Source organism: Bacillus sp. RC51 (genome assembly GCF_044908115.1).
Lineage (GTDB): Bacteria > Bacillota > Bacilli > Bacillales > Bacillaceae_G > Bacillus_A > Bacillus_A mycoides.
The window spans coordinates 57,672-115,342 of sequence record NZ_JBIYCW010000007.1 but is presented as its reverse complement, the minus strand read 5'-3'; the positions used below and the strand labels follow the sequence as shown (position 1 = coordinate 115,342).

43 protein-coding genes and 2 pseudogenes (2 of these 45 cut by a window edge) are annotated in these 57,671 nt (G+C 35.9%); 11 read left to right on the top strand and 34 right to left on the bottom strand.

All coding sequences use genetic code 11. The features are described 5' to 3' along the window. The 3 genes in view from ABH959_RS15935 to ABH959_RS15925 are tightly spaced (at most 55 nt apart) and all read right to left on the bottom strand, a layout consistent with a single transcriptional unit that may run on beyond the window. Nucleotides 1-770, bottom strand: the 5' portion of a protein-coding gene (locus ABH959_RS15935) for an ABC transporter permease (RefSeq protein WP_002186601.1). It extends 82 nt beyond the left edge of the window; only the first 770 of its 852 coding nucleotides appear in the window; it begins with the start codon at nt 768-770; its stop codon lies beyond the left edge, outside the window. A 6-nt stretch (nt 771-776) separates the two neighbouring features. Further along, the gene (locus tag ABH959_RS15930; RefSeq protein WP_002035186.1) at nt 777-1,727 is read right to left on the bottom strand and encodes an ABC transporter permease; all 951 of its coding nucleotides are present in this window, start codon (nt 1,725-1,727) and stop codon (nt 777-779) included. 55 nt (nt 1,728-1,782) lie between these two features. Beyond that, nucleotides 1,783-3,369: an ABC transporter substrate-binding protein gene (locus tag ABH959_RS15925; RefSeq protein WP_219301367.1), complete on the bottom strand. Its 1,587-nt coding sequence runs from the start codon at nt 3,367-3,369 to the stop codon at nt 1,783-1,785. 473 nt (nt 3,370-3,842) lie between these two features. Between ABH959_RS15925 and ABH959_RS15920 the strand changes: the two genes are divergently transcribed. Continuing rightward, entirely contained in the window at nt 3,843-4,181 is a 339-nt protein-coding gene (locus ABH959_RS15920) for a hypothetical protein (protein WP_404492848.1), read from the top strand. A gap of 246 nt (nt 4,182-4,427) precedes the next feature. On the opposite strand, the gene ABH959_RS15915 is transcribed toward ABH959_RS15920, so the two are convergent. From ABH959_RS15915 to ABH959_RS15905, 3 genes and pseudogenes are all read right to left on the bottom strand, one after another. Next, nucleotides 4,428-5,729 carry a hypothetical protein gene (locus ABH959_RS15915; protein WP_404492847.1) on the bottom strand — a complete coding sequence of 434 codons (1,302 nt, stop codon included), beginning with the start codon at nt 5,727-5,729 and terminating at the stop codon, nt 4,428-4,430. A 16-nt stretch (nt 5,730-5,745) separates the two neighbouring features. Beyond that, nucleotides 5,746-6,771: a hypothetical protein gene (locus ABH959_RS15910; protein WP_404492846.1), complete on the bottom strand. Its 1,026-nt coding sequence runs from the start codon at nt 6,769-6,771 to the stop codon at nt 5,746-5,748. A gap of 545 nt (nt 6,772-7,316) precedes the next feature. Next, nucleotides 7,317-7,400 (bottom strand): annotated as a pseudogene (locus ABH959_RS15905) (helix-turn-helix domain-containing protein); the annotation flags it as partial. A gap of 786 nt (nt 7,401-8,186) precedes the next feature. Here ABH959_RS15905 and ABH959_RS15900 point away from each other — a divergent pair. Both ABH959_RS15900 and ABH959_RS15895 read left to right on the top strand, forming a co-directional pair. Continuing rightward, complete coding sequence (locus ABH959_RS15900; protein WP_404492845.1) at nt 8,187-8,741, top strand: hypothetical protein; 555 nt, start codon at nt 8,187-8,189, stop codon at nt 8,739-8,741. 73 nt (nt 8,742-8,814) lie between these two features. Further along, entirely contained in the window at nt 8,815-9,075 is a 261-nt protein-coding gene (locus tag ABH959_RS15895; RefSeq protein ID WP_016716613.1) for a YgiT-type zinc finger protein, read from the top strand. A gap of 836 nt (nt 9,076-9,911) precedes the next feature. On the opposite strand, the gene ABH959_RS15890 is transcribed toward ABH959_RS15895, so the two are convergent. The 11 genes from ABH959_RS15890 to ABH959_RS15840 form a co-directional block, all read right to left on the bottom strand. Further along, nucleotides 9,912-10,625, bottom strand: a complete 714-nt coding sequence (locus ABH959_RS15890; RefSeq protein WP_404492844.1) for a plasmid pRiA4b ORF-3 family protein — start codon at nt 10,623-10,625, stop codon at nt 9,912-9,914. A gap of 117 nt (nt 10,626-10,742) precedes the next feature. Next, on the bottom strand, nt 10,743-13,964 hold the full coding sequence (locus ABH959_RS15885; RefSeq protein WP_404492843.1) for a hypothetical protein: 3,222 nt from the start codon (nt 13,962-13,964) through the stop codon (nt 10,743-10,745). Next, on the bottom strand, nt 13,961-14,644 hold the full coding sequence (locus ABH959_RS15880; RefSeq protein WP_404492842.1) for a nuclear hormone receptor family protein: 684 nt from the start codon (nt 14,642-14,644) through the stop codon (nt 13,961-13,963). Before ABH959_RS15880 ends, ABH959_RS15885 begins: the two co-directional genes overlap by 4 nt. Next, nucleotides 14,604-15,998: a hypothetical protein gene (locus ABH959_RS15875; protein WP_404492841.1), complete on the bottom strand. Its 1,395-nt coding sequence runs from the start codon at nt 15,996-15,998 to the stop codon at nt 14,604-14,606. Before ABH959_RS15875 ends, ABH959_RS15880 begins: the two co-directional genes overlap by 41 nt. Further along, nucleotides 15,974-17,242: a toprim domain-containing protein gene (locus ABH959_RS15870; protein ID WP_404492840.1), complete on the bottom strand. Its 1,269-nt coding sequence runs from the start codon at nt 17,240-17,242 to the stop codon at nt 15,974-15,976. Before ABH959_RS15870 ends, ABH959_RS15875 begins: the two co-directional genes overlap by 25 nt. Before the next feature lie 451 nt (nt 17,243-17,693). Continuing rightward, nucleotides 17,694-19,886, bottom strand: coding sequence for a hypothetical protein (locus ABH959_RS15865; protein ID WP_404492839.1), 2,193 nt, complete (start codon nt 19,884-19,886; stop codon nt 17,694-17,696). A 163-nt stretch (nt 19,887-20,049) separates the two neighbouring features. Beyond that, nucleotides 20,050-21,027, bottom strand: coding sequence for an ornithine cyclodeaminase family protein (locus ABH959_RS15860; RefSeq protein WP_404492838.1), 978 nt, complete (start codon nt 21,025-21,027; stop codon nt 20,050-20,052). Nucleotides 21,028-21,195: 168 nt separating this feature from the next. Beyond that, nucleotides 21,196-22,248, bottom strand: a complete 1,053-nt coding sequence (locus ABH959_RS15855) for a proline racemase family protein (RefSeq protein WP_404492837.1) — start codon at nt 22,246-22,248, stop codon at nt 21,196-21,198. A 257-nt stretch (nt 22,249-22,505) separates the two neighbouring features. Beyond that, entirely contained in the window at nt 22,506-23,708 is a 1,203-nt protein-coding gene (lhgO, locus tag ABH959_RS15850) for an L-2-hydroxyglutarate oxidase (RefSeq protein WP_404492836.1), read from the bottom strand. A 57-nt stretch (nt 23,709-23,765) separates the two neighbouring features. Beyond that, entirely contained in the window at nt 23,766-24,704 is a 939-nt protein-coding gene (gene glaH, locus ABH959_RS15845) for a glutarate dioxygenase GlaH (protein ID WP_404492835.1), read from the bottom strand. Nucleotides 24,705-25,232: 528 nt separating this feature from the next. After that, nucleotides 25,233-25,586 (bottom strand): DUF3870 domain-containing protein, encoded by a 354-nt coding sequence (locus ABH959_RS15840; RefSeq protein WP_001225455.1) that lies wholly within the window; start codon nt 25,584-25,586, stop codon nt 25,233-25,235. Between the two features lie 240 nt (nt 25,587-25,826). Here ABH959_RS15840 and ABH959_RS15835 point away from each other — a divergent pair, with 240 nt between their 5' ends. Continuing rightward, nucleotides 25,827-26,042, top strand: a complete 216-nt coding sequence (locus ABH959_RS15835; protein ID WP_003187606.1) for a YflJ family protein — start codon at nt 25,827-25,829, stop codon at nt 26,040-26,042. Between the two features lie 152 nt (nt 26,043-26,194). Here the strand turns inward: ABH959_RS15835 and ABH959_RS15830 are convergent, their stop codons facing one another. The 3 genes from ABH959_RS15830 to ABH959_RS15820 form a co-directional block, all read right to left on the bottom strand. After that, entirely contained in the window at nt 26,195-27,148 is a 954-nt protein-coding gene (locus ABH959_RS15830) for a TRM11 family SAM-dependent methyltransferase (RefSeq protein ID WP_000064981.1), read from the bottom strand. A gap of 161 nt (nt 27,149-27,309) precedes the next feature. Next, nucleotides 27,310-28,899: an N-acetylmuramoyl-L-alanine amidase gene (locus ABH959_RS15825; protein WP_404492834.1), complete on the bottom strand. Its 1,590-nt coding sequence runs from the start codon at nt 28,897-28,899 to the stop codon at nt 27,310-27,312. Between the two features lie 220 nt (nt 28,900-29,119). Further along, nucleotides 29,120-30,169 carry a M42 family metallopeptidase gene (locus ABH959_RS15820; RefSeq protein WP_404492833.1) on the bottom strand — a complete coding sequence of 350 codons (1,050 nt, stop codon included), beginning with the start codon at nt 30,167-30,169 and terminating at the stop codon, nt 29,120-29,122. Nucleotides 30,170-30,296: 127 nt separating this feature from the next. Between ABH959_RS15820 and ABH959_RS15815 the strand changes: the two genes are divergently transcribed. Continuing rightward, nucleotides 30,297-30,476 (top strand): hypothetical protein, encoded by a 180-nt coding sequence (locus ABH959_RS15815; protein ID WP_001103322.1) that lies wholly within the window; start codon nt 30,297-30,299, stop codon nt 30,474-30,476. A 20-nt stretch (nt 30,477-30,496) separates the two neighbouring features. Here the strand turns inward: ABH959_RS15815 and ABH959_RS15810 are convergent, their stop codons facing one another. The 3 genes from ABH959_RS15810 to ABH959_RS15800 form a co-directional block, all read right to left on the bottom strand. Further along, complete coding sequence (locus tag ABH959_RS15810) at nt 30,497-30,823, bottom strand: nucleoside triphosphate pyrophosphohydrolase (protein WP_002125566.1); 327 nt, start codon at nt 30,821-30,823, stop codon at nt 30,497-30,499. A gap of 50 nt (nt 30,824-30,873) precedes the next feature. Beyond that, nucleotides 30,874-31,161: a hypothetical protein gene (locus tag ABH959_RS15805; RefSeq protein ID WP_404492832.1), complete on the bottom strand. Its 288-nt coding sequence runs from the start codon at nt 31,159-31,161 to the stop codon at nt 30,874-30,876. A 137-nt stretch (nt 31,162-31,298) separates the two neighbouring features. Continuing rightward, on the bottom strand, nt 31,299-32,087 hold the full coding sequence (locus tag ABH959_RS15800; RefSeq protein ID WP_002010905.1) for an enoyl-CoA hydratase: 789 nt from the start codon (nt 32,085-32,087) through the stop codon (nt 31,299-31,301). A 329-nt stretch (nt 32,088-32,416) separates the two neighbouring features. On the opposite strand from ABH959_RS15800, the gene ABH959_RS15795 reads away from it, so the two are divergent. After that, on the top strand, nt 32,417-33,811 hold the full coding sequence (locus ABH959_RS15795) for an O-antigen ligase family protein (RefSeq protein ID WP_002186616.1): 1,395 nt from the start codon (nt 32,417-32,419) through the stop codon (nt 33,809-33,811). An 88-nt stretch (nt 33,812-33,899) separates the two neighbouring features. On the opposite strand, the gene ABH959_RS15790 is transcribed toward ABH959_RS15795, so the two are convergent. Continuing rightward, nucleotides 33,900-34,931, bottom strand: coding sequence for a hypothetical protein (locus ABH959_RS15790; RefSeq protein WP_113936684.1), 1,032 nt, complete (start codon nt 34,929-34,931; stop codon nt 33,900-33,902). A gap of 9 nt (nt 34,932-34,940) precedes the next feature. Further along, entirely contained in the window at nt 34,941-36,398 is a 1,458-nt protein-coding gene (locus ABH959_RS15785; protein ID WP_060752223.1) for an MBOAT family O-acyltransferase, read from the bottom strand. Nucleotides 36,399-36,624: 226 nt separating this feature from the next. Here ABH959_RS15785 and ABH959_RS15780 point away from each other — a divergent pair, with 226 nt between their 5' ends. Further along, the gene (locus ABH959_RS15780; RefSeq protein ID WP_113936685.1) at nt 36,625-38,040 is read left to right on the top strand and encodes an MBOAT family O-acyltransferase; all 1,416 of its coding nucleotides are present in this window, start codon (nt 36,625-36,627) and stop codon (nt 38,038-38,040) included. 178 nt (nt 38,041-38,218) lie between these two features. Next, nucleotides 38,219-39,409 carry a secondary cell wall polysaccharide O-acetyltransferase PatB1 gene (gene patB1 / locus ABH959_RS15775; protein ID WP_113936686.1) on the top strand — a complete coding sequence of 397 codons (1,191 nt, stop codon included), beginning with the start codon at nt 38,219-38,221 and terminating at the stop codon, nt 39,407-39,409. 229 nt (nt 39,410-39,638) lie between these two features. Here the strand turns inward: patB1 and csaB are convergent, their stop codons facing one another. Together csaB and ABH959_RS15765 are read right to left on the bottom strand one after the other, a co-directional pair. Next, nucleotides 39,639-40,742 (bottom strand): polysaccharide pyruvyl transferase CsaB, encoded by a 1,104-nt coding sequence (gene csaB, locus ABH959_RS15770; RefSeq protein ID WP_113936687.1) that lies wholly within the window; start codon nt 40,740-40,742, stop codon nt 39,639-39,641. Between the two features lie 165 nt (nt 40,743-40,907). Beyond that, on the bottom strand, nt 40,908-42,428 hold the full coding sequence (locus tag ABH959_RS15765) for a putative polysaccharide biosynthesis protein (RefSeq protein WP_404492831.1): 1,521 nt from the start codon (nt 42,426-42,428) through the stop codon (nt 40,908-40,910). Between the two features lie 274 nt (nt 42,429-42,702). On the opposite strand from ABH959_RS15765, the pseudogene ABH959_RS15760 reads away from it, so the two are divergent. Further along, nucleotides 42,703-42,930, top strand: a pseudogene (locus tag ABH959_RS15760) (hypothetical protein); the annotation flags it as partial. Nucleotides 42,931-43,018: 88 nt separating this feature from the next. Here the strand turns inward: ABH959_RS15760 and ABH959_RS15755 are convergent. Further along, nucleotides 43,019-44,497 carry a SulP family inorganic anion transporter gene (locus tag ABH959_RS15755; RefSeq protein WP_404492830.1) on the bottom strand — a complete coding sequence of 493 codons (1,479 nt, stop codon included), beginning with the start codon at nt 44,495-44,497 and terminating at the stop codon, nt 43,019-43,021. Nucleotides 44,498-44,798: 301 nt separating this feature from the next. Between ABH959_RS15755 and ABH959_RS15750 the strand changes: the two genes are divergently transcribed. Further along, nucleotides 44,799-45,269, top strand: coding sequence for a hypothetical protein (locus ABH959_RS15750; protein WP_404492829.1), 471 nt, complete (start codon nt 44,799-44,801; stop codon nt 45,267-45,269). Between the two features lie 38 nt (nt 45,270-45,307). Here the strand turns inward: ABH959_RS15750 and ABH959_RS15745 are convergent, their stop codons facing one another. From ABH959_RS15745 to ABH959_RS15730, 4 genes are all read right to left on the bottom strand, one after another. Then, entirely contained in the window at nt 45,308-46,864 is a 1,557-nt protein-coding gene (locus ABH959_RS15745) for a fatty acid--CoA ligase (protein ID WP_016094693.1), read from the bottom strand. A 270-nt stretch (nt 46,865-47,134) separates the two neighbouring features. Then, on the bottom strand, nt 47,135-48,625 hold the full coding sequence (locus tag ABH959_RS15740; RefSeq protein WP_002010930.1) for a coproporphyrinogen III oxidase: 1,491 nt from the start codon (nt 48,623-48,625) through the stop codon (nt 47,135-47,137). A 141-nt stretch (nt 48,626-48,766) separates the two neighbouring features. Next, nucleotides 48,767-53,722: a SpaA isopeptide-forming pilin-related protein gene (locus tag ABH959_RS15735; protein ID WP_404492828.1), complete on the bottom strand. Its 4,956-nt coding sequence runs from the start codon at nt 53,720-53,722 to the stop codon at nt 48,767-48,769. A gap of 409 nt (nt 53,723-54,131) precedes the next feature. Beyond that, nucleotides 54,132-55,004, bottom strand: coding sequence for a Cof-type HAD-IIB family hydrolase (locus tag ABH959_RS15730; RefSeq protein WP_113936697.1), 873 nt, complete (start codon nt 55,002-55,004; stop codon nt 54,132-54,134). Between the two features lie 134 nt (nt 55,005-55,138). On the opposite strand from ABH959_RS15730, the gene ABH959_RS15725 reads away from it, so the two are divergent. Continuing rightward, nucleotides 55,139-55,753 carry a DNA-3-methyladenine glycosylase gene (locus ABH959_RS15725; protein ID WP_193664387.1) on the top strand — a complete coding sequence of 205 codons (615 nt, stop codon included), beginning with the start codon at nt 55,139-55,141 and terminating at the stop codon, nt 55,751-55,753. Between the two features lie 179 nt (nt 55,754-55,932). On the opposite strand, the gene ABH959_RS15720 is transcribed toward ABH959_RS15725, so the two are convergent. Beyond that, on the bottom strand, nt 55,933-57,042 hold the full coding sequence (locus tag ABH959_RS15720; protein WP_113936699.1) for a glycosyltransferase family 2 protein: 1,110 nt from the start codon (nt 57,040-57,042) through the stop codon (nt 55,933-55,935). Nucleotides 57,043-57,092: 50 nt separating this feature from the next. Next, nucleotides 57,093-57,671 carry the 3' portion of a tetratricopeptide repeat-containing glycosyltransferase family 2 protein gene (locus tag ABH959_RS15715; RefSeq protein WP_215576785.1) on the bottom strand. Its footprint extends 501 nt past the window's final position, so only the last 579 of its 1,080 coding nucleotides appear in the window; the start codon falls outside the window, past its right edge — the gene reads right to left on this strand; the stop codon is at nt 57,093-57,095.

The window sequence follows — 57,671 nt, the reverse complement described above, 5'->3', positions numbered from 1 at the left end:
AGAATAAGGAACCCTGGGAAGAGTGTTAAATACCAAGCTTCACCTATGTATCCTTGCGCATTATTTAGCATGCTGCCCCAAGAAGAATCTGGTTCTCTAATACCTAATCCTAAGAAGCTAAGTGATGATTCCATTAAAATCGATGTCGCAATTGTTAATGTCGCTGCGATTATAATCGTCGATAAAATGTTAGGAATTATATGTCTTACAATAATCATCAATGATTTTTGTCCAGATACTTTTGCATATAAAACGTACTCACGCTCTTTTACAGATAACGTTTCTGCCCTTACAATACGTGCGGTGTCCATCCACGTTAATAATCCGATGATAAGAACAAGCGTTGTAATTCCTGGTTTTAAATACGCATTTAATAACAGCATTAAGAAGAATGATGGAATCGACATAAGAACTTCAACAATTCGCATTAAGAAGTTGTCTAACTTTCCGCCAAAATATCCGCTAATTGTTCCTACTGCGGTCCCGATTGTAATGGAAACAACCATCGCTAGAAAACCAACAGCAAGGGAAACTCGTCCGCCATATAACGCTCTCGTTAAGTAATCCCTTCCGTAATCATCCGTTCCGAAAGGATGACTTAAACTCGGTTCTTGTAAACGATCTGGAATCGACATTTTACTAGGATCGTACGGTGATACGAATGCGAAAAGAGACGCGATTGTTAAAACACCCAGTATAATAACTCCCATTACTACAAACTTATTTTTTGTAAAACTATTTTTTATCGTTTGAAATCTCCTATTGTTCATTCCAAATCACCCCCTCATTCGAATGCGTGGATCTACTACGCCATATAAAATATCAGCAATTAAATTACCGAGAATTAACATGAACGATGATAATAATGTGATTGCCATAATAATTGGATAATCAAATCTAAAAATAGCATTTACCCCGAGTGAACCAAGTCCTGGCCATGAGAATACTGTTTCCGTAATGAACGCTCCGCCTACTAAACTTGGAATGGATAATCCGAAGATTGTAATGATCGGTATTAATACGTTTCGAAGTACGTGATTAAATAAAACTGTTTTCTGTGAAGCACCGTACGCATATTGAATTTGTACGTAATCTTCTTCTAATTGCTGAATTGTACTTGAGCGAATATATCTCATATAGACAGAGATGTTTTGGAACGCTAGCACCATGCAAGGTAAAATACCGTGCTGGACAATATCCCAGAAGGAATCTTGACCGACTGTGCGCATACCCATACTCGGAAGCATGTTCAATTTTAAAGAGAATAAATAGATTAATAGTAACGCGAACCAAAAGACTGGCATTGAGATTCCCACATAGGAGATGAAGTTCACAATGCGGTCAAAGAACGAGTTCTTTTTCACACCTGTAAATAGTCCAAGTGGTATTGCGATTACAAATGAGACGAGTAAAGATGATCCCATTAACCCGATTGTTGCGGGTAATCTTTCTGTAATAAGTTCTAAAACAGGACGATGGTTTTGAAGTGAGTATCCAAAATTCCCTGTTAAAATATTTTTTAACCATAAAAAATATTGCACGTAAATCGGCTGATCTAGTCCTAAACTTTTGCGAATACGTTCAACGTCAATCGGACTCATATTCGGCGTTACAAAGTTTCGAACGGGATCGCCCGGCGCTAGTTTTATTAATAAAAAAGAAATAATAGAAATAACAAATAAAAGCGGAATCGCATTTAAAAGCCTCTTTGCAATTACTTTATACACAAACTTCCCCCCTCAAGATAAAGAAGCTGATTTCCACCAGCTTCTTCATAGTTTCTTATTTCACTTCATAAATCTTCGATAAATCTTCAAACATTGTAACTGGAATTGCTTTTGCTTCTTTTAATCCATCAAACTTTTTATCTACTGCAATAACTGCTTTCGGATATGCGATTGGAAGATAAGGTAAGTCTTCTCTAGCTGTATCTTGGATTTTATGGTATAGCTCTGCGCGTTTTGTTTTATCTGTTTCAACCGCAGCTTCTTCCCATAATTTATCGAAATCAGCGTTTTTATAACGTGCATAATTGTATTCAGCATTACTTAAGAATAAACTCTTATATGAATCTGGCTCTGGTCCCATTATGTAACCACCGAATGTAATGTCATAGTCTTTATTCGCTTTATCTAAGCCTTTTTCACTTGCTGCACTAGCATCTAATGCATTCAGTTCAACTTGTAAACCAACTTCTTGTAATTTTTGTTGTGTATATAGCGCTAAGCTTTCCATAATTTTATTATTCGTTACATACATAACGCGTATTTTTTCTTTATCTTTCACACCAGCTTTTGCTAATAAATCTTTCGCTTCTTTTTGATCATACTTATACTCTTTAATATCTTTCGCATAATACATAGCGTCTGGTGTTAAGATTGAATTTGCTGGTTCTGCAAATTGACTAGAAACGAATGCTGAGTTAATCATTTCTTTCTTATCTAATGCATGCGCAATTGCTTGGCGCACTTCTTTTTTCTTCATAAGGTCTGTATTAAAGTTATAAGCTAAGTAGAATAATCTACCTTCAGGGAATGTCACCATTGAGAAGTTCCCAGTGCTATCTAATTTCTTAAAGTCTTGCGGCTCAATCATCTTCATATTGATTTGACCATTTTGAAGTGAAACGTTTGCCGTATTACGGTCTTTTACAACGCGGTACACGACAGAATCTAATTTCGCTTTACCAGCAAAATAATCATCGAATCGCTCTAGCGCAACATATTCATCTGACTTAAATTCTTTTAATTTAAATGGACCTGACCCTACAGGTTGTAGGTTTTTCTTACTCTTCACTAAATCTGCTTCACCTTCAAATACATGTTTCGGAATTGGGAAGAAGTCATTCATAACCCCTTCGAAAGATGCACTTACTTGTGGTAATACAAATTGAGTCGTTAGCTCATCCACTTTTTTCACCTCAAGCGGCTTTCCTTTAAAAATAAAGTTTTCACGGCTTGAACTATTTTGCTTCTCATCTAGAATAGATTTGAATGTAAATACAATATCATCTGATGTAATTTTCTTACCATCATGCCATTTCAAATTATCCTTTAATTTTAAAGTCCATGTTAATTGATCCTCTGAAGGCGTAAAGCTCTCAGCAAGAACAAATTTTTTCTTACCGTCTTCCATATGATACAGCGGTGCATATAAAGCTTGCTGTATCGTGAGCGAGACACGATCATTCGCATAAAGCGGGTTCATCGTATCTGGATTATCACTAACACCAACTGTTAACGTTCCTCCATCTTTCGGAGTCCCTGATTTACTAGTTCCTGCTTGCTTTGAAGAATCTTTCTCCCCTGAGCAAGCCGCTAATGCAATAAGTAATAGTAGGACAAATGGTAATGCAAACAACTTCTTCATATTTCGACCCCTCTCGACTATTTACACCTATAAGAAAACTCGGAATTAATACCGAGTTTTCTTATAGGTTTTAAATTACCACTACCCGTATGTATTGTCAAACTTTTTCGCAAAGATAGACAGTTTGAAATCTATTAATGAATTCTTGCGATAAAGTGAAACTTTAATCAGTGGGGGTTTGTCCATCCCCCACTGATTATTAGCCTTCACCAATCGGGCTTTTACGGGCAGTTGATCTCCCACCTAACTCCTCCGCATTCGCCGAATTTTGAGGTGGGAGTCTTACTGCCCGGCAAATAGCGGGATAAAATATATTTATGCGGAGGGTAAAATAAAAAGACCACGAATAGGTAGCCTCGTAAAATGCGTTGAAAAACTAGCAGCCTATAGGAAATTCCTCTGAAATGGTTGTTATATATAATTGAAAATGTAGAATGAGATTAAAGATAAAAAAACATTTTTAGGAGGTTATCATGACATTTGATGAATTGAAAAAAAACAAACCAACAACCCCATGGATTGAGCATGATGAAGATGGGGAATTTTTCACTGAAGAAAATATAAGTGCAACAAATACAGTTCTTGACACTTACATTAACAATTTAGAGCAATTAGGCGAGAATCCAACCGAAGTCGAAGTAATGCAAGTCGTTAAAGAGGTAGTTATAAAAATAAATGAACTAAATATCGAACATGACCATTTTATCGAAACAATGGAAAGAGAAGATCTCTATGAATTTATCGATACAGCAGCACGAATAGCTGGCTTAGAATCCGAAGAAGATATTACAGAAGAATGGCGGGAGTGGTAAAAAACTGCACCTCTAATTGTTAGAGGTGCAGCTTTTTTCATACGCCAATTGAATTAATTCATATCTGCATAGGATTCACATGTTCCAACATAATATCAATTTGATTTTTACCACGAAGATTTAATGATAAATAAATATCGGCACTTGCTTTAAGCAAATAAAAACTAGTCTCTTCTTTGAACTGGTACATAGAGCCTTCACCTTAAATATATTTACGTGATTAATTTAAATTAACAAAGGCTTTATTCATTCCGTATCCATAATGTTCTTCCATTCTTCATCGATCCTACTTCTATTTCTCACTATTTTTTCACCAGTAGTATCTCTTGACTGAATAAGTAACATCTGGACACTTTGTTTAGCAAATACTAACCACTCAGAAAAGTTGAATGCTAATGGATTTCCATGATACATCATAATTTTACCTATGTTTCCACTGACCGCCACAGAATGGGCAATGAAAATCATTTTTTCTAACCTAATATTATTTTGTATCGATTTTAATTCTTTTATATAGATTGGGGATAAAAATTCATCCTTTGATAAAGTAAATTTAAAATACATTTTAGTACACATTTCTATAATCGCTGGTACCGTACCCATTGTTAGAAAGTGCCTTATATCATATCCTTCTATATACATCCACCTTGTTATATCTGCAACTGTTTTGCTATTCTCACCTAAATTTCCAAACTGTAATAACTGAGTAAATCCCCATCCTGGAATTGGTATTCCCATTTTAGTACATACATCTGATAAAATGTGTCCGAGCCAAATTAACGGTGCAAATATTTTATTATCCATAGGAAAATCCTGATATTTTTCAATTGGAATACAATGTATGATCCCTTTCGAATCAATTAAGGTTGTCCTACCATTAAACATGTCAATTAGTCCGAATATCAAACCAAACAATGGATCGTGACCTAAATTCATCATTCTATGTGTTTTAGGATAAAATCCATTTACTTGATTTGCATAATCAGGAAAGGCTTTCGTTGTACTAGCATCAAAATTCACCTTGCATTTTTCTTCTAATAACTGAAAGAAGTCATTTAATTTACCATTCTCATCTATACCTAAAGTACGAAGCCATTCAGTAAATGGACTTCCACCTTGTTGGTACTTTTTCAAATAATTGATATCTTTCGGTACCTTTACTAAAAACAAATCGACTATTACTCCAACAAGACCAATTACAACAGAAATAGTTATATCTAATTTTGTTAAAGATGAGATTAGGTCTGCACGATTGTTCACATCATTTAACAGTTGTTTTTCTAATTCATCAGATATGTTTTTAAAATATTCTTTAGAATAAATTCTTAAATTACTATCTATATGATTTGTTTTTTCATTAATAATCTCATCTTGCTGTAGATTCGATTTAGAAAACAAATTTGAAATTTCTTTTTCAAGTCTCTCTATTTCTTCTAAGTTCTCCTGATTCATTCTGTTAACATAGAATGAATCAGAAGTGATAAAGCTTATACTATCCTGTATGGAAGAAAATTCTTCATTAAAATCAATGATTTTCTTTTTTGACATTTTTACCGTCCTTTATTTATACAGTAGTTTCAATATCATTTAACACTTTATAAGAGCTATTAAGAGAAGTACGTAAATAATCAATAGACTTAGCTAACGTTTTAATTTTCTCTTTATTCTCCTTTTCATTGAACTTCAAATTACATAGTTGTTTCTCTAATTCTCTAATAACATCTTGTTGACTTTTAATCATCTCTTGAGCAAGTCGAACATCTTTTTGAGCAAGAAGTATAATCTCCTTCATCACTACTTCCAATTTCGCACCTTCACGCAAAGCAAACTCAGATGAACTACTTAAAGCCGCACCCATAACCCCTCCGCTTAGCACTCCAAAAATCGTACCACCTCCAACAATCACGCATAATCCACCTGCTATTCCAAAACCACCTGCAGCAACAGCTCCTCCTCCTAAAGCTGCTAATCCTGCATTTACCGCAGCTGCACCATAAAGTCCAAGAGGAGCTGCTAAACCTCCAATAAAAGGTGCTGCAAATCCTGCCGTAATTGCTAATAATACAGCGCCTACTCCTGCACCAATTAACATTCTCGTATAGAATCCAGATATAGAACGAATTGAATTTTTAAATGCCTTTCTATAACGTTCAATGAATTCTTTATCGACTTCTAACATACCAGCAAATTTCTCCAATAAAAAATCTGCATACTTGTTGTCTAAATTTACTCTTTCATAAAACTTTGTTTGAAATTCTCCGATTGGAAAATAAGGAACAAACAAAGACAACTCTAATAGAATCAAATACTGAGATATATTAAAATTCTCATTCATATTAATAATATGATTAGATGTTTTTCTCAGTTCTTCTTCTCCTTTAATAAAATCTAAATCTGTTTTATTATCTGCGTTGTTTAAAACCTGAAGAATTCCTTTCTCCCAAATATGTAACCATTGAACTTTCTTTTCTTTATATTTTTCATTTTTTTCAATGCCGATATCTTGTTCTACGATGTAACGTTGCATGCTAAATAAAAGTCTAGTTTGTTGAATATCTAAACCAAATTGTTCTAATACATCTTTATTCATAAAAAATCTCTCCCTTTCAAAACTGCTGCTCTATTTTAATTATAACAGGAAATTTTTTCATAAACAGGTACATGGATTGTTTGCAAATTCGTTATAACTACTTCTAAGACGATTTGCTAGATTTCTTAGTTGAATTGCAAATATTAATTATTTTTCTCCTAACTTTTCAAAACCCACATAACAAATTGTGGGTTTTGTTGAACTATCAAATATGCAAAAAGATTTCTACCATCCTACAAATATAATTACCGTCAGGTCTTCTTTTCTGCTAGTAATTACATTGAAATTTGATATATCAAAAAACGAATAATCCCCACCATTAAAATCTTTTTTATTAGAACATAACTTCTGCAGTGTATGGAGTACCCTCATAATTATCCCTCTCTAACTAAAATTAATCTATTTTCCAAACTCATTTCTCTAATTAAGTACCAAGGCATTTTGAACATAAATATCTTATATTCTTTAAGATGTATATCTTTAGAGTATTAAATAAACAGAAAAACAGCCGAATCTTTGTATAAAAGTCGGCTACTTTCTTATAATTAGAGCTTCCCCATGCGAAGAAGTTCAACAACTGCTTGGGAACGTCCTTTAACCCTTAGTTGTTGCATTACCTTTGAGATGTATAGTGTTTGCAAAAATAAAATTCTATTCCCTTAAAAACAATGCTGCTTTTCCAATCACTCGTGATTTATATCACTCCTTAGAAATCGATCATTGGTCTTTTAGATGACTCAGCTTCTTTTATCACTTGTATTATCAAGAAAATTCTCCTTTACCTTTTGAATCGTAAGATTGGGACTTTTATATAGGAAAGCATTTTGTTTAAACTCATAACACTCAAGGTTGATAAAAGACTCGTATAGACTCTTTTGTCGTTTATTAAATATCTAAGTCAAATTATTGTACATCTATTATTAAAATAATTATTTTTTAAATTTATCAATTACTTCAGTATTGGCTCAATTTATATCCTAAGCTTTTTTAAATTAAGCCCATACCTATAACATTCAGTGTCCCTATCGAAAAATTATGTCCTCTTTTAACACTTCAATATATTCCATATAGCCATTTGCAATCAGAAACAATACTAGTATATTTATCTCTCTTCAATTTCTATTTATAATATTTCCAATCTCCCCTAGTAATTTTCATTTCATTAGGATAATTAACTAAAAAGTAATCAACTAATTTATAGAAACACAAAATATCATTACATACAGATACTAGATATAAGAAGCTTTTATTTTTTAATTTATGAAAAAAAGAAAATAAGACTCTTACCCAAAGTAAATCTAAGTTAATAAACATATTACGCTTATAGGCACAAATTATTTATTAATTTACAAATGATTGGTTTTAATGTAATAATAAGATAAAATAGTTATCTGAATTTATGGAGTTGGAATAAAATGTCTGAGGTAGAAGTTTTTGTTTCAAATGAAGGTACCCAATATATTTGGCACAGGGGACAAGAAAAGATTGTTAAACTTACTGATGAGGAAGTTAACTTAATAGGATTTAAAGTAAGATTAATGGAAGACAAAGAAATCCTCAACAGACAATCTGGGAATGGTATATCTATGGGAATACCTATAAAATTAAACAAGGATAGATTAAAAGAGATTAAAGATATGCTTGTTACTGTGCTAAAAAGTGGACCTTTTATAGACATTGAAACACATGTTATTGATAGGTTAGTGTTAGATTCTTTATTGGATGAAGAGGATCCACAGAAAAGAGGGTGGGAAGACGAAGAAGATGTTAAAAATTGTGTTCTGACTGCAAAAAAAGTAGTTGGAGTACGATTAAATGTAAACCATCAACACCCTGAAAATACTAACAAGATTAAACACCTACATCCACATTTAGCTCTGGTGATTTCAGGAAAAAAAGAGGATGGTAGTGGTCGTCTCGTTTTGGTAATATTAAATGAAAATACAATTAATGTAATAACGATATTATAAAAATTTTATTTATAGTGTATAATTTAAGTAATATATAGCATAATTTATAATAATTAAGAAATGAGGTGGGGTTATGTTATTGGCTGAGAGACAAAAAAAGCAAAGAGTTGAAACACCATGTAGATGTGGGTCTAATGCTAGTCTACAAATTGGAACAGTTGAACATTTGGTTGGTAAATCTCAAATTTTAATACACAATATTCCCCATTACTATTGTTCTTTTTGTGGAAGAAAATCGTATGATATAAATATGAAAGTTACACCTTTTTTAAAGATTGCTTATAAACGTGGTTTAAAAGAATTTGATTGGAATCAGAAAGATTCATTACTTTAAATAAGAGGACTACAATCTTTAGAATTGTAGTCCTCTTATTTTTTATATGTTACTTACTGTACTCAATATTTTTGTATTGATTCATCCTTTCATTTCTGTTAGACACATCTTCTTAAATACCAAAATTAAATCTCTTAATTAAATTAAAGGTTTTTCACCCTTTTTTGTACAAAACACAACTCAAAAACTTGCAAGAATACATCTCCAATTCATAGTAGGCCATATGTTTCAGTTCCAACTTTAAGTGGAGACGTTCTCGATTTCAATTTCATAATTCATCACCTCATCCCCACTATATGCAAGAAAACATTGTGGACCACCCCATTCTTTCAATAGATGTTCTAAACACTGAAATAATCCCGGCTCAACTTTCGCTAAAATTAAGTGAGTAATTTCGTTTGTCCTTTTCTAAATTGGTAATCCACCTTAGTCTAATCCACTTGATTCAAGAACTAATTGAAGAAGGATTCGCATTAGACTCTACAGCTAAAAAGGGTGAAGCTCTATTACACAGCATCAATGAGATATTTTTCTCCACTCTCTTCTTCACTAACGCTAAAAGTATGAGCAATTCCCTTTAAATATATCTCTACAATATAAAAAGTTCAGCTGTAGAAAGAACCAAGCCCCATATCTAATTAATTAACTATCTGTCAATCTATATTAATATAAAAAATTTGAAATCAGGAGGTACTATACAAAAAATAGTATTTGATTTCTAACAAGAAACTACAACACACTTTCATACACAAAAATATCCGCATCACCCAACAAAGCAGCTTATCCCCAAATAAAAAAAGACCACCAAAAGGCGATCTTCCCATAAAAACTATCTCCTACTCCTCCATCTCCAACATCTCATTCACATTCTCCAAATCAAATGCCTCAGGATCAAATTCACCAAGCCACTCTAGCAAACCTTCATCCAGTTCACCTTCTCCTCGCAATGCCTTTTGGATTTCATTGTACATATAAGGGCCACCACAATCTTCTGGTGGGCATGCTCGTTTTCCTTTTTGGCATATAGGAACGATTGCCTCTTCATCAAATGGTAATATTTTTTCTAGCACTAGTTCATGTTCCCAGCCATCTCCGAAATCATATGTGTATAGGCATTTTTGTTTTTCTTTCGTTATTAATGCACCAATTTTCGTGTCTGCTGCATCATGTTGTGCTTTTTTGGATGCAAACATGTCCCCGGAGTGTTGCACTTCTACATATGAATCATTCGTATAGAAGTTATATAAATGACAGTCTTCCCATCCCATTACAATTTGGATAATTTGATGCCATTCTTCAAAGGTTACTCGGCTATCAATAAGAAACCTTCTCCAAATTGGTGGGCGTATTCCTTTTAGCGTAATCTTAAATTGATAAATCGCTGGTTCTACTTCTACAATATTTCGTTCTCTTATCCCCTCGCCACTTTTCCCACCAAGAAACTCAATGATTTCTGCTAATCGTTCCTTTTCTGCAGGGGGCATTACTTTCAAAAAACTATCTGTTTGAAGATCCTTAATAAACTCTAATATAAATTTATCAATTATCATTTACAATCACATCCTTACTTACTTTATCCCCATATTAACCAACAGCAAAACTCCCACATCAAAATTTGATGTGGGAGTCAGGATACCCGTAAAAAAACGATTGGTGCTGGCTAGTAATCAATTACCCGTGATTACAGTTTTATTTTCCTCTGTCACCCTCTTAACCTGCAAAATCCGACTAACCGGCACACTCGCATCATGCATAACTGTTAGTGCTTGTGAGAAGTGTTGTAAGTAGTTTGGATCGTGACTTTTTGGTGATACGATGATCATTTTTCGGTTTAGTTCTTCTTCGAATAGGGTGAAGACTTTTTCTTTTCGGCTATCGTCTAGTGCGCTGTCGTATTCGTCTAGGATGATATAGCCTGGGGAGGCTTCAATTGTTTGTAGTAAAGCTAGTGCGAATAGTAGAGATGAAAGGGATTCTTCTCCTCCTGATACGCCGCTTCCTACTTTTCCTCCGCGTCCTTTGGCGCTAATGTCTTCCATTTTGCCGCGGTGACCTTTTTTGCGTGCTTTTATATAAAGATAGTAGCGCATTTCACCGTGTTTATTTGTATCCATGTTCCATTCTATTTTTCCTTCGAAGTGGAATTGTTCCATGTACTGTTCAAACTTTTTATGAATTTTGTGAGCGTTCATCTGAATCGTCGTTTCTAGGCGTTCTCTCATAAGCGCTATATTTTCGCGAAGTTCGTTTAAAATTTGTTCTGCGTTATGTAGTTCTGCATTACTTTTTTCATTTTCTTCTTTCATCTTCGCATAATTTTCTGGTGCCAGCGGATTAACCGTTTCGCTTAAAGCACCTTCTAACGTAATCTGTGCTTCTTGTTTTTGAGAAAGTGCTTTTGCTTCAGACCATTTTTCAATTTGTTTTTCCCAGCCGATTTGTTCTAACAATTTCCCGTACATGTCATCCGTGTCTTGTTCTTCTCTTTGTATCACAATCAACTTCTCTTCTGTCGATATGAAATACTCTTGAATATACTCTTTTTTCTTTTCTAAGCGCTGAATATCAGCACGCAATGTTTCTACATCTTGCTTTTGTTGTTTTACTTTTTGACTCGCTTTATTACATTCAATTTCTAATCTATTACAAGTATCATCAAGTATATCTCTTTGCTCTACTACTCCCTTTAGCTCGTCCAATAACTCTCTATGAATTTGTTCAAGCTTTTGCATATGTGCGATTTTTTCTTTTTCCTTATGCAGTTCTTCATATATCATTTCGTACTGTTCTAACGTTTCAAGACGTTCTCTTAAGCGAGATATGTGCGTATGTAATTCTTGATTAATTGCATACAGCCTTAGTATTTCTTGTTCTAACCTTTGCTTCTCTTCTTTTTTTCGCCCTAACTGTTCTATTCTAAAGGTACGTTCGGCAGCTTTTTGTAAAATTGCTTCTGCATCTCTTACTTTGTATACAATATCGTGAAGTTTTCTTTCTTTTTCTTGCAGCGTATTAATGTCGTGCTCATATTGTATTAACTGTTTTTCATTTTCCTCAATCCATTTTTCTGTCTCTTCTAAGCGTTGCATAATCGCTTTTTCACTTAAGATATATTCTGCCTTTTCTTGTTCACCACGTAATCCTCTTGTATCAATTAAACTACCTTTTTGAATACACGGCTGCTCACCTGTGAAGAATTGTTTTACCCACCATAAAGCTTTCATCGCTACAGAAACGAGGTTTTCATTATCGCCTTCTTTTATTCTTAACTTATACTGTGGTAATGAAATTACACTTTCAGTTGGAACGATTAATGGCAATGGTACGTAATATAAATCATTTGGTGGTGTAAATTCTTTTGAATCTACGAAAATTGCATATTTAATTGTATTTACAATATCTTCATTACGGAATTCTGCGGCTTCTTCTAATTCAATTAAATCTCGAAGCGGATAAGCTTGTAATCCTTGCCTTCTAAAATATCGCAAACCTTCTTCTTGCCTCGGGCTTACGTAACGATTTAACTGTAGTTGCTTTTTCTCTTCATATTTTTGCTGAAGGTCTCTTTTTACCGTTTCAACAAAATCTTTCGTTTGTCTCATCAAGCCTTCTACTTCTTCATGTTTTTCTTGCATATGAAAACTAGATTCATATTGCTCTATATAACTCTTTGCGGAAATGACGGCTTCTTCATCACCATCTACTTGTACTTCTAACTTCGCAACCTCTGACCTTAACTCATTTAAAGTATAATTCGTCTCACTAATAATCTGTTCCGTATATACCTTTTCCTTCTCAGCTTCTTTCAACTGCTGTTCTTTACTACTCTTTTCTGCTCTTACAATCTCTTCACTAATACCTATATTTTTCACACGATCCGTTACATCTTTTATTTCTTCTTTAATCGCGTTCCATTCTCGCTCTTTATCTTTACTTTCCTTTTTACACTGTAATTGTCGTTCTTCGGCAATTTCGCGCTCTTTTTCCGCACTTTGAAAACTTGCTTGTTTCGCGTGTAACTCCGTTTCTAATTGTGTAAAATGGTCTTCTCCTTGCAGAGCTTCTTCATACTTCTCATCAAGAACCTCTTTAACATCCTCTAGCTCATCCTTATACTTCATACGTTCTGTAAAATAATGATCTTCTAGTGTACATAATGCTGTTTTATATTGTACAATCCCTTGTTTTATACGATTTTGTTGATCTTCATAACGATTTTTCTCTTTCTCCCATCGCTCAAGTTCAAACTTATATTGAATTTGGTTATTACGAGCCGTTTGCAAAATAGCTTCCTTATCACGTTCTTGTTCTTTGAAAGATTCCCAAGACTTTTGAATAGTGTCAATCCCTGTCATTTCACTAAAAATACGGAACCTCTCTTCCGGCTTCATAACTGCAAATTGATTTACGTCTTGTTGATACCAAATTAAATAAAACGCATCTGGATCAATTTTATATTTTTGAAGAAGCATTCTTTTATACTCTCTAAAGTTAAAATGCTTGTCCGAAGATGAGAAACGCGTTTCTTGCTCCCACTCATCTACTTGATCACCTTCTGCAATATAATATTCTTTTTTCAATGGATGACCTGGTTCTTGCTCGAGCACAAGCATAAATCTTACATATTTCGCCGCATCTACGAATCCATCATTCTCATATACGAGCTCAATTTTTGCTCGCCATACTCTATTGTCTGGCAGATTTTTCGAGCGAAGTCCTTCCACATTTACTTTCGTAGATGCCATAACAGCTCCCCAGCAAAACGTTAACGTTGATTTTCCGGCACCATTTGCACCTGATATTAAAATATGATCACGTTTTCCCATTAAAGAAATCGTTCTCGGCTTATAATCACGTATACCGGAAAAAGAAATACGGTATGGAATCATATCGTTTCTCCACCTCCTACGTTATAACGTTTAAAGAATTTTAAAACATCATCCATATGAAGTTGTTGTGACTGACTAAATTCAGCTGCCCTATGCAAGAACGAATCTGAAAACATTCTACTTCCAATTGCAGTTAATGCATATGCCTCTTCTTGAGATGGAGAATCATATTTTGTAATCGCTCCAATTTTTAGGAGTGGATCTAAATTCGTTTGTACTTTTCTACGTGCTTGCAACGTTTCATGTCCAAGCGCACTAAGTAATTGATTAAATAGCGTAAATTCATTTTGCAACACTTCTTGATGATAAAAAATAAACATAAGTAACCCTAAACTTTCTGAAGATAATACTTCTCTCGCCTGCTTTGCTGGCACTCGCATCATAACAATAACTTGGTCACGTCGTTCATCATATACACACTGGAAGTAGCCACTTAGCGCACCGTTTATTCTTTTTACAAATGACTCAAATCCTTCTATATCTTCACTATTTAACCCAAGCATCTTCATTACTTCTTTGCGACGCAATCCAAAATTTGTCGCCCTCATACGCGCTGAAGATGAAAATAAAAGTTGCATAAACGTATGCTCTTCATCACGAGACAATATGTACCGAAGTTCCCCTAATTTCGCGAGCGGATTAATTCCTTTCTCGGCTTCGAACTCGTTTTCGTTTATCATCGTCACTGCCCCATTCCCATTCTTTTTCTATATTTCTTTCTTTTACATTTTGATTATCCATAATATCGGCTTTATTATTAGCCGTTAAAGCTGACAGTGCGATTAATGCATTTACCGCATCTCCCCACGTATTAGACCCCGCTTCAAGTACAAGTTCTTCCATATCGACTTCTTCTTGTTCCATAAGAAACTCTTCTAATCGTTCCGTTTGAATTTGGTCTTTCGTCATACTCCACTGCTGATCTGCAAGTAGCTTCTTCACTTCTGCTTCTGACATTTCTTCTATTTCTTCATATTCTTCCTGAACAGCTTCTTCTATATGATCCGTATATGGCTCGTACTCTTCCAAAAACTGAATACCACTAGAAATCGCGGCACTTGATAGTGGCGCCGCAAACTGTACTGGCATCCATAGGCCATCTTCTCTCTCACCTTCTCTACGGTCTTGCTCCATAAAACTTAAAATTTCATGCGCATCTGGCAATTCCATATTTTGTTTCGTAAAACAATTTTCAATAAAACGGCGAAGTGCCTCATGACGAATGCTCGCTCCGACTGTAGATTGTTGAATATGTGTAAAATGTAAAATCTTTTTAATCGTTCCAAGGCTCACTTGTGACCCTTCAAACATAACGCTCGTACCTCTTTTCACAAGAGGCTCTAACACAAGGCTTTCCTCAAACGTTTGAAACTTTTGGAACCTTTCCTCAAAACGAACATTTAGTTCATTCATTAAACGATGAATAATTTGTACTTGCGGCAGCGCATAACGATCCGCTAAATATTCTAGTTCTCTTTCTTTTAACCTTTCCACCGCTTCCTCTACATTCTTTATCATACTTGCTAACTTATTTCCGCCCGATACACCTTTATCATCATACGCTTCACTTAAATCCGCATCACGATTCGCTTGATATAAAGACCTCGTTATTTCATCTTGCATGTAATACGCTAACGAATCGTTTGCTAGCCTGATTAACACATCAATCATTCGCTTCCCAACGTCCATCATCGTAATTTTGCTTTTCCCTTTTGAAATCCACCCATATTTATCTAGAATATTAATGAAATGTTCTAAGCGAATCGATGGGTCACCACCATACATATTACGGTAACGAAATTTCAACGTACGCACATCTTCAATAGAAGACGTCAATCCTAGCGCTTCTTCATTTAAAATATTTAATAGTAATAGAAACTCGTATGTTTTCAATGGATCATTAAAATACTCACTTTGCCCAAGCTCTGAAATAACACCTGATAATTTATTTAAATCTTTCATCGCATTTCGTACTGAAATATGCGACGAATCTGTTTGTAAAATCGAAATTACTGACTGATCCATTTCTTCCAAGTATCCACACCTCCTAAACTTTCTTCCTGTTCAATTTCGCGTAAACGAACCGATTTCTCGAATTCATCCTTATTTAATACCTTTCCTTCTGGAGAAATCCATCTCGTATACTGTTCATATGAGACAACTAGTTCAAATAACTTATCACTAATAATCTCCCCAGCACCATCATAATCCGTCCAAATAATAATTTTCGTAATAGATTTTGAATGATTCAATACACTTTGGATCAACTTTCTATGTCCACTACGTAATTGACCATCCACTCCCACCACAAGGCTACCGGTACTCGCAATAAAGTCATCCTCTGCGGCTATCCTCGTTAATACTGCTCTATTTTCAACGAGCCATAACACCTTCGCATCTGTTTTATACTCATGACGAAATACAACTAAATCCGTTAATGAACGGACCGTATCACACTCATAATACGTATTACCTTCCTGTAATTTCCCGCAAAAAAATATAGGCGTCACTGTCCCTAAGCTAACTAAACCTAAACAATGCGGCGGAGCATCTAACATATCTTCTAACTGATCAAGAAACTCTTTTTTATATTGATCAAACTTTTTAGAACCACCAATCACTTCATAATACGCTGCGCCAATCTCTTTCCAATCAAACGTACGCTTCTCACAACTAATTTTAAATATAGCAAGTAGAAAATCTAAAAACAGAACCTTCTTATGAAACGACCAACGTTTTTCATCTATAGGAGACAAAGTACTTTCGATATCTTTTCCAATGCCCTCCAACACATTCCACAATCTTTCCGTGTACTCATTTGTGTACTTTGGCATAGACTGCTTCTTCTGCATCCATTGATGTAAAATCTCTTCCTCTCTTAACTTTTCTAACTGTCGTTCCTTTTCCATATATGTAAACAAGCCATATCCCATTCGATAAAAAATGTCACGAACCGTTTTCCCATCTTTCTCAAAACGAACTTCCTTAATGAAAATCCCTCGTTCTATACAATCTAGCATTTCATGTATCGTTAACCACTTTAAAACATCACTTTCTCTTTTCCTTACATTAGGTGAATAAAAGTTTTTTGTAATAGTAGTAGAAACATCTGAAACTTCTTCTTCACTAACAAGAAGTTCCGCTGTTTTTATAATCTTACGCGGGGTCTGCTTTATAATGGGGAGAATTGTTATACCTTGTTCTTTACGTATATATAACTCATCAATCTTTTCAGCACTTTTCATTACATACGATTGAACAAATTGTATGCTTTCCATACTTCCACTTCCTTATTTACAAGCTATTTTCATTGTAACATACACGGGAAAAGCTCTTCCTACCAATGAATACCACACCCATAAAAAATATATCAGCGATTATCCAATTATATCGACCGTAACTCCGAATTTATCGGCGATTCGACACAACTTATCGACTTACCGACAAACTTTGCAAAAACTACCTTCAAAACTAGCAACCAATCCCAAAGCACCTGCGCTATAACATTTCGTAAACTTAAAAGTCTATGATAGTCAAATTTAGCAAGCAAGCATGCATGTACGTGTAAAATATTATTGGTATGAAAAACAAAAAAGAATCGTCCTTTTAATCTAATTAAGTCACCACAACAAAATTAAAAAGAAAAGAACGATTCTCTTATATAGATTATAATAAAACTATTTTACATTTTATGATGCTTTCTAATGCCCTTTTAGGACAAAACCGTTTCTATCCCCTCCGATAAACACTCTCCTGCCCATCCATCTTCATTCGTAATCGATCTTCCGTCAACGTTAGCTCTACTTTTTTGTATTCACCTGAGTTTTGTTTGACCGAGATGATATATGTATTATCCCCACTCTTCGGTTCAGAACTTATATAGAATTTATGTTGTGGAAGGCGGCCGCCTGGCTGTTCCTTCGCGATAATTAATTCACCGCTTTTATCTCCTTCACTTAATACAAAAGCTATGTCATCCCCACCGGTAGTATTGATCCAGTCACCTTCTACCTGTGTGAATGGTATCGTTGTTTTCGTACGATTAGATTGTTCACGTTTATCATTTTGTCCTGTATACGTTTTTTTCTCATCAACAGGCTCATAATTGTTCGTAAACTCTTCTTTCGTCATTCGTTTTAGCGAGAGGTTTTCTTCTTCATGCCCTAGTCTTATTAACTCAATCTCCTCGCCATCTACTACATTCACCTGAACATTAAATGGTGTGAATGTTTCTAAATTAGATTTCACTTCATAAATGCGTAAACTAATTTTCTTCTCAGCACTATCTTGTTCTTTAAATAAATATGTAACGTTTTTTTCACCGTTATAGAGCGTTATTTCGCCTTTTTTATCTCCAGTTACATTAATCCCTACATAACTAGGATCACTTGTATCTACCCAATAACCATCTATATCCGTTAATGATGCGGTGCTTAGTTGTGTAGTTTGCGCTTCCATATTTTCGTTAGTTTCCACCGGAGTTGTGATTTTATCATCACCTGAGAAAAATAACATTTTCACCGTAAGCAGCGCAACTGCTACACCGATTACTCCCGTAATGCCTAACAACACGAAATCCTTTTCTTTTTTACTATCCGCTTGTTTTGGAGCTAGCTCATCATTTTCAAGGTCACTGCCACATGCGACACAAAACCGTTCTCTTCCAGACCTTTCCTTACCACAATGTCCGCAAAAACGACTCCGCCCTTTCTTCTGCTCAACACGTTTTAACAGTTTATCTATCGTTCCTTGTCCAATTAATACTCCATTAAATGCATTCAAAGCGGTTTCTTTCTGTTCTGGGGTCATGCTCCCCCACTGTGAAGAGTCTTTAGTATTTGAAGTAATTTTTACATGATCATTTCCTTGCGCTTCTACATTTACAAGATTTGCATCCGGGCCATGATACGATAAATTATTCGTTACATCTCCGTCTGGCACCGTTCTTACATGGCCTTTCACTGCTACCATTTCTGTATTCACCGGCTTTGCATCTGGACCATGATACGATAAGTTATTCGTTACATCCCCATCTGGCGCCGTTCTTATATGGCCTTTCACTGCTACCATTTCTGTATTCACCGGTTTTGCATCTGGACCGTGATACGATAAGTTATTCGTTACATCTCCATCTGGCGCTGTTCGTACATGACCTTTCACTGCTACCATTTCTGTATTCACAGGCTTTGCATCGGGGCCGTGATACGATAAGTTATTCGTTACGTCTCCATCTGGCGCCGTTCTTACATATGGTTGCACATTCGTTCCCTTAGCTATATGCGCCTCTGAAGAATGTACAACTGTTTCTCCTGTCACAGCGTGTCCATCAACCACTCCTGGTTCTGCGACATACACATCTCCACCAACATGCATTTTTAAAAATGGCAAAATGAAAGAAATAATAATAAGAGGTACACTTCCCATAATTCCAAGAGCTGCATAACTACTATAACTATGTCCATACAACCAAATTAACGTTGCTCTTATACCAATAAAGCCTAACGCCGAAACGATAATAGACTCCATTACTTTACTAGGTGAAGAATCGTAGGCTAAAGACGCACTAGTAGGATCGAAACTCATTCTGGCTAATAAAATAGCCGCAATTCCATATACAAGCAATCCAGCTAAGAAAGGCCTCCAATTTTTTAGCACAAACTGAATTCTCATAAAAAAGAGAACGAGCATAACAATAAAAATAATTGGTGCTAAAAAAGGAAGAATTGCCGCTATTATGCCTAATATGAGCATGAAAAATAACATTTTCTTCAATAATTTAAATGATGTAATAATAAAAAATAAAAATAGTCCAAAACCAAATAATCCTGGATGGATATATCCTAAAAATAAAATGATAGGAAATAATGTTATCGCTATTTTATGATGGGTAGTTTCTTTCTGACTTGCAATCCATTCCTCCATACTTTATATTCCTTTCTTCATTGTTTCATAAACCGTTTTCATCCATATCGATTATATACCGATTTTTGGAATTTATATATATACATTTAAAATAAAGTAAACTTATAATTCGGCGCTACCAATACCACACTCCACAAAAAAAAGACCACCAAAAGGCAGTCTCTCACAACCGAATCGTAGTACCCACTCCACGCTCCACCGCTTTTTCATATAAATACTTCGCAACGATAATATCCACTACTGCCAAACCAACCGATTTGAAAATAGTAATCTCTTCATCGTTCTCTCTACCAGCTTTTTCCCCGCTTATAATCTGACCAAGTTCGGCGTGGATGTCGCTCGCTTCAAATAATCCTTCTTTTATCGGAACTTGAAGGTCACCCGTTTCTTCTAGTGCTGCTTCTTTTGATTCGACTACTACTTTGTTTGCTTTAGCGATGGCGTGAGATGGTAGTTCTTGCATGCTCGGTCTGAATGAACCGACGGCGTTTATGTGGACGCCTTTTTGTAGTTTTTCTGAGAAGACTGGTGTGGATGCGTTCGTAGTTGTGACGATGATGTCCGCTTCGCTTATTGCTTCATTTGGATCCCTGTAGACGTAAGCTGGTTTGTTAAATGTCTCCTGGATATATGGCGCGAATGCATACGCTTTTTCTTCCGTTCGGTTATATAGGATGACTTTTTCGATGTCTCTAACTGCAAGTACAGCTTCTGCAATTCCTTTCGCTTGTTCACCAGTACCGATAATGCATAAGGTTTTTGCGTTATGACGAGCTAAATGTTTTGTCGCTACTCCTGATAAGGCACCTGTTCGAATCATCGTTAAGTACGATCCTTCTAAAAGCGCAAGCGGTTCTCCCGTTTGAAAGTCTGATAGCATAACAATTCCGTTTATCGTTTTCTTTCCTATCTTTTTATTATGCGGGGCTACCGTTACTACTTTTAAACCGAGCGCTTCGAGTCCTTCCGCCACTGAAGGCATAATTAATGCGGTATTTTGCTCGTTCGCAAATGGTAATGAACCGCGAATTGGTGTGATCGTTCTTTCTGCTGAAAATTCTTTTAAAGCAAGCGCCGCGTATTCAATGACTTCCTTCATATTTACTAAGTTTCGTTGTTCGTTCGCGCTTATGACTAGCATATCTTTCCACCTCCTCCTTCTACCCCGTATTAACGGGCAGTAAGACTCCCATCTGAAAATTAGGTTGGACAAAGACGTTATACGGGAGATCAACTGCCCGTAAAAGCCCGATTGGTTCAACTAATAATCAGTGGAGGATAAACCCCCTCCGCTGATTAAAGTTTCACTTTATCCTAACAAAAACCCCCGATTCAAATCATCCCTCGGATCTACAACAAACTGATGGAACCCTGTAATAAATGCATTCCCCGTTACTTTCGGAACGACAGCTTCATATGTATCTACCGCTGTTACGGATAATACTTCTCCCTCAAATTGGCCGTCAGTAATGCATTCGTGGATGAAAATTTCTCCTTTTTGTAAGGCATCTTTTTCAAAAAGAATTGCGATTCTTGCGGATGTTCCTGTACCACAAGGGGAACGGTCTACTTGCCCATCAGCAAAGATCGTTACATTTCGTAAAGTAGCGTCTTTTCCTTTCGGTTCATCTGAGAAAATAACACCATATATTCCTTTTAAATCTTCTTCAAGTGGGTGCTTTACTTCCATTTGGCTTTCAATGTAGTGTTTAATTTTACCGCCCCACGTTTGAATTGCAGCTAAATCTTTAAAATCGACTTTCAAACCAAACTCTTTACTATCCACTACAGCGTAGAACGCTCCGCCAAACGCAATATCTACTTGAAATTCATAGTCATCTATTTTTATAGGAACGTCTTTCTTATATACGAACGAAGGAACGTTTTCAAATGATACTGACTCTACTTCGCTCCCGTTAAATGTTGCGTACGCAATGACTTCCCCGGCAGGGCTATCAATAATAAATTTTTGTTTTTCACCTGTCACTTCAAACATACCTGTTTCAATTCCAACTGTAATAACAGCGATAATTCCGTGACCACACATCGTACTCCAGCCTTCATTGTGCATAAATAATACGCCAAAATCAGCATGAGGACTTGCGGGCGGAGTAATGATACAACCGTACATGCCGTGATGTCCTCTCGGTTCATACATAAGAACCTCGCGAAGATGATCCAAATGTTCCATGCAGTATGCGCGTCTTTCTAATTGCGTTTCTCCCTTTATCTCTGGCACTCCGCCCGTAATGATTCGAAGTGGCTCCCCAGCTACGTGAGCATCAATTGTTGTGTATATTTTACTAACCTTCATTTCTATCTCTCCCCTATATGTTGATACTATTTTCATTGCAAGTATCATGCCAACGCATAGAGTATAAAGTGAAACTTTAATCAGTGGGGGGCTTCATCCCCCACTGATTATTAGCCCACACCAATCGGGCTTTTACGGGCAGCCCGACCCACAAATAGCGGGATAAATCTGTATACATTTTTTAAAAAAGCATACACTACTGTCTACTTTTTTATACAGTAGACAGTTGGCGGCCATTAAGCTACAACCAGCCCCGCCCAAGCATCCAAAACTAAAAAAAACCCCCAAAAACCTCGGGGGACCCATCAAACCCTAACCGCCACCACATCCGGCACTTGCCTTACAATCTCCTCACCAATCTTTATACTAGCCGTTGCCGCTGGAGATGGCGCATTACAAATATGCAGAGAATTGATGCCGGGGATAATGCAGAAGTCATCAACCATATTTCCGTTTGATAAAATGGCTTGTGCCCTTACACCTGCATGGGTTGGCACGATATCTTTCTCTGTAAGCTCTGGTATTAAGCGCTGCAAGCTTTTTAGGAATGATTGTTTACTAAATGAGCGCACCATTTCTTTTATGCCTTCTTTCATATTTGGCATCGCCATTTTCCAAAATCCTGTGTATGTCATTGTTTCCATGAAGTCTTTTATATCGAAGTCCGTTTTCGTATAACCTTCTCGCTTAAAGCTTAATACTGCATTTGGTCCTGCATGTACTTCTCCGTTTATCATTCTTGTGAAATGAACGCCTAAAAATGGGAATTCTGGATTTGGAACTGGATAGATTAAATGTTTTACGAGATGGCGTTTTTCTGGGACAAGTTCGTAATATTCACCACGAAACGGAACGATTTTCATATCCGTTAATATGCCTGTCTTTTTCGCAATACGGTCACTATGTAAGCCGGCGCAGTTAATGAGAAATTTCGTTTTAAATACACCTTGATTTGTCTCAATTGTTACGGCGTCTTTTTTCTCAGTAATACGCTCTGCCGCTGTTCCTAAATGTACTTCTCCCCCGCTTTCTTGGATCAAACGGGCAAATGCATAACTTACTCCTTTATAATCAGCAATTCCGCAAGAAGGAACACGGATTGCCCCAAGTCCTTTTACATGCGGTTCAATTTCAGCTAATTCTTCTTTATCTATTTTTTCAATATGTAAATCGTTTTGTAAGCCTCTCTCATATAAGTTATGTAAAAGAGGAAGTTCGTCCTTTTCTGTAGCGACAATTACTTTTCCGCACATGTCATAAGCGATGTCATTTTCTTTACAAAATTGAACCATAGCTGCGTTTCCTTCTTTGGCAAACTTCGCTTTATAACTCCCTGGTTTATAGTAAATTCCAGAGTGAATTACTCCGCTATTATGTCCAGTTTGATGATGTGCAAGTTCCTTTTCTTTTTCAATGATCGCGATTTTCGCACGAGGGAATTTTTTCGTTAAAGCCATTCCCGTTGAAAGCCCAACAATTCCTCCGCCAATAATTATAAAGTCATACATCCTACTTCCCCCTTAATATGATGAAAGGCAGGCCTTTTTTAAGACCCGCCGTACATATTATTTAGAAAAACAACCACGTTGACGCATTAGTTCTCTATATAAATCTTTATTTTTTTCAAATGCAGCTCTTCCGTGCATCCAAAATAAGTTGTTTAAAAGAACTAAGTCACCAATTGGTAATTTCAATGCATGTGTTGCTGGTGAGTTTTCAACAGAATATGATAAGTCTTTCAAATAGTTTGCTTGTTCAATATTATCTGGATAAGCGAACTGATCAATAAAGCAAATACATGGTGCGTTATTTACATCAAAAAATGTTTCACGATAGACGATTTCTTGCGCATTTTTACTTGGTGGTGCTTTATACGTAACTTTAACAGATGCGAGTGAATGATTTCTAAACTTTTGAAGGTCTTCCCAATCGTCTAAATGTAGTAAACGTGATTCCCCTCCTACTGCATTTTGCTCTTCAATTTTCATCATAAGAAGCCAATCTGTCGGCTCATCAACGAATGTACCGTCTGTATGCAGTGTAAACAATCGGTACGCTTGACGAAGGTAAGAATCACTACTATCTGTATCTTTCACATTAAATCTAGCATAATACGTTCCTGTCATTGCATCAAAGTTTGGCTCCCCGATTAAATGTGTTAACGCTGTTGCAAATTTCACGTAGTCTGCTGGATCTGACGTTTCACCTTGTACCCCAATTGTAAATCCGCCCGTTTCACGGTCATGAACAATGCCACGAATGTTATCCATAAATGATTGCCCAAAAATCTTTCTCATTCCATCAGCAAGATTAAATCGAGAATAAGGAATGTATTGTAATGACTGCTCTGAATGCTCTTTTACCTCTTCAAAAAACTGCTTAAGCAATTGCTGATTTAACACAATATGATATAAACGTTTATGCTCTGGATGAGGAGCAATTTCATACCCCTCATATTTCTTTGCAAATTTCATCTTCGTATTTTGTTCTGTAATAATCGACATTTCAATTCCTCCCTAATTTAAATATGAAGAACTTATTGACGTTTTTTACAGACAGTTATCCTTATCTTCTTATGCTGAGATTCGGTCTTACTGCCCTAACATCGAAAAAGCCAGTCATACGTATCCACGACATAAAATCGTAGAAACGTACAACTGGCTCATAATTACGAGTGTTCTTTAATCTCTTAAAGTACAATAATAATAGACAGTTTGTATGAAAATATTTGTAAAACAGGAAAGCAAGATCGAATATAGAGAAGGCTAATTTCTCGTATGGATCTTATTAATTAAATAATAATTCAAAATATTCTAACTGTCAATTCGTTTTTTATTATTTTCTCTACATACTTTATACATTTTAAAAATCCCCTTACTTTCTACGCACCCTCTTTTTTTCATCTCTTGTTTTACAACTTACACTTCATTTAACTTTTTCATAGTTCTTGCCTCCTCAATAAAATAAGCCAGTCGTATCTCTTTAAAAGAAACACAACTAGCTCTCGTTTATGGTTGTAAACTAGATAGTTTTTATGGTGTTGTTTCCTCGTACTCTCCTCTAGGCTGTTCATCATTTAAATAACTTACATATTGGCGATGTAAATCTTTTACCGCACTGACGATAGCATTTTGCGCTTTTCCTTGATAATGGTCCGTAATATCTTGAACGATTTCTTCAATACCATCTTGCAAACTATGTCCTCTCAACATTTGAGCGACGAAGTCTCTACCGTGCTCTGTCGCAAGCGTACATGACGCTTCAATAATAACGTGATATTTATGATCTGCCTCAATTGTAATCGTTAATGTTTCATACATACTGCGAACAGCCATCCCTTTCGGAAGTCTCGAATGTCCTGCCATAAAAAATGTCCCTTTACGCATATTTCATCCTCCGTTACTATGTTAAGAGCCAGAAAAACAATGTACACATTTGCATTGAATTTTACTACCCTTATCCTTATAGCTCGTACTTCTGCTAAAGAAGCTCAAGTGGAAAGAAGTTACTCTTTTCATTTTCAAACATAAATCCGGACTTACAGCGAGGCTAATCACTGTCATCCGATAATAAGTTAATCATATTAAAAATAAACTGAATATTCAATATTAAATTCCGCAAATTTCATGAATAAAAAAAGAAAATTCTCTCGCCCCGGCACATATACTGTTCAAAAGAAAAAAGGAAGTGGTCTCATGTATTACGGAACAAAAGGCTGGTACGTAGCTGAGCTAAAAAAATTAGGTGTTCGCTATCATGAAGGACGAAAACTAGAAAGTTACCGTGCACACGTATTACGCAATTTATTAATCGCACAACAAGAGACAACGAAAGAAGAGTAATTTGATATCGGTTGATTCTCTGAATATATCAGCGATTCGACATAAAATATCGACTTATCAACAAATCCCGCCAAATCATCCCTCCATTCCACCAACCAATCACACATCAATACAAACCAAAAAAGGTCACCCAAACGGGTGACCTTTCTTTCTTATTCACAAACAAGAATTTGTCTAGAAAATGATCCTTTTCTTGTGATACAGCGATCTGTAATTTCAAATCCTGCTTCATGGATCATGTCGTCCATTGTTTCCATCGTGACAACGACTACCTTTTTTGCAATGCGGCGCGCACTTGAGAGAATGGAGAACTGGTCTTCTGGTGTTGCATGCGTAAATAAGTCGTAGGGCATATCGATAATTGCAACGTCGTAGTTCTCAGTAATTTCTTCAATTGGACCTTTTGTTACTGTTCCTTCAAACCCGAAATGTGCGATGTTTTTTCTCGTTCCAAGAACTACAAGTGGATTAATATCTCTACCAACGATGTTAATCCCCATAGAAAGTGCTTCTACTACTACTGTTCCAATTCCGCAGCACGGGTCAATCGCTCGTACTCCATCTGGGTTTGGTACAGCGATATTTGCGACAGCTCTAGCAACACGTGTGCTCAGTGATGTCGAATAGCTATGCGGTTTTTTTATGTGATGATACCAAACCGGATCACTTTCTACATAGTGTCCGAAGTACCAGCGTCCTCCAAGAGGAACAATCCCGAATACACGCTCTGGATTACGAACATCCGCTTCTCCTTCAATATGCATACCGAGGTCTCGTTCAATAAGGCGTCTTTCTCCATATTCAATTTTATTTTCTTTACCAAGATCATTGATTTTAACGAAGATAACTTTGAATGTCGCTCCTGCTAAATCAATTTGTTCCACTTGTTCTAAAATGCTTTCTAAGTCGTCCCCTTCATACATAACCTCGACGCGCTCTTTAATAAACGGACTTCTACTCGGAGCAATCTTGACTTCACTTTTTAAAATATTAACGTGAGACTCCATCCCAAAGAACGAGCGCATTTCCAAGTAACATAAAGCACGCTCCTCTTCGCGAAATGCATACGTATATATACATGCAGGTGTTTTACTATGATTACTCAATCTATTATCATCCTTTATCGTTTAAAATTGTTATGATCACAATTACTCGAATACTTTTTTCATATAAAATTAAATGATATCATATGCCCGAAATAAAGAGAAACCTTTATAATTTGTTTTATAAATAAAAAGAGACTGCCTATGGCAATCTCTTTTATTTATTAACGGAAAGAAGATACGTTGTTACCCATTGCTTCGTAGTAATCTAAAATCCCTTGATAAATAGCTTCTGCTGCACTTTGTCTCTGTTCTGGTGTAGCAATTTTATCTGCATCGTTTTTATTATCTACAAATGCTAATTCTGCTAATACAGCTGGCATCGTGTTTTCTCTAATTACATATAAATCGCCTTTCTTCACACCGCGATCTTTTGTTCCAAGTGCATCTACAAGACGCTCTTGAATTTTCTCTGCTAATAAACGACTTTCTGATACATTCGGGTTTGTCCCTCTTGCTGTCGCTGATTCATAGTAGAATGTTTCTGTACCTTGTCCATTTTTACTTTCCGTACCATTACCATGGATACTTACAAAGATATCCCCATTATTTTTTTGAGCAAATTCTACACGTTTCTTTAAAGAATCAGAAGCACTTGTTCCTGGACGTGTATCATCTGTACGAGTGAATAACACAGTAAACGGTGTCTTTTTCTCAAATATTTTCTGTAATCGTAATGATACATCTAATACGGTTTGACTTTCTTTCTCATAATAACCAGGGTTCCCCGAATCAATTCCACCATGACCTGGATCAATAATAATCGCTTTACCTTCTAGGAAATTACCTTGCTTCACTGGATTTAATTGATTTTTATCCACCCATTGGAAGCCAGCTCCCATACGGATACGAAGCCAACTATCTTTCTCTTCAATAACAGTTACTTGTTGTGCTTTATGTGTGCCTGCCACTGTAGACGTATGTGAAGCTTCTTGATATGTAGTGAATTCTTGATTAATAGACTCTGTTTTTTCTTGTAATGGTGTCCACTTCTCACCTTTACTTGTTACAACCTTCAACCAACCGTCCGCTCTTTGCTCTTTCACTTCAAGCATTTGTGGCTTATGTTGAGTGTCAGTAATACCAGATGATAACGATGCTTGATGATATGTAATAAAGTTTCTATTCATATACATTCTTTTCGATGTATTTGTTTTATTTTTATCTGCCATCGCGATGAACTGAGCTGCTTCAGCACGACTTACAGTACCGTCAGGATTCCAGCCATTTCCTGTACCCATTGAAATCTCTAAAGCTACTAAAATATTAGCTTGTTTCTTACCCCAATGAGGTTCCAAATCTTTAAACTGCGTTGGAAGTTCTCCAATAATTTTCTTATCTAATGAATATGCTTGTACAAGCATAGATGCCATTGATGCACGGTTAATTTGGCTTGATGGATTGAATTTCCCAGTACCATCTCCATTAATTACACCCGCTTTTTCTACCGCGGCAATATATGGTGCTGCCCAATGGTTTTGCGAATCTTTAAAAGATGGTTTCGCTTTTGGATCAATTGGTAAGCCAAGAACTGCTGCTAATATTTTTGCAGCTGATCCTTTATCTACTGCTTCAGATGGAGAAAACGTTCCGTCTGGTTTTCCATCAAGCGCTTTTTTCCCTACTAAATAGTCAACCGATTCCTGCGCCCATGTAGGAACATCCGAAAACTTTTTCCCTGCTGCGAAACTACTAACTGGAGACGATAATAAACTTGCGGCTAAAATACCAGCCGCGACTGCACGATACTTCATAAAAAATAATACTCCTCTCAAAAATCATTTACAATAACGCGTAATCTTAATATACAAATTATAACAAATGCGAGCAAAAAAAAATTAGTGCTCCTCTATCATTCTATAATACTAGAATCCTGTAGTAAACCTACTTTCTTAATATTGTACAATAAAATACAATTAAAGTATTTTTTATGCACAAAAAAGTGGCTGATTCACAGAATCAACCACCCTCTCACTATTCTACTATCATTTCTGATAACGTATATGCATAAACAAGTGCTTCTGTATGTGCAATCGAGCTTTCATGCGTACGCTCAAATGCGTGAGAAGAATCAATACCAGCTCCAATTAATGCATGTTTCACATCAAATCCAGCGTGAATCGCAGCTGATGCGTCTGATCCGTAGTAGGGATAAATATCCACTTTATATTCAATAGCATTCGCTTTCGCCAATTCAACTAAATGCTTACGTAAAGCGTAATGGTATGGACCGCTAGAGTCTTTCGCACAAATGGACACTGTATATTCATCAGATGTTTGTCCATCACCTAACGCTCCCATATCAACTGCTAAATATTCTACCGTTTCTTCTGGAATATTTGAGTTTCCACCGTATCCAATTTCTTCATTATTAGAAATTAAGAAATGTGTTGTATATGGCAATGTTACCTTTTCATCTTGCAATCTTTTAATTAATTTTAATAGAATTGCTACACTTACTTTATCGTCTAAATGACGTGATTTTATGTATCCACTCTCTGTAATTTGAACGCGTGGATCAAATGAAACGAAGTCTCCTACTTCAATTCCTAACTCACGTACTGCATCTGCTGAAAAGACACGCTCATCAATACGCACTTCAATATTTTTCTCATCGCGCTTCGCTTCCCCTGCATCTTTGTACACATGGACAGAAGTTTGATGCATTAAAATTGTGCCTGTATATTTCTTACCGCTTGACGTTTCAATTTCGCAATATTCTCCTTCTACAGAGTTCCAGCGAAATCCACCAATCATAGATAGACGAAGACGACCGTCAGGCTTAATTTCTTTCACCATTGCCCCTAACGTATCAACGTGTGCAGTTAATAAACGATGCTGCTCATCATTCTTTCCTTTAACCGTTAAAATAAGAGCACCTTTATTATTACGCTTCGTCTCTACATTCCACTCACTTACATAGTTTTCAATAAAATTAATAATTTTCGCCGTGTTTCCAGATGGACTTGGAATAGAGACAAGCTCCTTAATAAGTTCCATCGTTTCTTTCGTATGATGTGCCATTGTCGTTTCCTCCTCATTCTCTCTACTATTTAGTATAGCGAAATTACGATAAAACCTCTACTCATATAGTTTAATTTTCTAAATTATAGTAAAATTTAGTTTAGTAAGTAAAAAGGAGATAACAAAAATGAATGTAACGAAAAAACATGTACATATTGCACTTATTTGGTTTTTATCATCATTACTATGTTTACAAGTTTCTTATGTCTTTCACACTACTACTTCTATTGCAATCGGCTGGACATTAACAGCTATCTTCTTAATCGTTAGCCTAATTGCAGGAAAAAAGCACAGTGCTACTGAGTAAGCTGTGCTTTTTCTATAAAACTACTCTTCCGAAACGTCCATCAAATAAATCCCTCTTGTAAATCCGCCGCGCTCTTCTTCTTTCTGCTTACGAATAAGCTCTACATCTTCCATTGTTGCACCTTCTGCACGCGCTAATGAAATAATAATTTCAAGTGCATCTGCAAGTGAATCTAGCGCATGTTCACGCTCTTTCATCGAAGCAAATTCACGAATTTCTTCTGTACCAATTTTCGCTAACGCTTGTATGTAAGCTTGTCCTGTTAATTTTTGTGCTGTATATGTTTTTCCAGACATCAAAATTTTCTCCGGGACACGATCTCTTACTAACCTGTTATAAGTTGACATCACTTTTCCTCCCACTTTTAATAACACCCAAGCTCTGTTTTATAGAAAAATCACTCTTTTTTCACACAAGCACTTAACATATCAATTCCTGATCCGTGCGCCTTTACTACCGGAAAGAAGTAATGCTCTGGTTCTTCTTTCTTATCGCCGTATAAGGTCCCGTACTCATCAGGAATCGCCTCTTTTTTCACATCCCGTTCTTTCTTCACTTCACCAGAGAAAGCAACAGCTGGATGTCCCTCAAAGAATAATGCAGTCCGTACCGCAAGAGATGGTGTACTATGCAAAGCATAATATGTAAGTAAAATAATAACGATAACACCGATAATTTTCTTCATTTATTACTCCTAAAAAAAGTGCTAACACAATTATACTAAAATGTGTTAGCACTTTCTTCCCTTTATCTCGAATTAATGGGCAGTAAGACTAATAATCCGCGGGGGATAAACAAATCCCCACGGATTAAAGTTTCACTTTATTCCCCTTTAAATGCTGGTAAACGTTTTTCTAGAAAAGCAGCAATACCTTCTTTATGGTCCGCTGTTTGTCTCATCGCATATTGACCACGCTTTTCGAGCTGAAGCGTTTGTTCTAAATTAGAACGATTTACTTCACATAAAATTTGTTTCGTTTGAATCATTGCCTTGATTGGTTTTTGTAACCATTCATTAATTTTTTGCTTCACAGCCGTTTGGAAATCCTCACCGATTACTTCGTCAATTAAACCGATATCTAGCGCTTCTGTCGCTGATAATTTCTTCCCTTCCCAAATGATTTTCTTCGTCATATTTTCACCGACGCGCTTTTGAAGGAAGAAATGGCCACCACCATCTGGAATTAAAGCGATTCCAATAAAGTTCATCGCAATAACTGATGATATATCTGCCATGACATAATCAGCTGTTAATGCGATACTTAATCCAAGTCCAGCAGTCGGCCCATGAATTGCACTAATAACAAGCTTCGGCATCGTATATAACGTCACAACGATTTCAGAAATTGTATTCATGATGCCTTCAAACTTACTTTCATCATTACTTGAAAGCATTGATTTAATATCTCCACCCGCAGAAAAACCACGGCCACTTCCACACAACACAACAACGTGAACAGAACTTTCCGCCACTTCTTTCAACTTTTGTAATAACTCTTTTAACGTTGGTTCATCTAATGCATTTAAAACCTCTGGACGATTAACCATAACCGTTGCTACGCGCCCTTCATATTTCACAACAACAGATTCTGTTTTACTTGTTACTTCCATTATATATACCCCTCTTTTCAACATAAAGATTATACTTATATAATTATAGAAAGTATGTTAAAAATCCTTCTTTTTTCTTAATTTTCTGTCTAATATCCTCATAATTTGTATATGTCTCCGTATAAAACATACAATTTCGTTAAAAAATATAGGAATTAAAGTCGGTTTATCCATGCTTTTCATCTATTTACCATTACAATGAAATGGTGTATTCTTAAGTTTGATTCAAAAAAACAAATATTGAAATTCATTCGCCTTATTATGTAAATAAGGCTTTTATCCCCATCTCTTGGGTATTGAACTAAAGGAATGAAGAAATGGAGGAATATATGGTTAATAAGTTGAAACAAACGGATAACTACTTCCCGCATTTCCTATTGCTATTCATTGTGTTTCAACCAATTTTAGATTTATTAACGTCTTTTTCAATCTATGTATTACACATGAGCGCAACAGTTGGAATCGTAGTCCGTTTCGCCTTTATGCTTCTTGCATTAGGTTATCTACTTCTTCATAGAAAACAACATGGGGCGAAAAAGTACATTCTCTATTTATGCCTACTCGGGATCGTACTAGCAATTGGTCTTGTAAATAATATGATGATTAAATCTCCAGTTTCATTTGGCGAAGAAGTGAAATTTATTTTAAAGAGCATATATCCAATTGTGCTACTGTTTGGATATATTATCGCCTTTAAAGAGTTAAAAAATAAAGAATATGCATTTCATAAAATCATTACATATTTCTTATATACAACTTTAATTTTAAGCATCACACTGATTGTTGCGATGCAAACTAGTACAGATTTCCCAAGCTACCCTCACTCAAAGATTGGTTCAAGAGGTTGGTTCTTTGCTGGGAATGATTTAAGTTCTATTTTTGCAATTATGTTCCCAATCGTAGTGTTATATTCGATTCATAAAACAACTTCTTTCTCGAAAATCTATTACTGGATTCCAACAATACTCGCGATGTATGCAAGTATTATGGTCGGAACTAAAGTAGGATATGGTGCAATTGTTCTAACGCTTGGCGTGGCACTTTTATTCTCATTCATTGAATATATGGTTCATCGCAAAAAAGAAGGAAAAGGATTCACATATCTCGTAAATACAGTTGTTGCCGCTATTATACTAGGAGGTTTAATTGCCCTTACACCGCATACTCCTATCGCAAAAAATATGGGCATCCACATGCAAATATACGAATACAAAAAATCAGTACAAGAAGAAAAGGATAGAAAAGAAGGAAAAATAATTAAAGAAGATCCTGACGCAGAGAAAAAACATGCAAAAGGTGAACTAACAGACTCTGAGGTCAAAAGTTTAATTTACAGTGATCGCGATAAGTTTTTAAAAGTATACAAACAATACTATAAAGACGCACCACTATCACAAAAATTATTCGGAATGGGCTATGCTGGTAACTATACGGTTAAAATTAAATTAATCGAAATGGACTTCCATGACATATTCTTTGCATTCGGAATCATCGGTTCTCTTATTTACTTCATACCATTCCTTTACTTCGGTATTAAATTATTACTCAGCATCATAACAAACTTTAAGAAAATATTAACTGTGAAATATATGCTACTAGCTAGTGCCGTTATACTATCACTTGGAATTGCCTTTATGTCCGGTCACGTACTAACAGCGCCGGCCGTTAGTATTTTCTTCGTTGTTATACTCGCTTACTTAATTGTTGATTTAGAGGTAGAATAAAATGAAGCAGCCATCAGATCTCGGTGGCTGCTTCATTTTGGTATACAGTCTACTCGGCAAAGAATAGACCACATTTATGATCTATTTTTTATTGAAAAGACGCCTGAATCCCCTCCAACACCTCATCAATATTATCCTTCGTAATAACAATACCGAAGTCTTTCGGGACGTTGCTATCTTCCTCATTTACAACTTTATGCGCAATCAACTTTCCAACTTCCGGTCTGAAATGATGCCCATCCATATAGTTATCTAAATTCGTTGTAACGGAATTAAGATACATGAAATGGTGCACTTCTCCAAATACATCTACAGCGTCATGAAGCCATTTTTTATAATCTTCCCATCGCCCTGATTGAATCATCGTACGGAACAGAGGCTCTGAAACAGGCGTTGTAAAAATATAAAACTTCGTGTTCGGATTATGAGCCTTTACTGTTCCTAATATTTCTTTCATATTTTGATACTCATAATTCCCGCCGTAAATCTCTTTACTAAACTTATCTACTTGCGCCGCTATTTGCGCATCACGTTCTTCTTTCGTATAATCGCGCATCGATTTTATATTCTCTCGATTGTACCGGTCAAGATTCGTAATATGATGGGTGGAATTTGCAATTGTATTCTTTGAATAAGTAATCCCGTCCATACTTACATACGATTTAATCGGATACAATAAACTTTGCGCCTGCTTAATATACGCTTCTGGTTTATCAAAACCAATTTCCCTATTTTTGTTCGTTCCAAGGAAATCTAAACCAAGTACAATAGACTCGAGTCCACTACCTTTTTGTTCTTTTGCATATTCAATATATGCATCATACTCACGCGGATCTGTACTGCTTACCGCATAATTAAATGCGTTTAACCCGGTGAAGTCATTCTCGTTAATAAAAGTCGTTCTACTACTTCCAAGTATAACTCCATCATATGTAAACGGACGGTACGTTATATAATTTGTTTTCTGTTGTCTCTCGTTAAACCCGTACTGAACATCATTCCACTTATTTTTATGCGGGAATAACCAAAGTGAATCTATATAGCTATTAAATATCCCGACACCTGCCAGAGGAACAAAAACACATACAAAAACGAAAATAAGCCAATGTTTGTTTTTCATATTCTCCACCTAGAAATTAAAGTATAAAAACTCACTAATACTCGTTAAATGTAACACGCTATATACGAGCAATACTGCAGTAAATAAAGCAGTCCATACATTCGGACGGAATGAATCCTTTAACTGAATTGAATTTTTTAAGAAGAAACTAATACATAACGCTCCGAAAATATACGCTACCATTTTTGGATCTAATAAAGAGACATGGTACCCTTCACTAAATGAAACACCGTACTCTTTTAAAAATTGCAGCTTCTCTATTATAAATGCCGGGAATACGCTATTTGCTAATTCGATTCCATTTAGTCCGAACATTCCTTTTAACACTTTCACCGCATCATGCATAGATGTTGCCCTAAAGAATACCCACGTTATATTAATGAAGAAAAACGTAACGAACCAACCAGCAAAGGCTGGCATGCGCCCTCCTGCTTTACTCCATAAGCGATGAATAACAGAAGCCAAACCGTGCAAGAATCCCCAAAAAACAAATGTCCAACCAGCTCCGTGCCAAAGTCCACTTATTAAAAATACAATCATAATATTTACGTATGTACGCGTAATTCCTTTTCGATTTCCTCCTAGAGAAATATATACGTACTTCGTTAAAAACTGGCTAAGCGTCATATGCCAACGATGCCAAAAATCTTGTATATTCACTGCTTTATACGGTGAATTAAAATTTTGAGGTAATTTAATATTAAACATTAAAGCGATTCCAATTGCCATATCACTATATCCACTAAAATCAAAATACAATTGGAACGTAAACGCTAACGACGAAAGCCATGCTTCGACAAATGTTAATGATTGCTGCACATCAAACCCTTCATGTACAAGGGGTGATAATACATCTGCAATACCTACCTTTTTGAAAATACCAACTGCAAATACAAATATACCAAGAACAATATACTTCGATTGCCAGCGCTTTTTGCTACTATCCGCAAACTGCGGCATAATTTGTGCATGATGTACAATCGGCCCTGCAATAAGCTGCGGGAAAAACGTTACAAACAATGCGTAATCAAGAAAATGACATGCCTTCGTTTCCCCGCGATACGTATCTACTAAAAATGCAATCTTTTGAAACGTATAGAAACTAATCGCGAGCGGTAACGTTAATGATAATAATGTAAAATGAGTTCCAATTAATGCATTAACATTTTGCAAGAAAAAATCATAATACTTGAAATAACTAAGCATTCCTATATTAAATATTAACCCTACCGTTAAAAGAAGTTTACTCTTATGTTTTACGAGCCTCATTCCGATAAAGTAGTTCACAATGAGCGACACTAACATAAGCGGTAAATATTTCACATTCCAATAACTATAGAAAAATAAAGAGGCCGCAACGAGCCAAGCTTTCGCTAATGTAGCATGTCCAAATTTATTTAATAGAAAATATAAAAGAAATGCTATCGGTAAAAATAAAAAAATAAACTCAAATGAGTTAAATAACACACCATCTCTTCCCTTCTAAACAAATCACAACTTATTCATCTTATCTTATCCAAATAGTGAGTGTCAAAAGGATTCCGCTCCCCTTTTCTTCTATTATATAGGATAATCATTTCAATCGAATTATTAACATGATAAAATATTAAAGGCACTTTTATTTAAAAGAATATATAATAAAACTGTCGGTTTTTTGCACGAAATGTATTTTGAAAAAAGTGAGGAGAGTCCTTTGGTATTTAGTAGTTCTGTTTTCTTATTTATCTTTTTACCTCTCGTATTATTTTTCTATTTTATAGTGCGTGCCGAGCTACGTAATTTCGTATTACTTGCATTTAGTTTAATTTTCTATGCATGGGGAGAACCACGATTCGTCCTCTTAATGCTCTTTTCTATTCTTTTAAACTACTGCTTCGGCCTACTCGTGCATCATTATGATAAACGAAAAAATATGAAAGTCACATTTTTAATTATGGCTGTGGTCGGAAATATTTTATTACTTTCTTATTTTAAATATATTTCCTTTTTCACAGATATTTTGAATCAAACTTTACATTTATCTATTCATGTGGAACCTATTCCACTACCAATTGGAATTTCATTCTATACGTTCCAAGCGATGTCATACGTCATCGATATATACCGTAAAGATGGCGCAGTTCAAAAGAATCCACTTAACTTAGCACTATATATATCAATTTTCCCGCAGCTTATTGCCGGACCCATCGTTCGTTACAATATCGTTGCTGATCAAATTAAAACGCGCATCCATTCTTTTGAACGATTTACAGAAGGTCTCCAAATTTTCATTCTAGGACTAGCGAAAAAAATGTTAATCGCCAATCAAGTTGGATTTGTCGCAGATAAAATCTTTGCCTTACCACCGTCTGAAATGAGCGCTGGAACGGCCTGGATTGGTATTATCGCCTATACACTTCAAATCTATTTCGATTTCTCAGGATACTCTGATATGGCAATTGGACTTGGAAAAATGTTCGGATTTGATTTCCCGAAAAACTTCAATTATCCGTACATCTCAAAATCCATTTCAGAATTTTGGAGAAGATGGCACATTACACTAGGCTCTTGGTTCCGCGACTATATATACATTCCGCTCGGCGGAAACCGTGTATCCAAACTAGCAAATTACCGTAACCTCTTCATCGTATGGGGATTAACCGGTTTATGGCACGGAGCAAGCTGGACATTTATCGCCTGGGGATTATATTACGGCTTTATTATCTCGATTGAAAAAGCTGGATTCGAGAAAATATTAAATAAGCTATGGAAGCCGCTGCAACATGCATATGTACTAATCATCGTTATGATCGGTTGGGTCTTCTTCCGAGCTGATAACTTCGCATACTCGTTCCAATATTTAAAAGCGATGTTTGGCATAGAGAGGCAATCTTTCATCGATGACAACACAATGCTATATATACATGAATACATTATCATATTTATCATTGCCTTTATCGCAGCGACACCAATTTTGAAACGTGTTAAAAACATATTAGAACTTGCACCCAAAACGTATATATTCACGATGCAAGTTGTACGTCCTATATTATTACTAACATTATTTATGGTTTCGATTATGTATTTAATTAATTCGACGTATAATCCATTTATTTACTTCAGGTTTTAACTTATCCCGCTATTTTCCGGGCAGTAAGACCCCCACCTCAAAATTCAGCGAAAGCAAAGAAGTTAGGTGGGGGACGGGCTGCCTGTAAAAGCCCGATTGGTTAAGGCTGATAATCAGCGGGGATGAACAAAACCCCCACTAATTAAAGTTTCACTTTATGTAGGAAGGAAAAGTTATTATGAAAAAATTGGGGAACATCGTCCTATTTATCGGTTTTCTCACCATTATCTTTTCATTTGGCATATTATCGCTTCTCAAAACTGACCGAGCAGTTTCGCCCGTTGAAAATCGTCCGCTCGCTCAAAAACCAGCTCTTACAAAAGAAGCTGCCTTAAATGGTAGTTTCTTTAAAGACTTTGAGACATATACAAACGATCAATTAATCGGAAGAGATGATCTCATAAAAAATTATACACTTACCCAAATTAAAATGGGCAAGTCTCTCATTAACGATATTATTCTAACAGATGATAAATGGCTTCTAAAAAACCCTGCTTGGGCTACAAAATATAATGAGATTGACCAAGCTATGCCAGCTGTAAACGACTTATCTCAGTTTTTAAAAGAACAAAATATTGAGTTTTACTTTGCTTTACCACCGTCCAAAACGAATGCTTTATCATTTAAATTACCTTCTCATATTCACACATATGCACAGGAAAATTTAAATTACTTTCTAAATAAACTTCCTGCAGACGTAAAGCCAATTAAACTCATGGATTATTTTAAGAAAAACTATACAAATGAAGAAATACAAAGTATGTACTTTAAAACAGACCATCACTGGAATATGGATGGTGCCTTCTTAGGCTATCAATATATAATGAACACAATCGCAGAGCAATCTTCTATATATAAAGGAAAAGAAATAAAAAAAGAAGATTACACTCGTACGTGTGCTCCAAATAAACATCTAGTCGGAAGCTTTAACAACCAGCTTTACCAACTGATCGATGCGACTGGAGAAAAACTATGCTACTACACACCGAAAGACGGTTTCAACTTTACGAGCGTAGCTGCAAAAGATGTAAATGGCACAGTATATCGCACATTAGACGAGCTATACGGCGTAGAAAAGCAAAATGATACAACATCATACGCAGGCTATTACACAAACGACTATCCAGAAATCGTTATCGAAAACAACAATGCACCAAATGATGTACGAGCTTTAGTCCTAAAAGACTCATTCGCAAACGCAATCGTGCCTCACTTAGCACAAAGCTTCAAACACACATCTATCCTCGACCTTCGTCACTATCACGAAAAGGATGTATATCAATACATTAAAGACAACAACATTAACATGGTATTGTTTGTGTATAGTGATTCGAATTTGAGTGGTGATATGTTTAAGTTTAAACAATAAAAGAAGCCTCTTGTAAATTTACAAGAGGCTTCTTTATATTATTTCCGCTATTTTCCGGCAGTAACAACTTAAACCATTATAGATTACGACATTGTTATTATTTCACTTGTCCCTTCTCTTTTTTAATCACTACCTTCAAATACAAAAAGGAGAAAGAGATAGGAAATTTCCCTCTATCTCTTTTATTTAATGACAACGCACTAAATAAAAAGAGGAATGGCCTCTAATCCTAAGATTCCATTCCTCTTTTTATAGACTCTTTTGCATGTAAGTCATTAATAATATATTTGGACGCTATGGAAATTTGCTCTCGCAATTCCTCCACCCTTTGCCCTAACGTTTCCTGTACATATTCTGTCTGCTCTAATTGTTTAATCGCCATACTATGTAATGTTTCTGTCGTCCATTCTCCATCCACATTCCCAATAATCGGCTGATTTACTTGTTGTAAAAACGAATCGATCTTTGGATCATATGAAATTCCAACCATAGGCGTGTTTGCAACTGCCGATAATATAAGAGCATGCAGTCTCATTCCTATTAAAAGAGAGCATTCTGATAAAATAGAGATTTTCTCATGAATATCCATTTTATAAGGGAGCATGTGCGCTTCTTCTCCCATCAAATTAATGATATCCCTTGATGCATTTTGATCAAATGGTCCATGCATCGGTACAAATAAAATATGGTATCCCTCTTGCTTAAGCTTTTTCAGCGTATCTGCTAACTTCTTCATATAATCTTCTTTTGCATCCCAGTACCTTACACTAACCGCAACGACCTTTCCTTGCAGCGCATGTTTTTGAAGCCAATCGGATTTCTTTTCTTCTGGCTGACAAGCTAATACTGGATCTGGAACAAGTTCGATGTCTTTCTTAATACCAATTTCTTTTAAGTACAAAAAAGAGTCTTCATCACGTACTGATATATATTCAGCCTTTGATACATGCCATTTCACTAATAAACGATTTTGCTTCTTCGTAATAGGTCCGATTCCTTGGGCGTAAATATAATACGGCTTTTTCAAAAAACGAGCAAGCCGCATAATACCTGTATAATATAGAATACTCCTAATACTCGTCTTATCTTGTAAGAGACTTCCGCCCCCGCTAATTAAACCATTACTTCTCTTTATTTCTCGGTAAATCGCTCTTATATCCCAGCGGTTTACTGCTTCTACACCGTACATTTTCCTTGTATAGTTGGGGTCATTTGAAAGTACAACAAGCTCAAGAGTAGGATCCTCTTCATGTAGCGCTTTAATAATTGATTGCAAAATTGCTTCGTCCCCAACATTATAAAAACCATAATATCCTGATAAAACTAACCGCACTCTTAATCTCCTCCAACATTTCGCAATCAACTCTTTTTGTAATTAAACAAATTGTTATCCATTCCTTGCCGAGGAAGGTTTGATAACTTCAAATTGATTTCTTTCACAAACATCTAACAAGTCATACCCATGTATAATATTGTTCATTTTCTATAATCAACGATTTTATTTACGTAAAAATGGAATTTGTTCTTTCGATATCCAGTTTAGTTTCAGTGCACATATGCCATATAACACTGAAGCTATACTTAGCGCCACAGCACTATATATCATTGCTAAAATCCTGGAATCTGTCACATTGATTAATGTGGACACAAAGTATAATACTATACCTAAAATACTAGAGACTCCAATCACAGCCAAAAATTTCCCTATAGCTATTGAATAGGAAAGATCTTTTCTAATATAAATATGATTTGCGATACAAATCATTATATAAATAATTAGAGTACTATACGCTGCTCCATTTATACCGAATTGGTTTACTAGCGCTATATTTAATATAATTTTCACGAAACTTACACCGATGACAATCCATGCTGCTCGCATCGAACGATTAATCCCTTGCAAGATTCCTATTGATAATACCATAAGTGATGTGAAATACGAGCTACCAATTAAAATAGCTAACATGCCACTTCCTTTTGTATCTGTAAATAATGCAACATTAAGCGGTACTGCAAGCGCCATAAGCCATATCGTTATCGGCATTGTTAAAACGTGTGCAAACTCATTTGTACGTTTTACTGTCAGTTTAGCTAAAGCTATATCTTTTTTTGTTAAAGCCGCTGTTAATAATGGAATTAACGGAAATACTATCGCACTTGCAAATACAACGATTAATTGCGTAAATGCAAAACCACGGCTATATATACCAAATTGTTCCTGAATCGTTGTAGAAGATTCATGTAATACATGTGGAATTGTTACAGAATCAACTAAATTTAAAACAGGCATCGATAACGCTCCGATTGCAATTGGAATTGAAACGCGGAGTATGTTTTTTGCGTTTGTCTTAAAATCTTGTAATGAATATGTTTCGCTCTTATAGCGATACGTGCTTTTTACATATTTCATTCGCAAATATATGAGTGACGTAATAACACCAAAACAAGAACCGATCATCGCTCCGCCTGTTATGATATCACTACCTTTATTCCAATATACAAATATATAAGCAATTGTTAGCATAAAGAATACGCGAATCAACTGTTCAATTACTTGCGATAGACCAGTAGGTATCATATCTCCAAACCCTTGGAAATATCCACGGTACACTGCCATATATGGTGCAATTAATAAAGCAAACGAAGTAACAATTAATGCTAGCCTCGTCTCTTGCCCACCAAGCATATTTGCAATGCTACTCGATCCAATGATAATAATTAAAAATCCGAGCACCCCAAATATAACACCGATAATAGATGCGGACGTAAACAATTTAGCTATTCCATCACGATCATTCTTTTCATGAAGATCAGCTATTAACTGGGATATTGCTAGCGGAACCCCCGCTACTGATAAAGTTAAGGCTATCATATATACAGGAAAAACGAGACGAAAAATCCCAAGCACTTCATCTCCCGCTATATTTTGCAATGGAATTTGAAAAAAACTCCCCACTACTTTCGATAGGAACGTTGTAATGGTTAAAATTGCAGCGCCTTTTACAAACTTTTTATTCATCTTCTATCTCTTTTCTTTCAAATATGATCTAAATAAATATCAAGCCAGTATTCTTGCTTAATCTAGAGAAACTTCACTCTATTTCATTTAGTTATCATACCAAATTTCTTATATATTGAATACTCTCGTTCCAAATATAATATGTACAAAATAAGATTATTTACATCCTGTTTTCCCTTAAATTTACTACTTTTACTTATTCAAGATAAACCTGTAATATAATGTAGCTCTTGTCAGTAAGAGGAGTGTTTACAACATGCTAAATTTAGTAAAAAATTCTCGAATTTCCCTTTCTTTAGAAAACGAGATACTAAAGCGCTTTGCATACGAAGAAGTTGAGAAAGTCGAAAAATCAGACGAAATAGGGCTTATTCAACCATCTTAAGTTTATGATTTCGTTAACCGTACACAATTAATTTGTGAAGGTAGCCATTTCTCAACGCGTGAATATAATTTGAAGTTAGACGATGTAATTGATGCTCAACGGATTTACAACATCCAGATATAAGGGTTTCTCACATAAACAACACATATCCAAATAAAAAGAGCCCTCACACTCTACAATACAGTTCATGTGAAGGTTCCTATTCCTATATTGTCTCAGCTTTCAAAAACTGCAGTTTCTCTTTTTGCTCATCATTCGCCATCATTATTATCGTCTTTTCAACATGCGGATGTACATGTTCAAGTGTCACACTCGCTCCTGCTTTATCCGATTGCTCAACAAAGTTTAATAACGCCATAGCTCCTGATACATCCATATAACGTACATCTTTCATACGCAAACTAACTGGTGACTTCACATCTTGTAAAGAAGCAAAAATACGATCTACTGATAGAAATGAAAGTGGTCCCTGAATCGTATACGTCGCTTCTTTTTCTTTTATAATAGAAGCTTTACGTTCTTTACACTTCACCATGTATATAATAAAGGAAAGAATAATGCCAAACGCAACAGCAACCATTAAATCGAATTTCACTGTCACAACCATCGTCACGAACATAACAATCACATCACCTCTTGGTGCTACATGTGCTTTCTTCATGCTTTCCCAATCAAACATCCCGATGCCAGTTAAAATTAAAATACCTGATAATACAGCAAGCGGAATATATTGTACCACTGAACCGAGTCCCATAATGAAAATAAATAATATGACACTATGCATACAAGCTGACAGTGCCGTCTTCCCCCCGCTTCTTATATTGACGATAGATCTAACAGTTGCACCTGCTCCTGCTAATCCACCGAACAAACCACTCGCAATATTGCCAATACCTTGTCCGATTAACTCTTTATTACTTTTATGACGTGTCCCCGTCACATTATCCATTACGACAGACGTTAATAACGAGTCAATTGATCCTAGTAAAGCAATACTAAGTGCTGGTAATACAAGTACTAACATGCCATTTGCGTCTAAAGTCGGTACGTGAAGAGATGGCATCGCCTCTGGAATTGCACCTATCTTTTCAATCATCTTATTTAAAGAAAGAGTTCCTACAAATGGTAATTGCACTGTAATCCCTTGTAGCATAGAAGAAAATAACGGCAACGTTACTGTAACACCTACTAATGCTACTAAACTTGATGGAATGGCCTTAATCCATTTTCCAGAAACAATCATTACAATGATCGTTAATAACACAAGCAGAAAGCTATTTTGTACGTGCTTCATTTCACCTAAAATAATAATCAGTGCAATCCCATTCATAAACCCTGAAACAACAGGATACGGAATGTAACGAACGTAAGAGCCGAGCTTACATACACCAAATAAAATTTGAAATAACCCCGCCATCATAAATGCAATAAAGCTTGCTTCTAATCCGTGAGTTGCAATAACGCCTGTTGCAATAACTGTAATCGGCCCAGTAGGACCCGTTACTTGCCCCGGTGTACCGCCAAATAACGCCGCAAACAAACCTGCAAAAATTGCACCATACAATCCGACCAGTGCTCCCTCAGACGTTCCCGTTGCAGCAATACCAAATGCAATCGCTAGCGGCAAGGCAACAATCGCAACAGTAAACCCTGCTAAACATTCCTTTGCTATTTTTTGAAACATATAAATAACCACCTTCGTATAAAGTGAAACTTTAATCAGTGGGGTTTTGTTCATCCCCCACTGATTATTAGCCCGCAAATAGCGGGATAAAGTCCACGTTCCATTGTACATCTAAAACAAATCATTCGTTAGCGTATTTATAAAAAACTCTTTACAGTCTCGTGAAGTAAACGTCTACATTTACAAATAGCCTTCCAAAGTCAAACTAAAAAACAGCAATATGACGAATCTACCTTTGGAAACAAACTTGACTATGCTATAATGAACAAATTAAATCTTTTACTATATACTTGGAGGCACTATGCTAACTTTTGAAGAAAAATTATCAATTATTGAATCTTTCCCGGAATTAGAAAGAAAGAACGTATCATTAAAACGCGTAAACTTTCACTTTGAAGAAAGTCGTTTAGATAAAAAGAACGTTGTATATCATTTACACCCAAACGGAAACGGATTTGTATATGCATACTTCATTAAAGGTTATAAAACAGATGCTAAAGGTATGATTAACATCCGTGAGTTTTCAGAAGAAGAACTGCGTTCATTAATTGAAAAAGTAATTGAACGTCTATCACAGGAGCCAGAGGAAATTATAGTACCAATGGAACCTGCTGCAGAAGAAGAATGGAAGAACGAAGACGGTCATATCCTAACTCTTATTCAAGAGGATGACATGTGGAACGTTTACGCTGGCGTAAACTTAGACGGTACATTCAACTCTTATCCAGAAGCTGCGGAATACCTTGATGAAGAAGGTTTCTCACGCAAGTAATAAAAATGCCTTTCCGAATTTGGAAAGGCATTTTTTCATTATTTTTTCATACCTTTTAACGACTCTCTCAGCACAAATTTTTGCAACTTCCCGCTCGCATTACGAGGAAGTTCATCTACAAATAAGTAATGACGCGGACGTTTATAGTCGGCTAATTCATCACTTTCTTTGCAATACATTTCTAAATCAGCTTCTGAAATATTTTTATCTTTCTTTACAACAACCGCAACGACACGCTCTCCCCATAATTCGTCTGGCTCACCAAGTACTGCAACATCTAATACACCAGGGTGACTATGAAGAAAATCTTCAATTTCGCGAGGATAAATATTTACGCCACCGCTAATTACCATATCATCAACGCGGTCTGCAACGAATAAATAGCCGTCTTTATCGAAGTAACCTAAATCACCAGAATGATACCAGCCTTTATACATCGATTTTGCATTTGCTTCTTCTCGATTATGATATCCAGCCATCATAGTTGGACCGCGCAAAATAATTTCCCCTACTTCATAAGGAGGCAACGTATCATCTGGCTCTGCTGGTCCATCTTCGTTCGGTTTCACAATTCGAATTTCATGGCTAAAGCACGGTGTTCCTGCTGAACCTGCTTTCGTAATTTGATCTTCTTCTACGAGAAACGCAACAACTGGTCCCATTTCTGTCATTCCGTAAATTTGAACAAGATCAATATAAAGGCGCTCTTTACATTCCTTCACTAGCGCCGGTGCCATTGCAGCCCCGCCATATACACCGATTTTCATTGAAGTTAAATCATACTTAGTTAGATCTTTTTGCAGTAACATATTCCACATCGTCGGTGCTGCAAAAAACGTCGTAATCTTCTCTTCTTGAATGGTATGTAATACTCTATCCGTATCAAAATGATGTAAAATAACATTCTTTCCGCCAACTTGAATGCGCGGTATAATTCCAGCATTTAACTCGCCGCAATGATATAAAGGTGCTACCACAAGCCCGGCGCTATCCCTGTTATATTTTATGAAATACGTACAAATCATACTATGCTCAGCCATATCACGATGACGATGTAGTACGCCTTTCGGATGACCAGTCGTTCCGCTCGTATAAAGCATAGAACAAAAATCCATTTCATCGACTACAATATCTACTTTTTCAGCTGATGCTTCATTTACTTTTTCATGGTAAGAACTAGCATAGGAAGGTGCATCGTCTTCCACGTACCAAAAAGACGAATTTGGAAAATCTCGTTCAATCATAGCAACTGTTGATTCGACTGCTTTTTCAAAGACAACTACTTTCGAGGCTGCATCTTGGAGGATATACGATAGTTCTTTTGCTTTTAAGCGGAAATTAATTGGATTGAAGATCGCGCCAATTTTCGCACAGGCTAAGTAAACGTTTACAAATTCACGACAGTTATATAGGTAAACAGATACACAATCTCCCTTTCTTACTCCTTCTTTCAATAGAGCTTGCGCCGTTTTATTTATTTGCTCATCCCACTGTTTATATGTCCAACGAATATTTTTTTCTGGTTCTACTAACGCCTCTTTATTCGGATATTTGCCAACTGTCAAATCAAAAATTCTCCCTATCGTCATGTACATGCCAACAATTTCCCCCTTTTCTCTTTCATAAATCTATCATTTCGTCTATAAGTAGACATTGTCCTCTAATAATATGACTAATTTTTCTGATTATTATCGACATAGTTTTACAAATGGACCGTTTGATGGTAAATGAAATTATATTGGCGATTTTTTGAATATATCGAACGCAACCAAATTTATATCAGCTATTTTTCGAATATATCGACTTACCGACAAAAACTGACAATATAAAAAAGGCTGTTCCAAATCGGAACAACCCCCTTCTTCTTACACGAATAGCTCTTCTAAAATTTTCAGTTTATCTTCTGTATATTTCACGAAGCCATCGTTATATGATTTTGGATCTTTCGGATTCGCAAAGTGTGTAATTGCTCCTGTTTGTGGGTGAACAAATTTACTTGATGCCCCGCAACCAAGTCCGATAATCGATTGTACTTCTTCCATAATAACAATATTGTAGATACTTTCTTGCGTCGGTATTGCATACCCAACGTTTTCTAAGTTACCTAAAATATTTTTTTGACGATATAAATAGTATGGTACGTAATTATGGTTCTTCGTCCACTCTTCCGCCTCATGCATCATCGCAGTAATTTCTTCGCGACCTGCTACTTTATATTTACGTTTGTTTTGCGTCATTTCAGAAGCACGTTTAAATGATAACGTATGAACTGTTAATGATTCTGGCATTAACTTTTCTGTTTCATCTAACGTATGCTTGAAGATGTCTAATCCTTCACCAGGAAGACCAATAATTAAATCCATATTAATATTGTTCATTCCCATTTCACGTGCTAAATGATACTTCTCAATCGTTTCTTCTACAGTGTGATGACGTCCAATTGCCTTTAGTGTCTCTTGATGGTATGACTGCGGATTAATACTAATACGGTCAATGTTCCATTTATTTAACACTTCTAGCTTTGCTGGTGTGATTGTATCTGGGCGACCTGCCTCAACTGTTACTTCACGTACATCTTTCACATCAGGGAAAGCTTGGTACATTTCTTCATACAACATATCCATCTCTTCTGCTGTAATACTCGTCGGTGTACCGCCGCCGTAATAAATCGTCGTAACTGTAACACCTTTTTCTTTTAAAAACTTACCAATTTCACGAACTTCATAATGTAACCCGCCTAAGAACGAATCAACTGATCCTTGGCGTCCGTTAATTGCATAAGCCGGGAACGTACAGTACGCACATTTTGTAGGACAAAACGGAATACCGATGTAAATACTTACTTCTTCTTTCAAACGGTATAAATCCGGAACAACCGCTAATTGGCAATCAACAATACGCTGAAGAAGTTCAATTTTCTCTTCATGAATTAAATAACTTTCACGAAGTTCTTTATGTGCTTCTTCTTTTGACATACCATTTTGAAGCAGTTTGTGAAGAAGTTTCGTTGGGCGTACCCCAGTTAATATTCCCCAGCTCTGTTCAAGTCCAGTTAGCTGTTGAAGTACAGAAAGATATACGTAAGAAACAACATGTTTCACTTGCTTCATACGTTCTTTTTCTTCTGTGAAAGCAGATAAATCTTTTGCGAATGTTTCTTCATATACATTTCCGGTTGCAACATCTGTTAAACGAGCCGATGCTGTCACATTACCTTCTATCTGTATATCAACGATAAGATTTGCTTCTTCTTTCTCAAACCCTATCGTGCTCTCTTCAAAAAATAAACCGCCAATATTTTGTAGCGGACGTAAAAAACGATCGTCTTGTAACGTTTTAATTGAAATTAACAACATTATCACCTTTTCATTTGCAAACTCTCTTTAGTTTACTTGAAGGGCGTTTGCAGGTCAATACAGAAGCTTTTACCTTATTTCTTCTATTAATAACTTAAAGGCATAAGAGATAACATTCCTCTTATGCCTTTTATACATCTATTAACTATTTTTAGTCATAAATCTTAAACGTATTCCTAATAACAGAAGAACAAAACCGACGAATGGAAGATAATTCATATCATGCCCTGTAGCTGGCAGTTGTTGATTATTAGAAGAACCCGGTCCTTTTTCTGGTAAATTAGGCTTTCCTGTTTCTTCACCTGGCTTTTCTGTTCCTTCGCCTGGCTTTTCTGTTCCTTCACCTGGTGTTTCCGTTCCTTCACCTGGTGTTTCTGTTCCTTCACCTGGTGTTTCTGTTCCTTCACCTGGTGTTTCCGTTCCTTCACCTGGTGTTTCCGTTCCTTCACCTGGTGTTTCCGTTCCTTCACCTGGTGTTTCCGTTCCTTCACCTGGCTCTTTTTGATTTGTAATTTGAAGTTTTATAGCTTCAATTTTTTGATTAGAAATCGTAAATCTGATTTCTTTATCAGATAAAGTGTATCCTTCTGGTGCCTGAACTTCTTTTAAAATATAATCTCCTGGCTCCAATTCTTTCGAAGTTACTTTACCATTTTTATCTGTTGTTAATGTGTCTATTTTTGTTCCGTCTTTCAAAATTTCAAAGACTGCGCCTGCTAATCTTTTATCTGTATCATTAGCATCTACCTTTGTAATTTCTACTTGGCCTGTAATTTTTTCTTTCACTTTTTCATTCAATACTTCTTGTTTTGCTACTTCATTTGCAACAATGTTTACTTCTACTGTTACTTCTAGCGCTTTATAGCCTTCTGGCGCTTTCGTTTCTTCTAACGTGTATTTTCCTGGTACAACGTTTTCGAATTTCACAACACCATCTTTATTTGTTGTTTTCGCTTCTCCAACTACTTGACCAGCTTCGTTCTTTAACTTAAATTCCGCACCTGCTAGAACTTTTCCACTTTCTGCATCCTTCTTGATTACTTGTAAGCTTCCTAGTTCTTTTGCGTTTTCCACTTGTACTTGTACTACTTTGTTTGCTTCCACAACGACTTCAATCTCTTCTTTTAGTAACTTATATCCTTGTGGTGCTTTCGTTTCTTTTAACGTGTATTTTCCTGGTTCTAATTTCGTAGATATTACTTTACCTGTTTTATCTGTTCGTAATGTCTCTACTTTTTTACCCTCTTTATACACTTCAAATTCTGCGTCTGATAATACTTTCGCTTTATCATTCGCATCTACTTTCACGATTTCGAATTGACCTGCTATTTTTTCGTTCGTAACTTCTTGTTTTATTACTTCATTCGCTACAACGTTTACTTCTACTGTTACTTCTAGCGCTTTATAACCTTCTGGCGCTTTCGTTTCTTCTAACGTGTATTTTCCTGGTACTACGTTTTCGAATTTCACAACACCATCTTTATCTGTTGTTTTCGCTTCTCCAACTACTTGACCAGCTTCGTTCTTTAATTTAAATTCTGCACCTGCTAGAACTTTTCCACTTTCTGCATCCTTCTTGATTACTTGTAAGCTTCCTAGTTCTTTTGCGTTTTCTACTTGTACTTGTACTACTTTGTTCGCTTCCACAACGACTTCAATTTCTTCTTTTAACAACTTATACCCTTGTGGTGCTTTCGTTTCTTTCAATGTGTATTTTCCTAGTTCTAATTTCTTAGAGATTACTTTACCTGTTTTATCTGTTCGTAATGTCTCTACTTTTTTACCCTCTTTATACACTTCAAATTCTGCGTCTGATAATACTTTCGCTTTATCATTTGCATCTACTTTTACGATTTCGAATTGACCAAGGCTCTTACTATTCGTTACTTTTACATCAATAACTTTTTCACCATCAACTGTTGCATGAATTACTTGTTTTGTTAACTCATAACCTTCTGGCGCTTTCGTCTCTTCTAACGTATATTCACCCGGCACTAGTCCGTCTACTTTAACAGTTCCAGACTCATCTGTTGTAATTCCTTCTTTTACAACATTTCCTTTCACATCTTTCAATGTAAATTCTGCGCCTGCTAAACGTTTCGCTTGATCTTTATCATCCGTTTTAATAATTTGTAGAGAACCTAAGACTTTTTCATTTTCTGCCTCTACTTTTACTATTTCGTTCTCATTTTGAATTGTTACTTTCCATTCTTTATTAGAAAGCTTGTAACCTTCTGGTGCTTTCGTTTCTTTCACTGTATATTCACCTAATGGTAATTTCGGTGACATCACTTTTCCACTCTCATCTGTTTTCAGTTCCGCTACCTTTTTGCCATCTTTATACAATGCGAATTCTGCACCTGATAACACTTTCGTTTTATCATTCGCATCTACTTTCACGATTTCAAATTGACCTGTTACTTTTTCATTCGTAACTTCTTGTTTTACCATTTCATTCGCTACAACGTTTACTTCTACTGTTACTTCTACTGCTTTGTAGCCTTCTGGTGCTTTCGTTTCTTCTAACGTGTATTTTCCTGGTACTAAGTTTTCGAATTGAACTACACCATCTTTATTCGTTGTTTTCGCTTCTCCAACTACCTGACCACTCTCGTTCTTCAGTCTAAATTCCGCGCCTTCTAGAACTTTTCCACTCTCTGCATCCTTTTTGACTACTTGTAAGCTTCCTAGCTCTTTTGCGTTTTCTACTTGTACTTGTACTACTTTGTTCGCCTCCACAACGACTTCAATTTCTTCTTTTAACAACTTATATCCTTGTGGTGCTTTCGTTTCTTTTAATGTGTACTTTCCTGGTTCTAATTTCGTAGATATTACTTTACCTGTTTTATCTGTTCGTAACGTATCTACTTTTTTACCATCTTTGTACACTTCAAATTCTGCGTCTGATAATACTTTCGCTTTATCTTCTGCATCTACTTTTACGATTTCAAATTGACCTGTTACTTTTTCATTCGTAACTTCTTGTTTTACCATTTCATTCGCTACAACGTTTACTTCTATTGTTACTTCTACCGCTTTGTAGCCTTCCGGCGCTTTCGTTTCTTCTAACGTGTACTTTCCTGGCACTAAGTTTTCGAATTGAACTACGCCATCTTTATTCGTTGTTTTCGCTTCTCCAACTACCTGACCACTTTCGTTCTTCAGTCTAAATTCCGCGCCTTCTAGAACTTTTCCACTCTCTGCATCCTTTTTGATTGCTTGTAAGCTTCCTAGTTCTTTCGCATTTTCTACTTGTACTTGTACTACTTTGTTTGCTTCCACAACGACTTCAATTTCTTCTTTTAACAACTTATATCCTTGTGGTGCTTTCGTTTCTTTTAATGTATATTTTCCTGGTTCTAATTTCTTAGAGATTACTTTACCTGTTTTATCTGTTCGTAATGTATCTATTTTTTTACCATCTTTATACACTTCAAACTCTGCATCCGATAGTAGCTTAGTTTTATCATTCGCATCTACTTTTACGATTTCAAATTGACCTGTTACTTTTTCAACGATCTTTTTATTCAACACATCTACAGTAACTACTTTATTAGCCTCTACATCAACACGAACTGAGCTAGATGATATCTCATAACCTTTTGGTGCTTCAACTTCTTTTAATGTATATGTTCCAACTGGAAGTTGTTTTGATAAAGCTGCACCTTTACCATCTGTAATAATTGTTTCAACAACATTTCCATCTTTATCTATAACATCAAATTTTGCACCTGGTAGAAGTTGACCAGATTCACTATCTTTTTTCAATAATTTAAATTGGCCATTCTCTACTTTTTTCGTATTCTTCATAACAATTTCAATTACGTTGGTACTATCAATTGTTACTTTTACTGATGTATCAACTTTTATATATCCTTCTGGTGCACTTATTTCTTTTACAAAATAGTCACCAAGTGGTAAATCCTTGACTTCAGCAATACCCTTTTCATTCGTTGTAACAGTAGCCAGAACAGTATTATCTTTGTCTATAACATCAAACTTTGCGTCTTTTAAAACAATATTTTCATCATTTGCATCAACTTTTTTAATTTGTAAGTTTCCTTTTTCAACTACTGGCTTATTCCACTTTGGCCAATTAAATTTAAAGTTATGAACCTCAAATCCATCTCTTTGGTGTAATCCTCCAACATAGGCTTGTCCGTTAATAGAACCACCTTTTGTCTCTACAACAGCATTAGGCGCAAACAAACTACCTACTACACCATAACCTTTAGTTGTTATCTTTGTAGCATTAGGGAACACCCAAATGACTTTATTAGCTAACTCAGTAAAAGCTGAATTAGGGTCATATGCTTGAGATGTATTAATTAAGTCTGTTGCCATCCCAGTATTTCTCGTATCGTACAAAATTGCACCGCTACCAAAATTCACTTCTTCTGCGTCTGAATAAATAACAATAAAGTCTTTGTTATTTACATTCGGAAGATAAACATCTCTTACATCAAATATTTTCTTTCCTGTTAAGCCTGAAGAAACGTAAATATTAGGGTTGTTTACATCTTCACCGATTCCAAAGCTCATATTAAGTTTTGGCTTATCAGTTTGCAATTGACCCGCATCCCCAATTACACCATCAACGTCTTTTCTAAATTCTTTGAACTTGGCATCAATCTCTACTTGCTCTTTATAAGAGATACGGTCATAAGATGATTTCATTGCACCTTCTGGGTCACCATCTTTTGTCATCGCCACTGTTCCATCTTGGATGATTACTTGTCCTGCTCCCGCTTTCGTAAATTGACCACCTAGTAATAATGATGGATATCCTTCATCTTTCCATGTTGCTCCAGCTAAGTTGTTTGCTCCAGTTGCAGCCGCTAGGACTGTATAACTTGATGCGTTCATATTTTTTTGAACAGCCATCGCACCCTCAATATCCGCACTCGTTGCACTATGATCTCCAAAAATGATGGCGTTGTAATAAGATACATCACCTAAACCTTTTAATTCTGTTGTAGCTGCCTCTGCTTTAAATGGTAAATGGATTAAAAAATTCATACATATTAGTAATACAACTATAAAACTACTACTTATTTTTTTTACTTTTTGATTAAATGATTTCCTCAAGAAATTCATTCCCCCTTTTAAGCTTCCTAAACCCACAAAAGAAGTACATTTCATATGTACCAAGTCTTACTCACATTAATTTAAAATAATCCATTTAAATAAAACAAAGAAACTCTACAACTAATTAATAAAATTACTACAATTCATTTTTGAGATAATACGTGAACTAAACTATCACGCGGAAATGTTTTTACGTACGGGAGCTCAATAAAATTAATCTGAAGAATATTTCATGTGGTGTAAATATTTCGGCAACATCATCCACTCTACAACAGTTTCCTAGAGTATTCAAGTGAATTGTATAGATTCCAGACACAATTCATCCCCTGAAAAGCTTTCATTCCCTATTGGAATATTGATTTAAACTTTTCAAATAAAGTCGACAAAAAAACGTAGCGAAAATGCTACGTTTCTTTTTTCATCGTTTCGGTGTATGTTTATGATTCTTTAAAAATGGAAGCGGAAATTGCTTACGGAAATGCTCTTTAATCATATATTCTACGCCGTTCTCAGTATTAGAACGTGTAATCCAGTCTGCGGCTTTCTTTAATTCTACAGGAGCGTTCCCCATCGCTACCCCAAGCCCAACATTTTCAATTACCTCTAAGTCTTCTATGCTATCTCCAATCGCAACCATTTCACTAAGGTTAATATTTAAATGCTCCCCAAGTAATTGTAAACCACGTAGTTTTGATACATTTTGAGGGAGAATTTCTATACGTCTCTCATCACACTCAACGTACTCCACATCTTGAAATGCCTTTCTTAACGTATTCATCCCTCTTTCTTTTTCACCTTTCGTATGGAAAACAATATCAATTTTTGGTGCAGCTACTGGATGATCACGCAGTGCATCCCCTAGCGAATCTACAAATTGAACCGGATAAAACAATGGATCTGCGCTTGATAATACAGTACGCGCAATTAAGTTTGGTGTATTTCTTTCACGATTCCCAATTGAATATCGTTCATGAGAAATGCGAACATTACAATCAAAATGCTCTAACACTTGCACGATATTAAAGGTTTTCTCTTCAGATAATCTCCTTTGAGCGAACGGCTTATCTAACGTTGCTGAAACGAAAGCACCACCATGTGTAACTAATATAGAATCTAATTTTAACGCCTTCGCTATTTTATGAGCAGATTGAAAATTACGATTCGTAAACAATGTAACGTATACATCTTTTCTTTTCACAAAGTCAATTGTCTCCCGTAACCCTTTTGCGATTTTTCCGTTGTTGTATAGTAGTGTCCCATCTATATTAAGAGCTAGTAAGCGATAAATCATGTCGCACTCCCCCTCTTCGCTGTTGTACTCTATCCATAATTTATGAAATAAATGTAGTAAATAGAACGAGTTAGAATTACTACTGAAAATTTGGTTTACTATATACATATACAACTGGCAAAGGAGATAGCACAATGCAGGCACCACCTTCTTTTTATGAAGGCGATACGTTAGTGGTCGCAAAGAAGTTACTCGGACATAAACTCGTTCATATTGTAGACGGCATAAAGCGGAGCGGAATTATTGTAGAAGTAGAAGCATACAAAGGTCCAGATGATAAGGCCGCTCATAGTTATGGAGGCAGACGGACTAATCGAACAGAAGTAATGTTCGGCGCACCAGGACATGCTTACGTATATTTAATTTACGGCATGTATCATTGCTTTAACGTAATTACAGCACCAATCGGTACCCCGCAAGGAGTTCTCATTCGTGCTCTTGAACCTGTAGATGGAATCGAAGACATGAAACTAGCGCGCTACAACAAAACTGACATTACGAAAGCTCAGTATAAAAACTTAACAAATGGCCCCGGAAAACTATGCCGCGCGCTCGGAATCACTTTAGAAGAGCGCGGCGTATCACTTCAAAGTGATACGTTACATATTGAATTAGTTCCTGAAGAAGACCATTTATCATCCACACATAACATAATAGCGGGCCCTCGTATTAACATTGATTATGCAGAAGAAGCCGTTCACTATCCATGGCGGTTTTATTATGAAAAGCACCCGTTTGTTTCAAAATAAAGAAGCTATCCTATAAGTAAGTGAAACCAACTTATAGGATAGCTCTTTTTTCGTAATTCATCACACGTCGAAAAGCCGAAATCCGGGATCGGATTTCGGTTTTGTTTCTATAAAAGAAACCGTTGTTCCTAAAGCATTTCCAAATACAGTTCATCTCCAAAGAGAAAATCTTAAAAGCATTATTTTTTTAATGCATAATAATTTTCCAAATTGAATTTCGACATAACGAAAGTTCCTGTTGGCGTTAAAAGTTGTGCCATAGATTGTATGACATGCGGTAATTTCGCTGGCTCAATGGGATGTGATAGTAGGATGTACTGGAATTTTTCATCTATAAATACCTCATGTAACTTGTCATACGCAGCAGAAGTTGTAGGAGCTACCCTATTTGCAAGAGCTGCCGCTTTTTCATTACTTTCCGCTCCGAATAAAGAAACTGCCTGATAACACCCTTTCATTTTTAATAAAGTGGCACCACATCCAGCTCCTATATGAAGAATATTTACTTTATCAGGCGCAAATCGCTCTAAAATCGCTAGTAAGTCACAATGAATATATAAACTTTCACCATAAAATCCCCATTTTTCATACAATTTTATATTATTCGCATGTAAACAAATAGAAAATTTAACACTATCTTCTCTCCATGAGACACTTCCGTAGTGATGAATAAATGTATCTTTACATAAATACAATTTATATCCTTTTTCAAACATTCTTAGTGACAAATCATCATCTTCATAATTCCCCGGTGTAAATCGTTCATCTAATAATCCAACTTCATCTAACACTGATTTTTTTATAAGCATACAGAATCCGATTAATTTCATACGTTCTTCCCATTTATCTTTATCACTTTGATTATATAAAGTTGCAAACTTCTGCATTCCTTCAATATCTTTATAAAAAGTTTGTATAGCAGTATAGTAAGCGGCATTATTAGTTACGGGCCCTACCGCTCCAGCATCCTTACTTTCATATAAACACCGAATTAAGTTGCTTAGCCAATTTTCAGTTACGACCACATCATTATTCAATAATAGAATATTGTCACCTTTTGCCTCTTTAATTCCCTGATTGCATCCCTTTGGAAAACCCATATTCTCCGCATTTTCCACTAGCATAATATCCGATTGTTTTTGTAACCATTCTACAGTACCATCTGTTGACGCGTTGTCCACAACTATTAACTCATACTCTTGTTCCACTGTATAAGTTCTAATACTTTGGATGCATTCTTTTGTATATTGTAATTGATTATGAGTCAATATAATTATACTTGTGAGCATGAATCAAACTCCTCTCAGCAGCCAAAATGATTATCTAGTATTATTAAATATTATTTTTCCGATAAACTATCAAAATATTTTCTATTATATTCAATGCTTGGATTATTAGGTATGAACTGTGCAGCTTGTTCGTTATGATAAATTGCCTTTTCATATTCTTTTATTCGATCATAACAAATACATAGTTGAATATGCGGCAACCATGTATGACACTCTTCTCGGACAAACGGCGAATCCTTTGGCCTTGGCCCGTCAATTGCTGCATGGTACCAATATATCGCTTTAGAATATTCCCCTTGTTGCAAAAATACACGTCCTAAGTGGCAACAAAGTTCTCCTCTAGGCGTGTCATACGTAAATGATTGCAAACAAGACTGTATAGATTTTTTTAAGTCCCCCAATTCTAAATAACATTCGGCTCTTTTTAAACAAGCTTGAATGTTATCTTCAACCCAACCCTTTTCTTCATCTAAAAACCTAGAATACCCCTTAACAGCCTTATCAAATAATCTGTGATCCTTACATTCATTTGCATAATAGTACACATCGCGGGGGCTAAACTCTTTTCCACTCTCAAGATGTTTTTCATATATTTTCAAATTACGATTAGTATATGCTTTTTCTTTTTT

Bases quoted from the DNA above. Each gene is read 5' to 3' on its own strand.
- ABH959_RS15925 (WP_219301367.1), bottom strand. From the start codon at position 3,369: ATGAAGAAGTTGTTTGCATTACCATTTGTCCTACTATTACTTATTGCA.
- ABH959_RS15920 (WP_404492848.1), top strand. From the start codon at position 3,843: ATGACATTTGATGAATTGAAAAAAAACAAACCAACAACCCCATGGATT.
- ABH959_RS15915 (WP_404492847.1), bottom strand. From the start codon at position 5,729: ATGTCAAAAAAGAAAATCATTGATTTTAATGAAGAATTTTCTTCCATA.
- ABH959_RS15910 (WP_404492846.1), bottom strand. From the start codon at position 6,771: ATGAATAAAGATGTATTAGAACAATTTGGTTTAGATATTCAACAAACT.
- ABH959_RS15900 (WP_404492845.1), top strand. From the start codon at position 8,187: ATGTCTGAGGTAGAAGTTTTTGTTTCAAATGAAGGTACCCAATATATT.
- ABH959_RS15895 (WP_016716613.1), top strand. From the start codon at position 8,815: ATGTTATTGGCTGAGAGACAAAAAAAGCAAAGAGTTGAAACACCATGT.
- ABH959_RS15890 (WP_404492844.1), bottom strand. From the start codon at position 10,625: ATGATAATTGATAAATTTATATTAGAGTTTATTAAGGATCTTCAAACA.
- ABH959_RS15885 (WP_404492843.1), bottom strand. From the start codon at position 13,964: ATGATTCCATACCGTATTTCTTTTTCCGGTATACGTGATTATAAGCCG.
- ABH959_RS15880 (WP_404492842.1), bottom strand. From the start codon at position 14,644: ATGATAAACGAAAACGAGTTCGAAGCCGAGAAAGGAATTAATCCGCTC.
- ABH959_RS15870 (WP_404492840.1), bottom strand. From the start codon at position 17,242: ATGGAAAGCATACAATTTGTTCAATCGTATGTAATGAAAAGTGCTGAA.
- ABH959_RS15865 (WP_404492839.1), bottom strand. From the start codon at position 19,886: ATGGAGGAATGGATTGCAAGTCAGAAAGAAACTACCCATCATAAAATA.
- ABH959_RS15860 (WP_404492838.1), bottom strand. From the start codon at position 21,027: ATGCTAGTCATAAGCGCGAACGAACAACGAAACTTAGTAAATATGAAG.
- ABH959_RS15855 (WP_404492837.1), bottom strand. From the start codon at position 22,248: ATGATACTTGCAATGAAAATAGTATCAACATATAGGGGAGAGATAGAA.
- lhgO (WP_404492836.1), bottom strand. From the start codon at position 23,708: ATGTATGACTTTATAATTATTGGCGGAGGAATTGTTGGGCTTTCAACG.
- glaH (WP_404492835.1), bottom strand. From the start codon at position 24,704: ATGTCGATTATTACAGAACAAAATACGAAGATGAAATTTGCAAAGAAA.
- ABH959_RS15840 (WP_001225455.1), bottom strand. From the start codon at position 25,586: ATGCGTAAAGGGACATTTTTTATGGCAGGACATTCGAGACTTCCGAAA.
- ABH959_RS15835 (WP_003187606.1), top strand. From the start codon at position 25,827: ATGAATAAAAAAAGAAAATTCTCTCGCCCCGGCACATATACTGTTCAA.
- ABH959_RS15825 (WP_404492834.1), bottom strand. From the start codon at position 28,899: ATGAAGTATCGTGCAGTCGCGGCTGGTATTTTAGCCGCAAGTTTATTA.
- ABH959_RS15820 (WP_404492833.1), bottom strand. From the start codon at position 30,169: ATGGCACATCATACGAAAGAAACGATGGAACTTATTAAGGAGCTTGTC.
- ABH959_RS15815 (WP_001103322.1), top strand. From the start codon at position 30,297: ATGAATGTAACGAAAAAACATGTACATATTGCACTTATTTGGTTTTTA.
- ABH959_RS15810 (WP_002125566.1), bottom strand. From the start codon at position 30,823: ATGTCAACTTATAACAGGTTAGTAAGAGATCGTGTCCCGGAGAAAATT.
- ABH959_RS15805 (WP_404492832.1), bottom strand. From the start codon at position 31,161: ATGAAGAAAATTATCGGTGTTATCGTTATTATTTTACTTACATATTAT.
- ABH959_RS15800 (WP_002010905.1), bottom strand. From the start codon at position 32,087: ATGGAAGTAACAAGTAAAACAGAATCTGTTGTTGTGAAATATGAAGGG.
- ABH959_RS15795 (WP_002186616.1), top strand. From the start codon at position 32,417: ATGGTTAATAAGTTGAAACAAACGGATAACTACTTCCCGCATTTCCTA.
- ABH959_RS15790 (WP_113936684.1), bottom strand. From the start codon at position 34,931: ATGAAAAACAAACATTGGCTTATTTTCGTTTTTGTATGTGTTTTTGTT.
- patB1 (WP_113936686.1), top strand. From the start codon at position 38,219: ATGAAAAAATTGGGGAACATCGTCCTATTTATCGGTTTTCTCACCATT.
- ABH959_RS15765 (WP_404492831.1), bottom strand. From the start codon at position 42,428: ATGAATAAAAAGTTTGTAAAAGGCGCTGCAATTTTAACCATTACAACG.
- ABH959_RS15755 (WP_404492830.1), bottom strand. From the start codon at position 44,497: ATGTTTCAAAAAATAGCAAAGGAATGTTTAGCAGGGTTTACTGTTGCG.
- ABH959_RS15750 (WP_404492829.1), top strand. From the start codon at position 44,799: ATGCTAACTTTTGAAGAAAAATTATCAATTATTGAATCTTTCCCGGAA.
- ABH959_RS15745 (WP_016094693.1), bottom strand. From the start codon at position 46,864: ATGTACATGACGATAGGGAGAATTTTTGATTTGACAGTTGGCAAATAT.
- ABH959_RS15740 (WP_002010930.1), bottom strand. From the start codon at position 48,625: ATGTTGTTAATTTCAATTAAAACGTTACAAGACGATCGTTTTTTACGT.
- ABH959_RS15735 (WP_404492828.1), bottom strand. From the start codon at position 53,722: ATGAATTTCTTGAGGAAATCATTTAATCAAAAAGTAAAAAAAATAAGT.
- ABH959_RS15730 (WP_113936697.1), bottom strand. From the start codon at position 55,004: ATGATTTATCGCTTACTAGCTCTTAATATAGATGGGACACTACTATAC.
- ABH959_RS15725 (WP_193664387.1), top strand. From the start codon at position 55,139: ATGCAGGCACCACCTTCTTTTTATGAAGGCGATACGTTAGTGGTCGCA.
- ABH959_RS15720 (WP_113936699.1), bottom strand. From the start codon at position 57,042: ATGCTCACAAGTATAATTATATTGACTCATAATCAATTACAATATACA.